Raw genomic sequence first — 57,671 nt, forward strand, 5'->3', positions numbered from 1 at the left:
AAAACACAAAGGCCGCTTACATCGCCGAGACCAAGCACAGCTTACGCACGAGAGAGGCGGCTGCCGAGCTTAAGCGCCAGCAAGGCACGCAGGACCTGGCCAAAGCCGGTCAGCGTGAGCGGCTGACCACGCTCAAAGCGCCAGTGGCAGGCACGGTGCAGCAACTGGCTATGCACACCGAGGGCGGCGTGGTCACTGAAGCTCAGCCGCTGATGGTGATCGTGCCCGACGGCGCGCAGGTAACGGCCGAGGTGACGCTCGACAACAAGGACATTGGCTTCGTCAACACCAGTCAGGAAGCCACGATCAAGCTGGAGACGTTTCCGTACACGCGCTACGGCACGGTGAATGCCACGGTGAAGACCGTGACAGCGGATGCGGTGAATGACGAGAAGCGTGGGGCGATCTTTCCGGTGGTGCTGAACCTGGGCACGACCACCATCGATGTGGATGGCAGGCCGATCAATCTGTCCCCTGGGATGAATTTGACGGCGGAGATCAAGACAGGCAAGCGGCGGATTATTGAATTCCTGCTCAGTCCAGTTCAGCGAACAACGAGTGAAAGCTTGCGTGAAAGATAAAGCCTAGGGTTATTGCGAAAGTGAACATCTTCATTTTTTATTTGATTAATTGAAATACTAGATGAGACCTCTTTGTATTTTTGTATGAAATGGATTTGGTGCCAAAACGAAATGTAATCATGAGCTGTAATGAGACACTTAATTTTAGAAGCCAGCACGGGATTTTAAATATGAATAGCTATCGAAAAACTGCCGAAATATTTTTCCTAGGATTTTTAGGGCTGATGTGTTCAGGGTGTGCATTTACCGTGCACGAACTGACGGTAGAGAAATCTCCGCCGTTGAAAGTCCAGACGACCGCAGAGCTTCTTTCTGCACTGAGTGAAGGCTTTGATGCGGGAGTTCTTGGGGATTCTGCGTTTTATCGTCGGAGAATCGGTTATGAATTCTCAAAATTTCCAAAAAATAGAAATGATCCCGCTGAGTTTGGTTATGGCACTGGCGAGGCAATAAAAATGGATGCGGGTGAATTCAATGGATTGCTGGCTGTATTGGCCAAGAGAGAGATAGATGAAAAAAGAAAGATTATTAATATAGAATTCCCGACGCCTGGTTGTTTAAAGCAATGGGAAGTTGAAAGAATATTCATACGACAATTTGACAATGTTCTGGAGACTGTTTTGTTTGGCATTCGCCCATTCGATTGGCCGCGTAAATACAAAATCTCCGCCAAATACAAAAATTCAGAGCAGTCGATTATTCTCAATATTGGCGAAAAAAGCCACTGCCTGCAGTCTGTCGAAATAAGTGAAATTTTTAACTAAGGGAGATCCAGATGACAGTCGCTGTAAATATGAAAATGGCTAATGGAAAATCATTCTTTCAAACAGAAGATGGCGTGACGCAATCTGCCGCCAAATGGACCGAGCTTCACATGCAGATCATCAATGCGTCACCTGCACTGGTTGAAAAGTACGAAGCGGCCGCTGCGGCCAACACGCCATATATTATTTCAAAAAAGAATGGGATATTTTTTGACTCCAATCCTGAAAAATCAGGGATGTATGTTTCTCAAAATTATTTTCAAACGGGCGCGCCCGAAGTAGTTTTCGCCAATTCGTTGTACATCGCAGTAGAAGGTGGTCATGAAGCGCAACACGCTGAGGACAGTCGAAATCCTTCCATTGGTCTCCCCCAGATAGAAAATTACAAAAATCCTGGTGACTACAGCATGGCCCGGGGAGTTATTGAAGGCCGTGCCGTCGCTTTTGAAGCTCTAGTTGATGCCCAGTTGCAAGGGAAAAAGTTTTCTGTTAACGGAAAAAATTTGACCGTGGATCCGATCTCATTTTCTGTTGGTGGAGATTCATCCCTAGATTATCTGCTGGCCGAAATTTATGCAAATTCCAATTTTACCGATGCGCAAAAATTTGAGAGAGCGGCTTTAGGAGCGAGAGATAGCTATTTGGAGAAAATGCCATCTACCGGTGCAGGTGGGATTTCGTATTTTGAACAAAATATGAGAGCATTCGCAGAAGCTTGGAGTGGACTGAAGGGAGGTGAAATTTCCAATGTCGCGCAAGATGACAATGGATATTGGACGGTCACCGCAAGCAATCAGGATCGATCTATCACAAGAAATTATGATCCGCGGACCATTGCTGGCAGCGGAGCCCCTGGGCCTCGACTCAATTCCGAAACCGTGACTTCAAATCTTGATGGTGGTGCGACATTGATGAGCAGCATCAACCACGACACCAAAAAGGAGGTAATTCAGGTATTCGATGCCGATGACAATTTGATAAGGCGCACCGAAATAGTCCCCGTGGGGACGGGAGGACGCATCTCAACGATCAGCACCTACTTGCCAGGTACATCACAGCCAGACCAAGTCACAGTCCAGCAGGTCGATGCCAACGGCGCTGTCGTGGCGGTTCCTCTAGTCAACGGCACCGAAGTCAACGCAGTCAGCCTAAGCACAATTACCACCGCACCAGCTCCCAGCAGGACGCCCACGCCCGACGGCACCAGCCTGGGGCCGAGTGCGACCAACAACAACCTGGTTTCTCTGGCAGCTATAGCGTTGGCATTGCCAAGAATTTCTGGAACGTCAACACTGCCACCGGCAATCAGGCAATGATTGGCTACGCGATCACTGACGGTCTTCGCCCAGGCAATAGCAACTTCGGCCTGAACATCAACGCGTCCAGTGGCCTAGGGCTTCCGATTGCCCGCACCGGCGCCATCGGCAATACCGATCCAGTCGCAGGACCGGTCGACTACGGCCTCTTCGGCAGCAGCCTGAACAACGCCTCCAGTTTCAATTTCAACCTCCTCCCCGCCGATCCACTGGTGCTGGACCTGAACGGCGATGGCGTCAAGCTCACCGACTACGGCACATCCCCCGTCCTCTTCGACGCAGACAACGACGGCGGCTCGCTGGAGCAAACCGGTTGGGTCAGTGCGCAGGACGGCATCGTCGTGCATGACCTCAATGGTGACGGCAAGATCAACAACATCCGCGAGACGCTGAGCGAGTACTACAACGGCGTGGCAGGCTCCAACGGCGTTGCCGGCACCAAGCCGTATGCGAACGGCTTCGCGGCGCTCAAGAGCCTCGACAGCAACGGCGACAACCAGTTCACTGCGAAAGATGCGGCCTGGAACAACCTGCGTGTGTGGGTCGATGCCAACCACGATGGCAAGACCGACGCGGGCGAACTCAAGACCTTTGCCAGCCTGGGCATCTCGGCCATCAGCCTGGCTACGGTCGCGCAAAGCGGCGAGGTGCGCGACGGCAACGAAGTCCTGGCCCGGGGTACTTTCACGCAGAACGGCGTCAGCAGGGAAGCCATTGCAGCCAACTTCCTCGCCAACCCTGCCGGCAGCACCGTCACACAAGACAACGGTGGCGTCACTGTTGTCACCGAGAACGCGGCCGGTGGCGCGGGCGCGACGACTGCCTATGTGTCGAAGAACATCAATGCCGCCATCAATGAGACGCTCAATGCGGCTTCTCTCAAGGTGCGCAACCTGACGGGCGGTGCAGGCGGCGATGTCCTGACGGGCGACGCAAGCAACAACTGGCTGGCTGGCGGCACGGGTGCCGACACTCTTCTCGGCGGCGCTGGGGACGACGTGTTGCTGTTCGATGCGGCAGACAAACGCGTGGACGGTGGCGACGGCTTCGACATTGCCCAGGCAGTGGGAGCCCAGGGCGTCTCGCTCAACTTGAGCCAGAGCAACATCGAGATGGCTGTCGGCGGCATCGGAAACGATGTCTTCGTGGGAGGTGGCCACTCCACCGTGGTTGTACGCGGCGGCGCAGGGGACGACGTGGTCATCGGCGGAGCCGCCAATGACGTACTGTCCGGCGAGGATGGCGACGACACCCTGGATGGTGGTGCAGGCAACGATCTGATTCGCGGTCATCGCGGGGGCGACCAATTGCTTGGCGGCGCTGGTGATGACGTGCTCGATGGCGGCTTGGAGGACGACAACCTGAGTGGCGGCGCAGGCAACGACGTGCTCATTGGTGGACGGGGTGATGACAACCTGAACGGCGGCGACGGTATCGATGTTGCCCAATACGCCGGAAGCTACGCCGACTACCGCATCACCAAGCTCGACAGTGCGAACGGAAGCGCCCGCTATCGTGTGGTCGATACCCGCAGTGGCCAGGAGGGCGCAGACACACTGACCGGCATCGAGAAGCTCAGCTTCGCCGATGTCAGCCGCGTTGACCTGGGCATTGGCAGCCCGCTGCCGGTCAAGGATGTTCTGACCGTCAATTCGACGGGACAGGCATTGAGCCGAACCGCTGCGCACCTGCTGTCCAAAAACCAACTGCTGCTCAACGACCGTGATTGGGACAGCAACATCGACCAGCTCAAGATCACCGAGGTTCTGGATGCCAAGGGTGGCACTGTCGCGCTCACGGCCAGCGGCGATGTGCTTTTCACACCCGACGCGAGCAATACCGGAACGATGGGCTTCAAGTACAAGGTGAAAGACGCCCAAGGCAATTTCACCGAGGTGAGCAACAGTGCTACCGGCCAGACGGAACCGATGAAGGCGGCCGTCTACCTGAGAACCGGCGACCTGCCGAGTGACCCGCTGGCGGTGGAGCAGTGGTACCTGAGCGATGTCAATGTCTTGCCCGTATGGAAGGACTACACGGGCAAGGGCGTCAAGATCGGCCAGTTCGAGCCAGGCGGCGCGTTCAGCGCGGGGCCCGAGGTGTTCGACTACCGTCATGCCGATCTTCAGCCCAATGCGGACAAGGCTTGGCTCAACACGCTGGACGCGAATGGCAGAAACGACACGCCACAAACCTTCAGCAGCCACGCCACGATGGTGGCCGGCGTCATGGTCGCGGCTCGCAATGGCGAGGGCGGGGTTGGTGTGGCTTACAACGCGACGCTTGCGGGGCACTACATCCAGGGCGAAGGTCTGGAAGTCGGCAAGCTTGGCCAGGAAATCACCAACGCGCTGGCCAAATTCAAGAACTTCGACGTGGTCAACAACTCGTGGGGCGCGTCCTCGAGCTTCGGGCTGAACGTGGTGCCAACAGGCGCCCTCGAGACCGGAATTCTTGAGGCCGTTTCGCGTGGCCGAAACGGGCTGGGCACGGCCATCGTGATGGCGGGCGGCAACGACCGCGCAACGGGGGCCAATACCAACTACAACACACTCACTGCCAATCGAGCCGTGATCGTTGCGGGAAGCATCAATGCCCCGGGCGATCTGGGCACCCTGGAACTGGGGAGCAAGCCTTTCAGCAATCCGGGCGCGTCCATTCTGGTGTCGGCACCCGGTAGCAATATCGATTCGACCAGTCGTGAACTCATTGCGGACAACGGCTCGACCTTTGGAAGCAACTACGGCACGAGCCAAGGCACCAGCTTCGCTGCCCCAATCGTGTCAGGGGTCGTTGCCCTGATGCTCGAGGCAAACCCCGCACTGGGCTACCGCGACATCCAGGCCATCCTGGCGATGACGGCCACGAAGGTGAACGATCCCAACGGAACCGACTGGGTCACGAACGGCGCGAAGACCTGGAATGGTGGGGGCATGCATGTCAGCCACGACTATGGTTTTGGCAAGGTCGATGCGCGCGCGGCGGTGCGAATGGCCGAAACCTGGACCGAACAGAACACTTATGCCAACGAGTTCGTCACGACTGCGTCCAGCGGCGTTCTGAGCGAGGCGATTCCCGATGGCACCGGCATGGTGACGCGCACGCTCGCCATGGGGGCGGGCGTGGAAGTCGAGAGCGCGCAAGTCACGCTCGAACTGGACCATCAGCGCTGGGGTGACCTGATCATCAAACTGATCTCGCCCGGGGGAACCGAGAGCATTCTGGTCAACCGGCCCGACAAGGCGCCGGGTAGCGCCGCCACCGATGTGGGCAACCCGTCGTCGGGTTCATTGAGCTTCAGCTTCAATACCACTCATGTGCTCGGAGAGCAAAGCGCGGGCAATTGGACACTGCAAGTCATCGATGCAGCAACAGGGAAAGCTGGAACGCTCAAGAGTTGGAAGCTGGATTTGTACGGCAAGAAGGCCGACACCAACGATGTGTACGTCTACACCGATGAGTTCGGCGGTAAAGACCGGTTCATCGGCAGCACCCGAATACCCGATGTTCAGTTGCCCAGCACATTGATGGACAGCAACGGCGGAACGGACACCATCAACGCCAGTGCGGTGACAGGGAACAGCACGATCAACCTGCTCAATGGCAGCACCAGCACGATTGCAGGAAGATCGCTGAATAGCATGATCGGCGACATCGAGGTCGCGATTGGCGGCGATGGCAACGATGCCTTGACAGGGAACGGCCTGAACAACGTGTTGGTGGGTGGTCGCGGAGCGGACGTCGTCAGCGGGGGCGGCGGCAACGACACGCTGGACGGTGGCAGGGGCAACGACGTACTCACGGGTGGAGAAGGCAGCGATCTTTTTGTCATCACAAGGACGCCGGAGCCCAAGATGTGATTGTCGATTTCGGAACCGGTAACAACGCAGCGGCTCCTGAAACCATTGCATTGGTGGGCTTTGGCAAGCTGAATTTCGCCTCGCTCGCTCGCACCCAGGTGGGGGCAGACGTCCGATTGGACCTAGGAGATGGTCAAAGCGTTTTGGTGCGCAATCGCCTGGTGGCCCAACTTGGTTCGGCGCAGCTGCAGTTCTTCGCGTCTCAGGCCGCGCTGCAGGCATGGCAGCAGGCTGGCCAGGGCTTGTCCAGCGGTACCAGCAGCAATACCGTGCCCGAAGGCACGGCGGGCGATGATCTGCTGATCGGAGGTGATGGCAACGACACCTTGCTGGGCAACGCAGGCAACGACAGGCTGTTGGGCGGTGCAGGCGTGGACACGCTGGATGGCGGGGCTGGAGACGACGTCTTGGTACTGGACGGCGATCAAGGTCGAATTTCGTACTCGACGGGGCTGCCTGGTGAGGGCGTGCGGACGGGCGGAGTTGGCGCAGATCGCTTTGTGGTCGCACCTGATGGCGGTGGTTCGCCGTCAATGGGCTTCTTCAGCAACGACATTGGCACCAGCAATCTGATTTCGGACTTTGAGTTGACGGTAGACAAGATCGACCTGAGCCAGTTTGCCTGGATCAAGGATTTCAGTCAGCTCAAGATCAACAAGGCGCTGAACATCAACGGCAAGTTCATCACGCGCGTCCTGGCCCAGACGCCGGAAGGGGCGACGGTCTCGGTCGGACTTTCTGCCATCGAACCGACGGCTTTGAATGCCGCTCACTTCATCTTCGCAGGCAATGCGGGCGCGACACCCTTGCCGGTGTCGAAGGTGAGTGCAGTCACGGTGGCCGGCGCAGCGCCTCTGGGGATCACCACTCCGGTGGCTGCCAGTGCGGTGCAACCTTTGCCTATCGTGGGCACTGGCAACAACGATGTGCTGACGGGGGATGCAGGCGCCAATACGATCAACGGAATGGCAGGCGCGGACAGCATGATTGGGCGCACCGGCGACGACACCTATATCGTCGACAACGCCGGCGACAAGGTCAACGAATTGCCTGGCGGAGGCTATGACACGGTGCAATCCAGCGTAAGTTATCAGTTGGCAGACGACGTGGAGGCACTGCTGCTCGCTGGAGCCGCGAATCTCAATGCCACTGGCAACGGACAACGCAACCGCCTGGTCGGAAACGCAGGCAACAACCGCTTGGATGGAGGTGCGGAGGCCGACAGCATGGCGGGTGGAGCGGGCAACGATACCTATGTCGTGGACAACCAGTTGGATACGCTCCTCGAAGACATCAATGCCGGAATTGACACGGTCCATTCGTCCGTTTCGTGGACGCTCGGCAGCAATCTGGAGAACCTTACTCTGACCGGTGTGCAGGACCTCAATGCGACCGGCAATGAGCTAGCGAATGTCTTGACAGGCAACGCCGGCAACAACATCCTGGATGGGGCGCAGGGAGCGGACGCAATGGCAGGCGGCGCAGGCAACGATACCTACTACATCGACTCGGCCGCCGACAGCGTGACGGAGGCTGCGAACGCGGGGCTCGATACGCTCCATGCCAGCGTCAACGTGACTCTCAGTGCCAATGTCGAAAACGCGGTTCTGTTCGGTGCTGCTATTTCGGCCACCGGCAACGCACTGGACAACACGCTGATTGGCAACAGCCTGGCCAATGTGCTGTTGGGCGGGGACGGCAACGACACCTTGGATGGCGGCACAGGCGCAGATGCAATGAATGGCGGCGCGGGTGACGATGTCTACTTCGTTGACAACGCGGGAGACACCATCACCGAACTCGCCGCCGGGGGACGGGATACGGTCGTCACCGAAGTGACGATCGATCTAACGACGCTGGGTGCGGGTCAACTTGAAGATGCCGTGCTCGCTGGCACAGCCAACCTGAATCTCACCGGCAACGCATTGGACAACGTATTGACGGGTAATTCCGGCAACAACACGCTTAACGGCGGTGCCGGCAACGACACGCTGATTGGGGGCCAAGGGGCTGACACGATGATTGGCGGGGCCGGGAATGACACGTATGAAGTAGACAGCGCATTGGATGTAGTCACCGAACTGGCAGCCGGCGGCATCGATACGGTCAACACGTCGGTCGCTGTGAACCTTGGCACGTTGGGCAGCGGTCAGGTGGAGAACGCATCGCTGACGGGCATCGCCGACCTGAACCTGACTGGCAATGCCTTGGTCAACACGTTGACGGGCAACAACGCCGCCAATGTTCTCGATGGCGGTGCCGGTGCGGACATCTTGACTGGAGGGGCGGGCAACGACACTTATGTGGTCGATGTCGCGGGCGATGTGGTCACCGAGCAAGCCAACGAGGGCACAGACCTCGTTCAGAGCCTCATCAGCTACACGCTGGGAGCCAATGTCGAAAATCTGACTCTGACAGGCACTGCAGCCATCAACGGCACAGGCAATGAGTTGAACAACGTGCTGACAGGCAATGCCGCCAACAACACACTAATCGGCGGCGCCGGCAATGACACTCTCAATGGTGCAGCCGGCGTGGACACGATGACCGGAGGCGCTGGCAGCGACTTCTATTACGTGGACAACGCCGCCGACGTCGTGACCGAGTTGGTCAACGAAGGCATCGACACGGTGGCCACCAACATCAGCTACACGTTGGGCGCGAACGTCGAGAACCTGACCATCAACACCGCGGCAGCGGTGAACGGCACGGGCAACACGTTGAACAATGTCATCAGCATTGGTGCGGGCGACAACGTCGTGAACGGCCGGGAGGGCATCGATACCGCCTCGTACCGCCTCGCAACTTCGGCTGTGACCGTGAGCCTGGCAGTCACGACGGCGCAGGCCACGGGCGGCTCCGGCAGCGATACGCTGCTCAACATCGAGAACCTCACGGGCAGCGCCTACAACGACAAGCTGACCGGCGACGCCACGGCCAATGTGCTCGATGGCGGGGCAGGAGCAGACACCCTGATCGGCGGCGCGGGCAACGACACTTATGTGGTCGATGCCGCCGGCGACGTGGTTACCGAACTGGCCAACGAGGGCACGGACCTTGTTCAGAGTGCGATCACCTACACGCTCGGAGCCGATGTCGAGAACCTGGCTTTGACCGGCGCAGCTGCGGTCAACGGCACGGGCAATGCGTTGAGCAACGTGCTCACCGGCAATGCAGCAAACAACACGCTGAGCGGCGCTGCGGGCGACGACACGCTCAACGGCGGCGCAGGGGTGGACACCTTGATCGGCGGCACAGGCAACGACACGTACTACGTCGACAACGCAGGTGACGTGGTGACGGAACTCGCAGGCGAGGGCACCGACCGGGTATTGGCCACCGTCAGCTACACGCTGGGCGCCAATGCGGAAAACCTGATCATCAACACCACGGCCGCAGTGAATGCCACGGGCAATGCCTTGGCCAACGTCCTGTACGCAGGCGCGGGTAACAATGTGATCGATGGCGCAGAAGGAGCGGATGCGCTGTCCTATGTGTATGCAGCGACCAGCGTGACGGTGAGCCTAGCTAGCACGGTGGCCCAGGTGACCGGCGGCTCAGGCACCGACACGATTCTGAATATCGAGAATCTCGTCGGCAGCAACTACAACGACACGCTCACCGGCAACGCGACGGCGAACGTCCTCAATGGCGGCACCGGTGCAGACGCGATGATCGGCGCAGCAGGTAACGACACCTACTACATCGACAACGCCGGGGACGTCATCACCGAGCTGGCGAACGAAGGTACCGATTTCGCCTATACCTACGTCAACTACACACTTGCCGCCAATGTCGAGAGTGGCAGCATCGCGGCGACGACAGCAACGGATCTCACAGGCAACGCACTGGCCAACACGCTCTTTGCGGGCAGCGGCAACAATGTGCTCAATGGCATGGATGGAATCGACACGGTCTCCTACGTCAACGTGACGTCGGGCGTGACGGCGAACCTGGGTGTTACAACAGCCCAGGCTACCGGTGGCTCCGGCAGCGACACGCTGCTCAACATCGAGAACCTCACGGGCAGTGCCTTCAATGACACCCTCACCGGCGATGCGGGGGCCAATGTCCTGAGCGGCGGCGCAGGTGACGACACGCTGCAGGGCGCCGCGGGCAACGACATGCTGGATGGTGCGGCAGGGGCTGACGCGATGTCGGGTGGAATTGGCGACGACGTCTACAACGTGGACAACAGCGCCGACGTTGTGACCGAACTGACTAACGAGGGCGCCGACACCGTGCGCGCCACCATCAGCTACACGCTGGGTGCCAATGCGGAGAACCTGCTGATCAACACCACGGCTGCGGTCAACGCCACGGGCAATGCGTTGAACAATGTCTTGACAATTGGCGCTGGAAACAACGTGGTCAATGGCTTGGGCGGTGTCGACACAGCCTCCTACAGCTATGCCACTTCGGCAGTGACCGTGAACCTCGCGATCACGACCGCACAGGCGACCGGTGGCTCCGGCAGCGACACGCTGCTGGGGGTCGAGAATCTCATTGGCAGTGCCTTCAACGACACTCTGACAGGTAACACCGCAAGCAATGTGCTGGATGGTGGTGCCGGCAACGACACGCTGATTGGTGGCGCGGGAACTGATACGCTGACGGGCGGTGCAGGCAACGATATCTACCGGCTGGATCGAGGTTTTGGCCGCGATACGGTCGTGGAGAATGACGCAACCGCGGGCAATGCCGATGTGGCGCTTTTTGGCGCCGACATTGCTGCTGAGCAGTTGTGGTTCCGACAAGTGGGCAACGACCTGGAGGTCAGCGTGATTGGCGGCTCGGACCAATTTCTGATCGATGACTGGTATCTGGGCAGCCAGTATCGCGTCGAGCAGTTCAAGACCAACGGTGGCAAGTCCTTGCTGGACAGCCAGGTGCAGAACCTCGTGCAGGCGATGGCCGCCTTCTCGCCACCGTCGGCCGGGCAGACGACCTTGCCGTCAAACTACCAGACCAGCCTGGCGCCAACGCTGGCCGCCAGTTGGCAGTGAAAGGCAGGCGACTCGCACGCGCCTGACCTTGCGGTGCGGCTCTGCCATGTCGCCTGTCGCGCGACATGGCATTGCCGTCACGGCAACGACATATATCCCCGCAATGATCCGGCGCTCGCTGCAAACCAACACCAAGACTGGCGCGAGCGAATACGGACCTACAGAAGCACAACGGGGGATCTCCAATGCAATCACTTTCTTTCTCCAGGACAACCCTGGCGGCTTGCGCATGCGCGCTCATGAGCGCGTGCGGCGGCGGCGGGGGAGGCGGCCTGTCGTTCCCGCCGCTGGCACCGGTGCCCGCACCCGCACCACCACCCGCGCCCGCACCACCGCCCGTGCAGCAAGCGCCTTCCGCCCTCGTCATCGGTCATCGCGGCGAGCCGGCCCTGCGACCCGAGCACACGCTGGCCTCGTACCAGCAGGCCATCGACGACGGCGCCGACTTCATCGAACCCGACCTCGTGCCGACCAAGGACGGCGAACTGGTCGCCCGTCACGAGAATGCCATCGCCATCGTCGATGCCAACGCAACGTGCTCGAGGCCACCACCAACGTGGCCGAAGTTCCGAAGTTCGCCAGCCGCAAGGCCACCAAGGTGATCGACGGCCGCTCGGTCACCGGCTGGTTCACCGAGGACTTCACGCTGGCCGAGCTCCGCGAGCTGAGGGCCCGCGAGCGCATTCCGAAGCAGCGCCCCGCCAACGTGTCGTACAACGACCAGTTCCTGGTGCCCACGCTCGAGGAGGTGATCCAGCTGGCCAAGTCGCAGTCCGAGGCCAAGGGCCGCACGATCGGCATTTATCCGGAAACCAAGCACCCGACCTACTTCCGCTCCATCGGCCTGCCGCTGGAGAACAAGCTGCTCGACACGCTGCAGAAGCATGGCCTGAACAAGGCCGAGGCGCCGGTGTTCGTGCAGTCCTTCGAGACGGGCAACCTGAAGGACGTGCGCCTGAAGAGCACGGTGAAGATCGTCCAGCTCATCGGCGGCTCGGGTGCGCCCTATGACCTGGTGGCGCTGGGCGACAAGCGCACCTACGCCGACCTCGTGACGCCCGCCGGCCTGGCCGAGATTGCGACCTATGCGCAGGGCATCGGCCCGGACAAGTCGCGCGTGATTCCGGTGGCCGACGGCAAGCTCGCCACGCCGACCACACTGGTGAAGGACGCGCACGATAAGAAGCTGCTGGTCCACATCTATACGATCCGGCCCGAGAACGGCTTCCTGCCGGACAGCCTGAAGAAGGAGCCGAAGGCCGATCCGGTCGTGCTCGGTGACACTGCGGCGGAGATCAAGGCTTTTCTCGACGCGGGCGTCGATGGCCTTTTTGCCGACAGTTCCGCGACGGCGGTGCCGGTGGTGAAGGCCTACAGCGCGGCGAAGCGCTAAAGCTCGCAGCGGCGCGGGCGGCGGTGCCGCCCGCGCGCTGATCACTCGCTCGTCGCTCAGGGTGGGCAGGGGCGTGCCAGTGCGGCGTTCGGACGCGTCAGCTTGCTCGTGCCGCTTTCATCTAGCGCGCTCAGCGGCCGCGTGAACGTGCATCCGTAGGTAGGCGCCGCCACCGTCGCGGCCGTGACCACGTCGTCGCCCGCCGGCTTCACGCCGTCGCGCTCCCACTTGATCATGGCGTCGAAGGCCTCGACCTGCTCGGTGACGGTGAAGTCGCAATGCGTGATCCCGCGAACCGCGCGCTGCACCAGCCAGCCGCTGTTGCCCTTGGCAGCCACGCGCTTGTTGTAGATCTGTTCCATGCTGAAGGGCACGTACAGGTCGCCCAGCGTGTGCAGCGTGACGACCGGGATCTTGAACTCGCCGTTGGCCTTGGGAATCCAGCGCAGCCCGTCGGTGCGCAGGCGGTTGGCGTCGGTGGCCGCGGTGAGCTTGATCACCGCACCGTTCAGCGCCGTCGAGCCCGGCACGTCGCCATCGATGGTGTAGGTGAAGCGGTTGGTGTCCAGGGTGTTCTTGTTCAGGATGCCTGTGACGGTGCCGTCGCTGCCGAACACGCCCCACACGGCGGCGAAGGAGCCGCCTGATTTGAAGCCCAGGTCGAACATCGGGCGTTCGCCCCCCGTCAGGTTCTTCACTACCGTGGCGTACTTGGCGCCGGTCGGCGTGGTGGTGATGTCGGGCGGTAACGTCGTGAAGTTGGAGAACAGCGTGCCGCCGACCTGCATCGCGATGTCCGACCAGTTGGGTGTCGGGTACTTCGGCAGGCCCGCCAGCGCCTGCGCCGTGACCTGCGCGCCGGCGAAGTAGTCGAACAGTTCCGTGTCGCCGACCACGCCGCACATGGGCACGGCGCCGTTGTACTTCACCTTGTGGTTGGCGGTCGCGAAGGCCTCGTCCTCGATCGCCGCCGCGGTGATGTGCCCGCCCATCGAATGGCCGGTGATGTAGATCTTCGACGGCGCGGCCAGATCGCGGCCGTTGGCCTTGGCGATCTTGTTGAACTCCAGCGCCAGCGCGTTGGTGTCTTCCACCCCTACGCGCACGTCGTAGAAGTTCTTGCTGTAGCTCGATGCGGCCCAGGCGTAGCCGTTCTGGATCAGGAAGCGGCGGATCGACGGGTCACTCACCGACAGCACGTTGGTTTCGCCGGCATAGCCGTGTGCATACATCACGAGCTTGCCGTTCCAGGCGGCCGGCACTTCGACGTGGTATTGGGCGCCGCCCAGCATGCCGGCCCAGCGGCTGGTGGTGGCGTTGTCGATCGCGTCGCTGGCGTCGGCCTTGAGCGCTGCGAACGTGGTGGCCGAGGGGTCGGCGGGCGCGAAGGAATTGCGGGTGTCCTGCACGCGCGTTTCCTCGGGGGCTGGCGGCGGTGCGGGTGGAGGCGGCGCTGGGGGCGCGGGCGCCGGAGCCGGCGGCAGCGGCGTGAAGGCAAAACCGTTTCCACCGCCACCACCGCCGCAGGATGCGACGGCGAGGCTGGCTGCGAGGGCAAGGAGTGTCAGGCGCGCGGAATGCATGGGTTGTCTCTCTCCGTTTTTATGGATTCTTGGTTGGGAAGATCACCGGTGCAGCGACACGCGGGTCGCCATGAAGAACGACCGTGCTATTTCACTGACCGGCGGCGCAGCGTAGGGGCGATGCCGGGCGCATCGGCCCGGGCTTTCCCGTAGCTGCTATCTCCTGCGCGACACCGGCATGGAACCCCGGGGAGAGATCAGCCCTTGCGGCGGGTGACGACCACCGTGGCGTCCAGGCCCTCATACGCCTCGGCGTCCCCATACCAGCTGCCCGAGATCGGCGCGGCCTGTGCCGGGTCGCGCGTGACGCCCACGCGGATGAGTTGTCCACTGCCCATCAGGTTGTTGGTCGGATCGAACGCCAGCCAGCCGATGCCCGGCAGGTACGCCTGCAGCCAGGCATGCGTGGTGCCGGCGCCCGTCATCGATTCGCCCGGGGACTGCGCGGCGCGGTCGAGCGCGGCGTCGTAGAGGTAGCCCGAGACGAAGCGGGTGGCGATGCCCAGGCGCCGCGCGGCTTCCATCATCAGCAGCGCGTAGTCGCGGCAACTGCCGCTGCCCAGCGCCAGCGTGGCCAGCGGCGTTTGCGTGCCTTCCTCGTCGCGCGCCTTGTATTCGAGGCTCTGCCCGATGTGCGCGTTCATGCGCGTGAGCACTTCGCGCGTGTTGTTGGGCTTGTCGCTGTGCAGGAACTGATGCGCCCAGCGGATCAGCGTGCCACTGGCATCGTCTTCGTGGTGCGGGCGCAGGTAGTGCTCCAGGTCCAGGCGCTCCTGCACCGAGTAGGCGAAGGGCAGGAACTCGGCGGCCGGGTCGAGCGCGAGCTGGTCTTGCTGGGCCGGCACATGCTCGATGGTGAACGAGCACACGATGCGCAGCTCGGTCGCTTCTCCCATCGGCTGCACCAGCGCGACGGAGTTGGAATGCGGGTCTTGAATGAGCCGCGTGAAGGCCTGGGGGCTCACCTGCAGGTCGGTGGCGAGCACCCGCAGGTCGTGGCTGTCGCGGGGCCGGAACATCACCCGGTGCAAACCGAAGGTGACCGGCTTGTTGTAGCGGTAGATGGTGGTGTGTGTGATGTCGTACTGGATGGCCATGCGGCATTTTCACGCGTTCGCGGGGTGCGCAGGGGCCTGTTCTTGTGGGCGGATGCCGCAGAATCGGCGCCCGCTCGCGCTTCGAGCGAGCTTTCAAGGGGATTCCGGCCACCATGTACTCCGCCACCTTCATCTTCGCCAAGAAGCAGTTCGACGACGAATTCCATCGCCTCGACCAGACCATCGCCGCGGCCGCGAAATCGCTGCCCGGCTACCTGGGTGAAGAGACCTGGGAGAACACGGGCAACGGGCTGGTGTCGAACGTCTACTACTGGGACTCGCTCGACAGCCTGCAGGCGCTGATCCGCCATCCGGCGCACCAGGAGGCCAAGGCGGCGCAGGCGAACTGGCTGGACGGCTACAAGGTGGTGATCTCCGAAGTGGTGCGCACCTACGGGGACAGCCGGATCGACCACCTGCTGGCGCCGTCGCCACCCGGCGCGACGCTCTCCTAGAGCCGCTGAGTCCCGAGCGCCTTCGCCAGCGTGGCCGGCAACGGCAGAGGCTCGCCATGCCACTGCGCGGCCAGCAGTTCGGCGCACAGGGCCGCGAAGCTGAGGCCGCGCGAGCCCAATGCGGTGCAGGCCCAGAGTCCGCCCGCAGGTTCTTCGTCCAACGGGCCAACCAGCGGCCGCCGGTCGCCCGAGGCGCAGCGCACACCGACCCAGGTGTTGACCTCGCCGCGCTCGAAGGCCGGCGCCAATGCGGCGGCGGCAGCGGGATGCAGCCGGGTGAGGCGTTCACGGTTCGAGGCGTTGTCGTCGGTGTTCGGGGCGAGGTCGGTGCTGTCGCGGTCGAAGGTGGCGCCTGCGAGCCAGAGCAGGGCGCCTTCGGCATCGGGCACGTGGGCGATCAGGTGGCCGTCGCCGTTGAGCGGCGTGGCCGGAAGGGCGCGGTCGTTGGCGTGGCCCCACGCGACCTGGCCGCGCACCGGCTGCAGCGGCAGGCCCGGAGCGAAGCGGCCTGATTCGAAGCCTACGGCGACGACCACGCGGTCTGCTGCGATCAGCAATTGATCCGCTGCATCGAACAACTGCCAGCCGCCGGCGTTTCGCGCTGCTCGCGCCACCGAGGCATTGCCGCGGAATTCGACACCCGGCTGACGCAGCCAGGCCTCGATCAACCGCGATGGGCGTACCCAGCCGGCACGGGCGTGCCAGATCGCAGGCGCGTCGGCAGGCAGGCCGGCTGCAGCCAGTTGATCGGAACTCGCAGGCCAGGATTCGTTCGGGCCGCTGTCGTTCCAGCCGGCAGGCACGCGCGTATCGCCTTCGGGCCGTCGTTCCAGCACGCCGCTGGCGCGCCAGTCGCGGCCTTCTTCCAGCAGTCGTTCCAGTTCGAGCCAGGTGGCACGGATGCCCGCTCGCGTGAGGCGCGAGAGCAGGGCGTCGTCAGGCGACACATGGGGCGCCAGCACGCCGACCGGCAGGCCCGACGCGCCCGAGGCAGGACGCGAGGCCGCATCGAGCACCGTCACCCGCCACCCGCGCCGCGCGAGGCTCGCAGCCACAGCCGCACCCGCGAGCCCGGCGCCGATCACGGCACAGCGCCCCGGTGCCTCGATCCGCGCGGGCGCTGGCCCGCGTCTTCGCACCGTCCAGGCCGGCGCGAAGGCGCCGCCGAGGCAGTCGCAGTTGGGCGGCAGGCCTTGGCGCATTTCGAGCTGGAAGCCGTTCTGCAAGAGCGCATCCCGCACCGCACGTGCGCAGGTCCAGGTGGCGAAGCCTGTGCCTTGGCGGGCGAATCGCGACACCGCCTTCAGCGTGTCGGGCGACCACATCACGGGGTTCTGCTGCGGGGTGAAGCCATCGAGAAAAAGGCTGTCGGCCTCGAAGCGCTGGGCGCGCAGCATGGCCTGCACGTCGCCGATGCACAGCGTGAGCAGGACGCGGCCCTCGTCGAACGCGAGCCGGTGAAAGCCCGGCAGCAGCCCGTGCCACTGCCCGACCAGCTCCTGGGCGAGCGACGCCAGTTCCGGATACGCCTCGGCAGCCTGCAAGAGATCGCCGGCCCCGACCGGATGTGCCTCGACCGAGACGAAGTGCAGCAGCCGCGGCCGGTTCGCATCCGAACGCCACGCCTGCCAGGTTGTCAGGAAATTGAGGCCCAGCCCGAAGCCGGTTTCGAGAATCCGCCATTGCGGCTGCCGGGCCCAGGCTTGCGGCAGGCCGCAACCGCCCAGGAACACATGGCGAGCCTGCGCCAGTGCCCCGGTTTCGGTGTGATAGAGGTCGTCGAAGCGTTCGCTGCGAGGGACGCCGTCGGCGCGCCAGGCCACTGGCTCAGCGGTCACGGCGAGGTGGGAGTCAGGCGGCGGGTGGGGGAACGTAGCCTTGCGCCACGTCGGCGCCTTCGCCGAAGAAATGCTTTTCCATCTGCCGCGCCAGGTACTGGCGGGCGCGCAGATCGGCCAGGTTCAGCCGGTTTTCATTGACCAACATGGTCTGCTGCTTGAGCCAGGCGGCCCAGGCTTCCTTGCTGACGTTTTCCCACAGGCGTTTGCCCAGGTCGCCGGGATAGGGCGGGAAGTCGAGCCCTTCGGCCTCTTTGCCGAGCTTGATGCACTGAACCATGCGAGCCATTTTTTGCCTCTTGGGTGGGGTAAGCGTGTCGCTTAGTTGATTTAGCTATTTAGAACTGAAAACTTGGTCGTTCCAGTTTCTATATGTCGTATTGAGAATACGCAGCTTCATTGATATGCCTTTTTAGAGCAAGACACCATGAGCCTTCGCCGCGACTTTATCAAGCTTTCCCTGGGTGCCGGCGTGGCCGGTGCCATGGCCCTCTCGGCGTTGCCGACGTTTGCTCAGGGCGCCGCCGCCGCCAAGGGGCCCGTGACGCTCCTGAACGTGTCCTACGACCCGACCCGCGAGCTCTACGTGGACTACAACCAGGCCTTCGCCAAGTACTGGAAGGGCAAGACCGGCCAGGACGTCACGGTCAAGCAGTCGCACGGCGGCTCGGGCAAGCAGGCCCGCTCGATCATCGACGGCATCGACGCCGACGTGGCCACGCTGGCGCTCGGCGGCGACGTCGATGCGCTCGTCACGCACGGCGGCCTGGTCAAGGCCGACTGGCAAAAGCGCCTGCCGCACAACTCTGCGCCCTACACCTCGACCATCGTGTTCCTGGTGAAGAAGGGCAACCCCAAGGGCCTGAAGGACTGGGACGACCTCATCAAGCCCGGCGTGCAGGTGATCACCCCCAACCCCAAGACCTCGGGCGGCGCCCGCTGGAACTACCTGGCCGCATGGGAATTCGCCAAGCGCAAGTACGGCAGCGACGCCAAGGCCAAGGAATACATCGGCAACCTGTTCAAGAACGTGCCCGTGCTGGACACCGGCGCGCGCGGCTCCACCATCACCTTCGTGCAACGCGGCGTGGGCGACGTGTTGCTGGCTTGGGAAAACGAAGCCTTCCTGGCGCTGAAGGAATTCGGCCCCGAGAAGTTCGAGATCGTCGTGCCCTCCATCTCCATCCTGGCCGAGCCCAGTGTGGCGGTGGTCGACAAGGTCGTGGACAAGAAGGGCACCCGTGCCGTGGCTGAGGAATACCTGAAGTACCTGTACTCCGATGAAGGCCAGGACATCGCAGGCCGCAACTTCTACCGTCCGACCTCCGAGAAGGCCAAGGCCAAGTACGACAAGCAGTTCCCCAAGCTCACGCTGGTGACCATCGACCAGGCCTTCGGCGGCTGGGCGAAGGCGGACAAGGAGCACTTTGCCGACGGTGCTTCGTTCGACCAGATCTACACGACCAAGCAGAAGTAAGCCGCGCTGCCGAGCCGGTTTTCAGGGCGCCCGTTCTGCGAGCGCCGTGACCCGGCACGCTCCGAATTTCCGAAGAAAACCGAAAGCCTCCTGTGTCCGTTCTCCTGATTGCCGGCAGCCCCTCGGCCCCGTCCCGCTCCACCGCCTTGCTCGAGGCCGTGGGCGAGCGGCTGGCCAAACGCAATGCCCGCATCGAGCGGCTCTCGATCCGCGATTTGCCCGCAGAGGCGCTGCTGCTGGCCGAATGGACCCATCCGGCCATCGAGTGCGCCATCGCCCAAGTGGCGGCGGCGCGCGTGATCGTCGTCGCCACGCCGGTCTACAAGGCGGCCTACAGCGGCGTGCTGAAAGTGTTTCTGGACCTGCTCGCGCAGAACGCGCTCAAGGGCAAGACGGTGCTGCCGCTGGCCACCGGCGGCAGCCCCCATCACATGCTCGCGCTCGACTACGCGCTGCGGCCCGTGCTGCAGTCGCTGGCGGCGCGCCACATCCTGCCGGGCGTCTACGCCAGCGATTCGCAGATCGCGCTGACGCCCGAGAACGCCTACCAGGTGCACAACGACCTGGCCGAGCGCCTGAACGAGGCCGTCGAGGTGCTCGCGACCGAAGGCCTGAAGCTGCCCGCAACCCACGGTTTCGAACCGGTGCCTTTCTCCCGCGTGCGATGTAGCGTCTGACGGCCGGGCTCGCCGTCGAGCCCGGGTCCACCAGACCATCCCCGTCCCCGCTTTTCAAAGCCGCCTGTGTGCGGCCAGGGGACAGCTTTGCCCCAAGTTTTTGCACCAAGGAATCCCGCATGAACCCCGTTGCCACCGAAGACGCCGTGACCGACTCGCCGCCGCGCCCCATCTGGCGTGCGCTGGGCGACCTTGTCGTCAGCACCATCGTGGTCAGCGCCGTCGCGTTGATCGTGAGCTTCATTTCCGCCGCGTGAACGCACGGCGCTTCAACACCTGTCCACAGCCATGACCCGAATTTCCATTCCCCGCCGCCGCCTGATCCAGGGCGCCGCAGCCGCCATCGCCTTGCCTTCGTTCGCCGCTCTGGCACAGGCGCCCGCGCGCCAGTTCCGCATCGGCAACCAGAAGGGCACGCTCAACATCCTGAAGGGCCGCGGCACGCTGGAGAAGCGACTCGCGCCGCTGGGCGTTGCGGTCAAATGGAACGAGTTCACCGCAGGGCCGGTGCAGCTCGAAGCGCTGAACGTCGGCTCGATCGATTTCGGCGATGTCGGCGAAGCGCCGCCCATCTTCGCGCAGGCCGCGGGCGCACCGCTGGCCTACGTGGCGGCCACGCAGCATCGCCCGCAGGCCGAGGCGGTGCTGGTGCCCAAGGGCTCGGCCGTCAAGACCGTGGCCGACTTGAGGGGCAAGAAGATCGCGCTCAACAAGGGCTCGAACGTCCACTACTTCATCGTCAAGCTGTTCGAGAAGCACGGCCTGTCGTATGCCGACCTGAACCTGGCCTACCTGCCGCCGGCCGATGCGCGCGCCGCGTTCGAGAAGGGCTCGGTCGATGCCTGGGTGATCTGGGACCCCTTCCTGGCCGCTGCCGAGAAGTCGCTCGACGCGCGCATCCTGGCCGACGCCACCGGCGTGGTGGGCAACCGCGCCTACTACTTCTCGTCGCTCGACTACGTGGCGAAGAACGCCGACGTGATCGCCATCGCGGTCGAAGAGATCAACAAGGTCGAAGCCTGGGGCTCCGCGAACAAGGGCGACCTGGCTGCCGAACTGGCCGCTTTGTGGGGCCTGCCCAAGCCGGTGGCCGATGTCACCACGGCCCGGACGCCCTACGGCATCACCCCGATCACCAGGGCCATCCTGGCCGAGCAGCAAAAGATCGCCGACACCTTCTTCGAACTGAAGCTGATCCCGAAAAAGATCAATGTGCTCGAAGCCGCCGGCGCGGGAGTCGCGTGATGCAAATCTTCTGGTTCCTCCCCACGCACGGCGACAGCCGCTACCTCGGCACCAGCGAGGGCGCTCGCCCCATCGACCTGGCCTACCTGCAGCAGATCGCCGGCGCGGCCGACAACCTCGGCTACGAAGGCGTGCTGATTCCCACCGGCCGCTCGTGCGAAGACCCGTGGGTGATCGCCTCCAGCCTGATCGGCTCGACCAAGAATCTCAAGTTCCTGGTGGCCGTGCGCCCGGGGCTGCACCAGCCCAGCCTGGCCGCGCGCATGGCCGCGACCTTCGACCGGCTCTCGGGCGGACGCCTGCTGGTCAACTTGGTGACGGGTGGCGACCAGTCCGAGCTCGAAGGCGACGGCGTCTACTTGGACCACGCCTCGCGCTATGAACAATCGGCCGAATTCATCCGCATCTGGCGCGAGATCCTCACGCGCAGCCATGACGGCCAAAGCTATGACTTCGAAGGCAAGCACCTGAGCGTGAAGGGCGCCAAGCTGCTGTATCCGCCGGTGCAGACGCCGTACCCGCCCGTGTGGTTCGGTGGCTCGTCGGCCGCCGCGCACGACCTCGCGGCAGAGCAGGTCGATGCGTACCTGACGTGGGGCGAGCCGCCCGCCGAAGTCGCCAAGAAGATCGCCGACGTGCGCGCCCGCGCCGAGAAGCAGGGCCGCCGCGTCGAGTTCGGCATTCGCCTGCACGTGATCGTGCGCGAGACCGAAGACGCCGCCTGGAAAGCCGCCGAAGAACTCATCAGCCGCGTGGACGACGACACCGTCATCCGCGCCCAGGCTGCCTTCGCGCGCATGGATTCCGAAGGCCAGCGCCGCATGGCCGCGCTGCATGCGGGTGGCGCGAAGCGCTCGCGCGCCGAGCTGGAGATTTCGCCGAACCTCTGGGCCGGCGTGGGCCTGGTGCGCGGCGGTGCGGGCACGGCGCTCGTGGGGGACGCGAAGACCGTTGCCGCGCGCATCGAGGAGTACGCGGCGCTCGGCCTCGACAAATTCATTCTCTCGGGCTACCCGCACCTCGAAGAGGCCTACCGCTTCGCCGAGCTGGTGTTCCCGCTGCTCTCGCGCAAGGCGCAGGCGCGGCTGGCCGGTGGTTCGCTGAGCGGGCCGTTCGGCGAGGTCGTCGCCAATCTGGATGCGCCGTCGCGCCTCGTCTCGCAAAGCTGAACAAGGATTCCCCATGACCGAACAAGTGCAGGAGCTCCCGGTGGCGTCGACCGACGCAGGCGCCGGCAAGGCGTTCAAGGCCTTCGGCCTCAACGTTGCGGGCCGCCTCGTTCCCTGGCTCGTGCCGGTGGGACTCATCGTGTTCTGGCAGATCGCCTCGTCGCTCGGCTGGCTGTCGACGCGCGTGCTGCCGGCGCCGGTCGACGTGGTCAAGGCCGCATGGTCGCTCACGGTGTCCGGCGAGCTCTGGACGCATGTGAAGGTCAGCGCGGGCCGCGCGCTCGCGGGCCTGGCCATCGGCGGCGGCGCCGGGCTCGCGCTGGGCCTGCTCACGGGCTCGGTGAAGTTCGCCGAGACGCTGCTCGACTCGACCATCCAGATGGTGCGCAACATCCCCGCGCTCGCGCTGATTCCGCTCGTCATCCTGTGGTTCGGCATCGATGAATCGGCCAAGCTGTTCCTGATCTCGGTGTCGGTGTTCTTCCCGATCTACCTGAACACCTTTCACGGCATCCGCAACGTCGATCCGCAGCTCATCGAGATGGGCCGCACCTACGGCCTCACGCGCTGGCAGCTGTACCGCGAGGTGATCCTGCCGGGCGCGTTGTCCTCGATTCTGGTGGGCCTGCGTTTTTCGCTGGGCCTCATGTGGGTGATCCTGATCGTGGCCGAGACCATCTCGGCGCAGGCCGGTATCGGGTATCTGACGATGAACGCCCGCGAGTTCCTGCAGACCGACATCGTGCTCGTGGGCATCCTGCTGTATGCGCTGCTCGGCAAGCTGGCCGACCTGTTCGCGCGCGGCCTGGAGCAGTGGTGGCTGCGCTGGCACCCGGGCTACCAGAAGAAGCCGAAATGAGGGCAGGGCAGATGAACCAATCCATTTCCCGCCGCACAGCCATCGCCACGCTGGGTGCGCTCGGCGCCAGTGCCGTGTGGGCACAGGGCGTTGCTCCGCGACCTGTCACTGTGCGCTTCGGCTACCAGAAGTCCTCGACGCTCACGGCCTTGCTCAAGGCCCAGGGCACGCTCGAAAAGCAGTTCGCGCCGCTCAACGCCACGCTGAGCTGGCACGAGTTCACCAGCGGCCTGCCGCTGCTCGAAGCGCTGAACCTGGACAACCTGGACATCAGCGCCGACGTCGCCGACACGGTGCCCGTGTTCGCGCAGGCGGCCGGTGCCGAGCTGACCTTCATCGCACAAGAAGCGCCGTCGCCCGCGGCGCAGGCCATCGTCGTGAAGGAAGACTCGCCGCTCAAGACCGTGGCCGATCTGAAGGGCAAGAAGGTCGGCTTCGCGAAAGCAGCCGGCGCGCACTACCTGCTGATCGCCGCACTGGAGAAGGCGGGGCTCTCGTTCAAGGACATCGAGCCCGCCTACCTCACGCCGGCCGACGGACGTGCGGCTTTCGAGAAGGGCGCGATCGACGCGTGGGTGGTGTGGGACCCGTTCCTTGCCGCCGCCCAGCGCCAGTCGAAGGTGCGCGTGCTGGCCGATGGCGCCGGCATCGCGTCGTACCAGCGCTATTACCTCGCGAGCACCAAGTTCGCGAAGGCGCGGCCCGATGTGCTGCGTGTGATCTATGCCGAACTCGAGAAGACCGGCAAGTGGGTCAAGCAGAACCCCAAGGAAGCCGCCGCGCTGCTGTCGCCCGTGTGGGGCCTGGACGCCGCCACCATCGAACAGGCCAACAGTCGCCGCAGCTACGCGGTGCGGCCGGTCGTGGCCGAAGGCCTCGTCGAGCAGCAGCGCATTGCCGATGCGTTCTTCGGCGAAAAGTTGCTGCCTCGAAAACTCAATGCGCTCGACGTCGCGCTGTTCAAACCCGGAGCCTGAAGCCATGAGTGCTGTTCTCAAAGACATCCAACCCCAAACCATCGCAGGCGGTGTGCGCCTCGAAGCGCGCGGCCTGCACAAGCGCTACGGCACGCGCGACGTGCTGCGCAACACCAAGCTCACCATCGAGCCGGGCCAGTTCATCGCCATCGTGGGGCGCAGCGGCTGCGGCAAGAGCACGCTGCTTCGGCTGATCGCCGGCCTCGAAGAAGCCACATCCGGCGGCCTCTACACCGATGGCAAGGCCGTGAACGGACTGCACGACGACACCCGCATCATGTTCCAGGAGGCGCGCCTCCTGCCCTGGCGCCGCGTGCTCGACAACGTGACGCTGGGCCTGTCGAACGACGCCAAGCCGCGCGGCAAGGAAGTGCTCGCGCAGGTGGGCCTGGCCGATCGCGAGAACGAATGGCCGGCGCGCCTGTCGGGCGGACAGCGGCAGCGCGTGTCGTTGGCACGTGCGTTGGTGCATCACCCGCGCCTGCTGCTGCTCGACGAGCCACTCGGCGCGCTTGATGCGCTCACCCGCATCGAGATGCACCGGCTCATCGAGAACCTCTGGCAGCGCCACCGCTTCACCGCCTTGCTGGTGACGCACGACGTGCAGGAAGCCGTGGCCCTGGCGGACCGCGTGATCCTGATCGAAGACGGCCGCATCGCGCTGGACGAAAACATCGCGCTCGCCCGCCCGCGCTCGCAGGGCGACCCGGCCTTCGCGGCCATCGAAAAACGCATCCTCGACAGGGTGCTGCAAAAGCCCGAAGAGGTGGACAGCAGCGCCGACGCCAGCTGGCTTGGAACTCCCGCGCACGCACTGCGCTGGGCGATCTGAGTCTTCCTTCTTCTTTTCCCGAAAGGCAGTCCCCATGTCGCAGAACTGGAAATTCGAAACCCTGTCGGTCCATGCCGGCTACTCGCCCGAGCCGACCACGCGCGCCGTCGCGCCCCCGATCTACCAGACGGTGGCCTACGCCTTCGACAGCGCGCAGCACGGCGCGGACCTGTTCGACCTGAAGGTGCCGGGCAACATCTACACCCGCATCAACAACCCGACGCAGGACGTGCTGGAGCAGCGCGTGGCCGCGCTCGAAGGCGGCATCGCAGCACTCGCGCTGGCCTCGGGCCAGGCGGCCGTGACCTATGCGATCCAGACCATCGCGGAGGCCGGCGACAACATCATCAGCAGCACGGCGCTCTACGGCGGCACCTACAACCTCTTTGCGCACACGCTGCCGCAGTTCGGCATCACCACGCGCTTTGCGGACCACCGCGATCCGAGCAGCTTCGAGAAGCTCTTCGACGAGAAGACCAAGGCGGTGTTCGTCGAGTCGCTGGGCAATCCGGCCGGCAACGTGACCGACATCGCGGCCATCGCCGAGATCGCGCACCGCCACGGCGTGCCGCTGATCGTGGACAACACCGTGCCTTCGCCGTACCTGAGCCGGCCCATCGAGCACGGCGCGGACATCGTGGTGCACTCGCTCACCAAGTACCTGGGCGGCCACGGCACCAGCATCGGCGGCGCCATCGTCGATTCGGGCAAGTTCCCGTGGGCCGAGCACAAGCAGCGCTTCAAGCGCCTGAACGAGCCCGACGTCAGCTACCACGGCGTGGTCTACACCGAGGCGCTGGGCCCGGCTGCCTACATCGGCCGCGCGCGCGTGGTGCCGCTGCGCAATACCGGCGCGGCCATTTCGCCATTCAACGCCTTCCTGATCCTGCAGGGCATCGAGACGCTGGCGCTGCGCATGGACCGCATCAGCAGCAATGCGCTCAAGGTGGCGCAGCACCTGAAGACGCACAAGGCCGTGAACTGGGTCAACTACGCGGCGCTCGAAGACCACCCCGACCATGCGCTGGCGCAGAAGTACTTCGGCGGCAAGTCCAGCGGCGTGCTGACCTTCGGCATCGGCAGCGGCCGTGAAGGCGGCGCGAAATTCCTCGATGCGCTCAAGCTCTTCACGCGCCTGGTGAACATCGGCGACGTGCGCTCGCTGGCCACGCACCCGGCCTCGACCACGCACCGGCAGTTGTCGCCCGAAGAGTTGGCCAGGGCCGGCGTGACGGAAGACACCGTGCGCCTGTCGGTCGGCATCGAGCACATCGACGACCTGATCGCCGATCTCGACGTGGCGCTCGCGGCCGCGTCCTGACCGCTTCGATGAACGGAAAACCATGACAACACTCAACGCCATCCCCGAAGCGGCGCTCGACCAGCTGTTCCGCAAGGCGCGCACCGTGCACGCCTTCAAGCCGGTGCCCGTGACCGACGAACTGATCCACCAGCTCTACGACCTCGTGAAGTGGGGCCCGACCGCCTACAACGCGCAGCCCGCGCGCTATGTGTTCGTGCGCAGCGAAGAGGCCAAGGCGAAGCTCAAGCCCGCGGTCTCGTCCGGCAACACGGCGCAGACTTTGGCTGCCGGCGTGACGGTGATCGTGGCGCACGACACGCGCTTCTACGAGCACCTGCCCACGCAGTTCCCGGCCTACGACGCCAAGCCCTTCTTCGAGAAGAGCGCCGAGGCCGCAGAGGCCACGGGCTTTCGCAACAGCAGCCTGCAGGGCGCCTACCTGATCCTGGCGGCGCGTTCGCTCGGCCTGGACGCGGGGCCGCAGTCGGGCTTCAACGCGGGCCTGGTCGACAAGGCCTTCTTTCCCGATGGCCGCTACCGCGCCAACTTTCTCGTGAACCTTGGCGTGGCCGATCACGCCGGCACCTTCGAGCGCGGGCCCCGGCTCGCGTTCGACGACGTGGCGCAGATCGTCTGATCTCGTCGTCCTCCCATCCTTTACTTCTTCAACCTGAAAGAGAAACCATCATGTCCATCCAAGCCATCAACGTACGCAACCAGTTCAAGGGCAAGGTCCGCGAAATCATCCGCGGCGACGTCGTCTCCGAAGTCGATGTCGAAACCGCCTGGGGCATCGTGACCTCGGTCATCACCACGCGCTCGATCGACGAGCTGCAGCTGAAGGTCGGCTCCGACGTGGTCGCGCTCGTGAAGTCGACCGAAGTTTCGATCGCGAAGCTCTGAGCTGGCTTCTGCGGCACTGCCCGCCAATGAGCCGCTCGGTGTCCATCGGACCCCGAGCGGCTTTTTTCTGGGTGCTGTTTCGTTCGATTCGATCTCTCGCCTGGAGCAAAGTCACGGAATCGAAGAAGCGCCGTTTGAGTTAACTATTGATAGAGATTGTTGATTTTTTTCTCACCCAGAATCCCTCCCTTGTTGTCGAGGGATGGGACGTTGGGTGAACAAGAAAATCGTGACCGGGGAGGGTGTCTCCTCAACAAGCAGTGGTCGTCTCGTGATCTGGGTGCTGATGCTTCTCCCGCTGATGGGCATCGGGATGCTGGTCTTTGTTCACCTCGATGACATTCGCCGCTGGCGCTGGGACTCGGTCGAGCACTGGATGCTGTTGGCATCCGTCGTCTTCGTGGTGGCGTCGCATGTGCTGATGCTGGTCCTGCTGTGCACAAGGCCCAAGAACAAAAGTAGCTGCGACGAGAACCGGACGGGCTGAGCCTCTTGTTCACTGCAGCTTGGGCAGGAACGAAGTTTCCATGTGATAGCGCTTCGGATTGCTCCGGTCGATGTAGACCGGGATCCATTCCGGCACGTAGTCGGTCGGGTCGAACCAGAGGTTGGCGCTGCGGAACAGGTGCAGGGTGTGGGTCGATGTGTCGTGCCACCTGGCGACGATGCGGTAGGGGTGCTCGCCGTTCACCTCGATGCTGCCGTTGACCTCGACCGACTGGAACTCGGCCTCGACGAGCTGGCCGTTTTGCCGCAGGTCGGCTTCCTTCTGCGCGCTCCATTGGCCGAACGCGATGATGCCGCCGCCGATGCCCGCGAAGATCAAGCCCATGATCGTGAGGGCCAGCTTGGCCTCGGGGTCCACGAAGATCGCACCGACCAGGAGCAGGAGCCCGATGGCCAGGAAGAGCCATTTGATGAGGGTGATGACTTTGTGATCCATGGCGCCACTGTGCCTCTGTTTGGCGCAGGTCGATATAGCCAACATGGCTTAGTCGAATGGGGCATGAGGAACTGCGAACAGCTTCCTTCCGGCCCGGGAAGTCGCCTCACAGAATCTTTGGAATCAACCCCAAAGAGGACCTTCGATGAGCGCTGTTCTTTCTTCCCCCGCCGTTGCACAAGACAACGAGCTCGACATCGTCCGGCAGGCCGGCCACATCGGCGCCGAGGTGCGCGGCGTGCGGCTCTCGGGCGAACTGCAGCCGGAGGTGTTCCGGTCCATCAAGGCGGCGCTGCTCAAGCACAAGGTGCTGTTCTTCCGCGGACAGCAGCACCTGGACGACGCGCAGCAGCAGGCCTTCGGCCGCCTCTGGGGCGAACTGGTGCCGCACCCGACCGTGCCCTCGAAGGACGGCACGAAGCTGCTGGAACTCGACTCGCGCCACGGCGGCCGAGCCAACTCGTGGCACACCGACGTCACCTTCGAAGTGGCCTATCCGCAGGTGTCGATCCTGCGTGCGGTCGTGATCCCGCCCTATGGCGGCGATACCGTCTGGGCCAACACCGTGGCCGCCTACGAAAGCCTCTCCGAAGACCTGAAGGCGCTGGCCGACCGGCTGCGCGCGGTGCATGGCAACGACTACGACTACGCCGCCTCGCGACAGCCGGCGGACCTCGCCGATGAAGGCGTCAAGCGCTACAAGGAGGTGTTCACCCGCCGCCTGCTCGAAGCCGAGCACCCGGTGGTGCGCGTGCACCCGGAGACCGGCGAGCGCAGCCTCGTGCTGGGTCACTTCGTGAAACGGCTGGTCGGCCATTCGACTTATGACTCCGGCCATCTGCTGAGCGTGCTGCAAAGCCATGTGCACCGCCTGGAGAACACGGTGCGCTGGCGCTGGACGCAGGGTGACGTGGCGATCTGGGACAACCGGGCCACGCAGCACTACGCGATCAACGACTACGGGGACCAGCACCGGGTGGTGCGCCGGGTCACGATCGCGGGCGACGTGCCCTATGGGGTGGACGGTGCCAAGAGCGTGGACCTGACCGCGCCGGCCGTGCGCGCGGCGGAGGCGACGGCCGCCTGAATACCCGCGCTATACAACGTCCGGTTGTTAGGAATCGACTTTTCAGTCGTTGGAGGTTCTGGAGGACGCTCCTAAAGTGGTGGTTATCGCCATCAAGGCGAATTCCAACGCACAACAGGAGCCGCACAGCATGTCAGTGGAAGTTGAAGAACTCGTCTTGCCCGAATCCCTGGAACAAGCGCGCGCCAAGGCCGCCGAAAGCAATCTGCCCTATGCCGGCGGCGTGACGCCGACGGTGGCCTGGGATCTGGTGCAGAAAGGCCAGGCCGTGCTGGTCGACGTGCGCTCGGGCGAGGAACGCAAGTTCGTCGGCCGTGTGCCCGAGAGCCTTCACGTGGCCTGGGCCACGGGCACCGCGCTCACGCGCAACCCGCGCTTCGTTCGCGAGCTCGAAGCCAAGCTCGCGAAAGAGGGTGGCAAGGATGCCGTGGCGCTGCTGCTGTGCCGCAGCGGCAAGCGCTCCGCACTGGCCGCCGAGGCTGCCGCGAAGGCAGGATTCACCAACGTCTTCAACGTGCTCGAAGGCTTCGAGGGCGAGATCGATGCGCAGCAGCACCGCGGTGGTGCGGACGGCTGGCGCTTCCATCAATTGCCCTGGGTGCAGGACTGACCGACGCCTCTCGCACAAGACCCACAAGAAGTTCAAGGGGGAAAAACAGATGGCCCATTTCGAGGTAAGCGACATCGTGCGCGCGCTGCACGGCGTGCGCGACGACTGGCGCGATTCACAGCGGCGCTCGCGAGAGCCCGGTGCGCGCGAGTTTCCGTCGCGCGATGCGCTCACGCAGATCGTCGAGTCGCTCAAGGGCGCGCTCTTTCCGATGCGGCTCGGCCCGCCGGACCTGCGCCACGAGAGCGAGGACTTCTACGTCGGCCACACGCTCGACGCCGCCTTGCAGGCGCTGCTGGTGCAGGCACGGCTGGAACTCAATTTCAATGCGCGTCTGCAGCCGCGTCCCGCCAGCGAGATCGACGACGCGGCCACCGAAGCGGTGCGCCAGTTCGCGAACGCGCTGCCTGGCCTGCGCCGCCTGCTCGACAGCGACGTGCTCGCCGCCTACCAGGGCGACCCGGCTGCGCGCAGCGTCGACGAAGTGCTGCTGTGCTATCCCGGTGTGCTCGCGATGATCCATCACCGCCTCGCGCACCAGCTCTACAAGCTCGATCTGCCGCTGCTCGCGCGCATCGTGGCCGAGCTGGCGCATGGGCAGACCGGCATCGACATCCACCCCGGCGCGCAGATCGACGCGGGCTTCTTCATCGACCACGGCACGGGCGTGGTGATCGGCGAAACGGCTGTCATCGGCAAGCGCGTGCGGCTCTACCAGGCCGTGACGCTGGGCGCCAAGCGCTTTCCCACCGACACCGAAGGCAACCTGCAGAAGGGCCTGCCGCGGCATCCGGTGGTCGAAGACGACGTGGTCATCTATGCGGGCGCGACCATCCTCGGCCGTGTCACCTTGGGCAAGGGCGCGGTGATCGGCGGCAACGTGTGGATCACCGACGACGTGAAGCCGGGTGCGAGCGTGACCCAGGCCAGTTTGCAGAATGCACCGAAAGCGAGCGCACCATGAAGGCCTTTGTCGAAGATTTCGGTGTCACCGTGCGTCAGCTGCGCGAGGCGAATGGTTGGTCCCAGGAGCAGCTGGCCGAGCGTTCGGACCTCAATCGCTCGTATGTCGGCGAGGTCGAACGCGGCCGGGTGATCCCGTCGATCGTCACCGCGCAGAAGCTCGCGACGGCGCTGGGCATCAACATCGTCAACCTGCTCGCACGCTGCGAACAGCTGGAGCAATCGCGTCTCGCCAGGCGGATCAACTTGGCGGCTATAGCCTGTTGAGGGGAAACCCTTGGCCGCCTGACACTGGCGACCAATTTCTTACCTCTCCACGGAGCTTCAATACATGAGCGCAACAGTCGGTGGTACCACCGCCCTTGGCGACAACGCCGCACGCCAGCTGGCCAATGCCACCAAGACAGTCCCCCAACTCGAGACCATCAGCCCGCGTTGGCTGACGCATCTCCTGCAATGGGTGCCGGTGGAGGCGGGCATCTACCGCGTCAACAAGGTCAAGAACCCCGAGTCGATCAAGGTCACCTGCACCTCGCGCGAAGAAGAAAACCAGCTGCCGCGCACCTTCGTCGACTACGAAGAAAACCCGCGCGAGCACTACCTCAATGCGGTGAGCACCGTGCTCGACGTGCACACGCGCATCTCCGACCTCTACAGCAGCCCGCACGACCAGATCAAGGAGCAGCTGCGTCTCACGATCGAAACGATCAAGGAGAACCAGGAGAGCGAGCTCATCAACAACCCCGACTACGGCCTGCTGGCGCAAGTGAGCGAAGAGCAGCGCATCTTCCCGCTGACCGGCGCGCCCACGCCCGATGACCTGGACGAGCTGCTGACCAAGGTGTGGAAGGAACCAGCGTTCTTTCTCACCCACCCGCTGGCCATCGCCGCCTTCGGGCGCGAAGCCACGCGCCGCGGCACGCCGCCGCCGACGGTGAGCCTCTTCGGTTCGCAGTTCATCACCGGGCGCGGCATTCCGCTGATTCCGTCGAACAAGGTGCCTGTGGCCGACGGCAAGAGCAAGATCCTGCTGCTGCGCGTTGGCGACAAGCGCCAGGGCGTGGTGGGGCTGTTCCAGCCGGGCCTCTCGGGCGAGCAGAGCCCGGGGCTGTCGGTGCGCTTCATGGGCATCAACAACCACGCGATCGCGTCGTACCTGATCTCGCTGTATTGCTCGCTGGCGGTGCTGACCACCGATGCGCTGGCGGTGCTCGACGACGTCGAGATCGGCAAGTACCACGACTATCCCGACACCTACAAGTAAGCCGCGGTGAGTACCCCAACGATTCCGGGCGAGGCGCCGTTCGATCCGGCCATCCTGGCGCGCATGGCGAGTGCCATGTTCGCCGCGCTGCCGGGCACGCCACCGACCTCGTTGCCGGGCGTGGCGAGCGGGCTGGTGCCGGGCGCGCAGTTCCCCGCCAACATCGCGCCGCCGGGCTCGCCGCTGGTGAGCCCCGCCGGCTTCGGGCCCAGCGTGCCGGGCACGCCGATTCCGCAAGGGCAGATTCCGGGCGCCAACGTGTTGCCGGCATCGCCGACCCAATTGCCTTCGCTGGCCAACCGTGCGCCGGCACTGCTGCCGCATGCGGTGGCGGGCAATGGCGTGCCGGACAACTTGTTGTCCGTGGCGCCAGCCTTCGAGCCGCGTTCGGGTGGCACGGTGCTGGGTGTGCCACAGCAGGCCGGTGCGCCGGTTGGACCGCAAGCCGGGGCGTCTTCGCCGTTCTACTTTCTGAACAACAGTTACGGGCACCCGACGGCGGGGGCAGCCTCTGCCATCTCCGCGCCTGCGCAGGTCTTGCCCCCTCTCCCGCTTGCGGGAGAAGGCTGGGGTGAGGGCAGGGGCGCTCAATCATTTGCTGGCGTTTCCTCGCCGCAGCCCCTCACCCCAACCCTCTCCCCAGAGGGGCGAGGGAGCCAATCCCCGGTGCAAGGGAGTGACAAGCCGCAGTTCTACTTCGTCGATGCGGTGCGCTTGCCCAACGGCTTCGTCACGCCGGCCAAGCCCCATCCGCACGGTACGGCCCGCGACCCCGAAGCCGTGCCGCTCGCCGGCTCCGGCCAGCATCCGCCGTTCGACGTCAATGCCGTACGCCGCGACTTCCCGATCCTGCAGGAGCGCGTCAACGGCAAGCAGCTCGTGTGGTTCGACAACGCGGCCACCACGCACAAGCCGCAGTCGGTCATCGACCGCATCGCGTACTTCTACGAACACGAGAACTCGAACATCCATCGTGCGGCGCATGAGCTCGCTGCGCGCGCGACCGATGCCTACGAAGGTGCCCGCGAGCGCGTGCGCAAGTTCATCAACGCACCCGAAGTCGAAGAAGTGATCTTCGTGCGCGGTACCACCGAGGCCATCAACCTCGTGGCCAAGAGCTGGGGCGGGCAGCACGTGGGCGAGGGCGACGAGATCATCGTCTCGAACCTGGAGCACCACGCCAACATCGTGCCGTGGCAACAGCTCGCTGCCGCCAAGGGCGCGAAGCTGCGCGTGATCCCGGTGGACGACTCGGGCCAGGTGCTGCTCGACGAATACCGCAAGCTGCTCAACGACCGCACGAAGATCGTTGCCGTCACGCAGGTTTCGAACGCGCTGGGCACCGTGGTGCCGGTGAAGGAGATCGTCGAGCTCGCGCACCGTGCTGGCGCCAAGGCGCTGGTCGACGGCGCGCAGTCGGTCTCGCACATGCGCGTCGACGTGCAGGACATCGGTGCCGACTTTTTCGTCTTCTCCGGCCACAAGGTGTTCGGCCCGACCGGCATCGGCGTGGTCTGGGGCAAGCGCGAAGTGCTCGAAGACATGCCGCCCTGGCAGGGCGGCGGCAACATGATTGCCGACGTGACCTTCGAGAAGACCGTGTTCCAGCCGATCCCGAACAAGTTCGAGGCCGGCACCGGCAACATCGCCGATGCGGTGGGCCTGGGCGCGGCGATCGACTACGTGAACAAGGTCGGTATCGAGAACATCGCGCGCTATGAGCACGAGCTGCTCGTGTACGGCATGCAGAAGCTCGGCGCGATCCCGGGCGTGCGGCTGATCGGCACGGCGGCCGACAAGGCGAGCGTGATGTCCTTCGTGCTCGACGGCTACAGCACCGAAGAGGTGGGCCATGCGCTGAATGACGAAGGCATCGCGGTGCGCACGGGCCACCACTGTGCGCAGCCGATCCTGCGGCGCTTCGGCGTGGAGACAACGGTGCGGCCTTCGCTCGCGTTCTACAACACATTCGACGAGGTGGACCGGTTGGTGACGGTGGTGCGGCGTCTGGCAGGGCAGCGGCGCGCGGGCTGAGGCGGATCAGGGCTTCGGCGCCTGCCCGAGGTGCTGGCTGAAGAAGGCGAGCACCCCGGCGTTCATCTTGTCGTGGAATGCCACGCGGTCGAAGCCCGGTGCGTCGCTGCAGATATCGGGCCATTCGCTGGCCTGCGCCGTGGAGCAGGGCGCCAGAAAGGCGAAGTGCGCGGAGCCGGGCTGCACCCGGAAGTCGGGCGGTGACGGGAGGCTGCGCCTGACAGCCTCCACGTCGCGGGGCAGCACGCCGTCGCCGCCGCGCTCCGAAGCCCAGAGCAGGATCGGGATCGTCACGTTCTTCAGGCGCTCGGCATCGAACACCATGCCGAGCGGGTCGGCGATCACGGCCGCACGGATGCGGGTGTCGCGGGTCAGCGGCGCAGCGAGCAACTCGCGAAATCGTTGACGCATTTGCCCACATGCCGCGCCTTCCGGCGCCGAAGCGCAAGGTGACGAAGGCAGGGTTGGCAGTCGCTTGAAATCCGGACGGCCGCCGGCGAGTGCGAGACCCGTGTAGCCGCCCCTGGAGAAACCGAAGAAGCCGATCTGTCCTGCGGCCAGCCTGTCATGCGCGGGCCATTGCGCGAGCATGTAGTCGATCAACCGCTTGATGTCCGTGGTTCGCGTCGCGAGTGCAGAGAGCTTGTCGTCCGGCCCGCCGCGCAGCTGGAAGTTGTCGCTCGAATGGTTGATGGCCGCGACCACGAAGCCCGCATCGGCCAGCACTTGCGCCGTGTCGTGGTGGCCCAGAAAGGAGCCGCCGTATCCGTGCGACAGCACGATCAACGGCAAGGGGCCGCCCGCTGGGATCGGGCAGTCCCGCACGCCGGAAAGCGCGTAATGGCCGAGCCTGATTTCTCCGGCCGGTGCGGCACAGGGCGTCCACACCGCGCCGCGCAGCGCCGGGCCTTGCGCATCGGCCGGTGTCTCGAAGGTGCTGAAGCCCGCGGCCTGTGCGAATGTGGCAAGGAGACAGAAGGCGGTGGCGACCAGAAAGCGAAGCAAAGGCATGGCGAATCCTGCGTGAGGTCGAAAGTCAATCTGCTGGCCGGATGGGAATCAGCAGGTCGGTGCGCAAGGCAGCCGGCGCAACCTGGCGTGGCGAATTCAGGTAGTGCTCCAACGTGGGACGGTCGTCCGGCTCGTAGCCGCTGCCGGGGAGCCACTGCGCGTAGAGCGCGTGCACGGCGGCGTTGATGCGGCTGTACGGACCCGCAAGGCAATGCACGGCGTAGAGGCCGCCGGGGATGTCGAGCATCTCGAGTTCCGCGTCGTCCGCGGGCCAGGGGTCGGGCGAGGCCGCCGCGGCGTAGTACCTGAATTCGGACGGCACTTCCGGGTCGTGACTGGAGATGCCCAGCCAGTCCGAGATGGTGCGTGTGCCGGCATGCGCACGCAGTCGGCGGTGGGTATGGGGAATGGTGGAGAAAGGCCCGCGATGGCGCAGCGCATGCACGGGTTGTGCGAGGCGCTCGACGATGCGCACGGGCGCGGGCGCATCGCCGTCCTTGCCTTGGCGTGCGGGACCGGCGGCCAGGATCGCCTCGCGCATCTGCTGCTGAAATTCACGCGGCGACTGGCCGGTGAACTGCCCGAAGGCGCGCGTGAAGGCCTGGGGGCTCTCGTAGCCCACCGCCAGCCCCACCTGCGTGATGCTGCGGCCGCCCAGGGTCAGCAATCGCGTGGCGAGTGCCAGCCGCACGCGGCGCACCGTGGTCGCAACTGTCTCGCCCGCGATGCCGTGGTAGATGCGGTGGAAGTGAAAGGGCGAGAAATGCGCCAGCCTCGCCAGGTCGTCGAGGCGGTGCTCCGCCATCGGATCGGCCACGATGGCTGCGACGACGCGCGCCACGCGCTCCCTGTAGTCCTGCTCTGCGCACCGGGTCTTCATAGCCGCCAGTGTGCAGCGGGCCGGCCGTTGCCGCTTAGCAGGCCTTGCGCAAATCGCTGGCTTGTTGCTCCGCCAAGGTTTGCGGCGATTCTTAATAAAAACTTCTACATTTAAATCATGGGAATTGCGCACCTCTGGATAAATTTCACAGATCAATTGCCTGCTTTTTTGATTTAACTATTGGTAGAAACTGTGCGTCGCACAGCTTCGCGCCAGCCTCCAGAATCGCCCCTATTCCAGAAAGCATAGGGAGTGCGGAGTGGGCAAGAAGACGGTAGGTGTCGGACATTTTCTCTTGAGCATTGCGCTGGGTTCCGCCGGGCAAATGATGTCGTTCGGGGGGCAATAGACCGCAATGGCAATCTCCCGGCGAGCGCTGTTCGGCAAGCTCAATCTCACCCTGTTTCGCGGCATCGAATCCGCAACGGCTTTTGCCAAATTGAGGGGAAATCCATATGTCGAATTGACGCACTGGATTCACCAGCTCTGGCAAATCAACGACAGCGATCTGCATCGCATTTGCCGCCACTACCAAGTTGACGTGCAAGCCGTCGACAAAGACCTGGCTCTGGCGCTGTCGGCATTGCCTTCGGGCGCCACCTCGCTCAGTGATTTCTCCCATCATGTCGAAGCGGCCATCGAGCGTGCATGGATCCTGTCCAGTCTCGAATTCGGCGATCGCTGTGTACGCAGCGCCTGGCTCCTGACGGCGTTGGTGCAAACGCCCGAACTGCAACGCGTACTCCTGGGCCTGTCTCCCGAATTCCGAAGGCTTCCTGCAGAGCGAATGAGAGATGTCATCGCCGGGCTCATCGCAGGTTCACCCGAAGACAAGGAGGGGCCGCACGACGGCTCCGGCATGCCGTCGGCAACGCCGGGCGAAGCGAGCGGTGCAATCGTCGATTCGCCGGATGGCAAATCTGCCTTGGCCCGCTACTGCACCGATCTGACGGAGCGCGCACGCAGCGGCCAGATCGACCCCGTGATCGGCCGCGAACATGAAATCCGCACGATGGTCGACATCCTGCTGCGGCGGCGACAGAACAACCCCTTGTTGACAGGGGAGGCCGGCGTGGGCAAGACGGCGGTGGTCGAAGGGCTCGCGCTTGCCATTGCCACGGGAGAGGTTCCGCCATCGCTGCGCGATGCCCGCCTGCTCAGCCTCGATGTGGGTGCGCTGCTCGCGGGTGCCAGCATGCGCGGAGAGTTCGAGTCCCGCTTGAAGTCGCTGCTCGAAGAGGCAAGCCGTTCTAGCCAACCGGTCATTCTCTTCATCGACGAGGTGCATACCTTGGTCGGCGCCGGTGGCCAGGCCGGTACTGGAGATGCGGCCAATCTGCTCAAGCCCGCGCTTGCGCGCGGCACCTTGCGCACTGTAGGCGCGACCACCTGGAGCGAATACAAGCGCCATATCGAGAAGGATCCTGCGTTGACCCGGCGCTTCCAGACGCTGCAGGTCGCGGAGCCCGAGGAGGCTTCGGCGATCGAGATGGTGCGCGGTCTGGTCGCCACCTTTGCCGAGCATCACGGCGTTACCGTGCTGGACGAGGCGGTGCGGGCGGCGGTGACGCTGTCCCATCGCTATATCCCGTCGCGCCAGCTGCCGGACAAGGCCATCAGCCTGCTCGACACCGCGTGCGCGCGTGTCGCCATGTCGCTGCACACGCCGCCTGCCGTGGTCGATCAGTTGCGTCGGCGGATCGCAGCCCTCGATGTGGAACTCGCCTTGTTGGCTCAGGAGGGCGAAATCTCGCGAGGCAGCGAGACCCGATCGGAGCGCATCGAAACCGCGAATGCCCGACTGGCTGCCGCCGAACATGAACTCTCGACACACGAAGCCCGGTGGCAAGAAGAGCTCGCAATGGTTCGGCAGATCCACGCGCTGAGAACAAAGAGGAGGGGGGAGGAGGAGAGCGGCGCCGAGGGCGAATGGCCCTCGGCGCGGTTGCGGGTCCAGGAAGAAGAGCTCCTCGCGCGGCAACAGGACGTGCCGATGGTCTTTTCCCAGGTCGACGAGTCCGTGGTCGCGGCCATCGTTGCAGATTGGACGGGCATCCCCGTTGGTCGCATGGTGCAGGACGAAGTCGCGGCAGTCTTCAGGCTTGAATCCATGCTCGGCGAACGCGTGATCGGCCAGGGCCACGCCCTCGCCGCGATTTCGGAGCGCATCCGCACGTCGCGGGCGCAGCTGACTGACCCGAACAAGCCGATCGGCGTCTTCCTTCTGGTTGGTCCCTCGGGTGTCGGCAAGACGGAGACCGCGCTGGCACTGGCGGATGCGATGTATGGCGGTGAACAGAATCTCATCACCATCAACATGAGCGAGTTCCAGGAGCCGCACACCGTCTCGACGCTGAAGGGCTCGCCGCCGGGCTACGTCGGCTACGGAGAAGGCGGGGTCCTGACGGAGGCCGTGCGCCGACGACCCTACAGCGTGATCCTCCTCGACGAAGTGGAAAAGGCGCATCCGGATGTGCACGAGGTCTTCTACCAGGTGTTCGACAAGGGCTGGATGGAAGACGGCGAAGGCCGCCAGATCGATTTCAGGAACACCACCATCCTGTTGACGAGCAATGCCGGTGCGGAACTTGTCCAGAGCCTGTGCGAGGACGCCACGTCGCCGCCCGATGTCGAAACCTTGCGTGAAGCGCTGCAGCCTGTTCTTCGCCAGGTTTTCCCGGCCGCATTCCTGGGACGCCTGTCCGTTGTGCCCTATCTCCCATTGGAAGAGAAGACGCTGGGCAACATCGTCGCGCTGCACCTGGACCGGGTGGTCCAGCGCATGAAAAAGCAGCACGGCATCGAATTGCACTACGCCGATGGTTTGGTGGCCGAAATCGTCGAGCGATGCGGCACCCATGAAACCGGTGCGCGCCGTCTGATCGGTTTCATCGAGCAGAACCTGCTGCCCGTCCTGTCGCGGCACTGGCTGGGCGCCTTGCAGGAAAAGCGGGTGATCGCCCGGATATCGGTCGACGCAAGGTCGCGTGGCAAAGCGGGGCCGGACCTGCAAGGAGGAGACGCCGTCATCTGCCATACCGAATACGTCTGACTCTTGAAATCGCAGTGTTTCCAAGGGCTCTATTTCTTAGTTTTCATCAGGGAGTTTTCATGACAAGCAACAACAGCAGCCAGAAGTTCATTGCCCGCAACAGGGCGCCACGCGTACAGATCGAATACGACGTGGAAATCTACGGCTCGGAAAAAAAGATCGAGCTGCCTTTCGTCATGGGTGTTCTGGCCGATCTTTCCGGCAAGCCCGCGCAAGCGCTGCCGCCGGTGATCGACCGCAAGTTCCTCGACATCGACATCGACAATTTCGACGAACGCATGAAGGCGATCCAGCCCCGCGTGGCCTTTGCCGTGCCCAACACACTGTCGGGCCAGGGGCAGCTCATGGTCGACATCACCTTCGAAAGCATTGAGGACTTTTCCCCGGCTGCCGTTGCTCGCAAGGTCGAGCCGCTCAACCGGCTGCTCGAGGCACGCACCCAGCTCGCCAACCTGCAGACATACATGGATGGCAAGGCGGGCGCGGAAGGCCTGGTCAACAAGCTGCTGCAAGACCCCGCCCTCATGAAGTCGCTGGCGCAGGCGCCCAAGCCTCGTGCAGGGGAGCTCAACGCATCGGCCGCCGACTCGGCGGCGTGAGACCCGTCTCAAGGAAATTCACATGAACATCGCAAGCGATTCCGTACTCGATGCGCCCTTGGCGACGCAGTACACCAACCCTTCCGACTTTGCATCCTTGCTGGACAGGGAATTCAAGCCCAAGACCGAGGCGGCCCGGGATGCCGTCGAGGCGGCCGTGCGCACCTTGGCCGAGCAGGCGCTCGTCAATGCCGCGACCATGACCGATGACGCCTACAGCAGCATCGAAGCGATCATCGCGGAGATCGACCGCAAGCTGTCGGAACAGATCAACCTCGTGCTGCACACGGACGAGTTCCAGAAGGTGGAGTCGGCATGGCGCGGCATGCATCATCTGGTCTACAACACTGAAACGGACGAGAAGCTCAAGATCCGTTTCATGGATGTGTCCAAGGACGAAGTGCGCCGCACGCTTCGCCGCCACAAGGGCATAGCCTGGGACCAGAGTCCGATCTTCAAGCGTATCTACGAAGAAGAGTACGGCCAGCTCGGCGGCGAACCCTACGGTTGTCTCGTGGCGGATTACTACTTCGACCACACGCCGCCCGATGTCGAACTGCTGAGCGCCATTGCCAAGATCTCGGCCGCATCGCACGCACCGTTCATCGCGGGCTCGGCACCGTCGCTGCTTGGCATGGAGTCGTGGCAGGAACTTGCGAACCCCCGCGATCTCGCGAAGATCACCTCGAACCTCGAGCACGCGCCCTGGAATTCGCTGCGCAACACCGAGGATTCGCGCTACGTGGGACTTGCGATGCCGCGCTTTCTTTCGCGCTTGCCTTACGGCGCAAAAACCAACCCGGTCGACGAGTTCGATTTCGAAGAGGAAACCGAAGGCGCCGACCACCGGAACTACGTCTGGAGCAACGCGGCGTATGCCATGGCTGTGAACATCAACCGCAGCTTCAAGCTCTACGGCTGGTGCACGATGATCCGTGGCGTGGAGTCGGGTGGCACGGTGGAGAACCTCCCGTGCCACACCTTCCCGACAGACGACGGCGGCTTCGACATGAAGTGCCCGACCGAGATCGCCATTTCGGACCGCCGCGAAGCCGAACTTGCCAAGGCGGGCCTGATTCCGCTCGTGCATCGCAAGAACACCGATCACGCGGCCTTCATCGGCGCGCAATCGGTGCAGAAACCGCAGGAGTACATGGACCCCGATGCGACGGCCAATGCCAACCTGTCGGCCCGCCTGCCGTACCTGTTCGCCAGCACCCGCTTTGCGCATTACCTCAAGTGCATCGTGCGCGACAAGATCGGCTCCTTCAAGGAGCGCGAGGACATGCAGCGCTGGCTCAACGAATGGATCATGCATTACGTCGATGCCGATCCCGCCAATTCGTCGCAGGAAACCAAGGCGCGCAGGCCGCTCGCAGCTGCCGAGGTCGTGGTCGAAGACATCGAAGGCAATCCCGGCTACTACAGCGCGAAGTTCTTCCTGCGCCCGCACTTTCAGCTCGAAGGACTGACCGTTTCGCTGCGCCTCGTCGCGAAGTTGCCGTCCCTCAAGGAAGCGGCCTGAACGGCCTGGCTTCCAACCGTCCGGAATCGTTCGATGAAGTGGCGCGAAGACGCCACCCGCAAAGTCGTTCGAGGCGCCGAAGAGCGCCAGAGCATCCAGTCAAACATTGAAAACCAAGTTTCAGGGAGTTTTTATGGCGCAAGACATTTTTCTGAAGATCAACGGCATCGAAGGTGAATCCCAGGATTCCGATCACAAGAACGAGATCGAGGTGCTGGCATTCAACTGGAAGGCCTTCCAGGAGTCCACCATGCACGCAGGCTCGGGCGGTGGTGCCGGCAAGGCCACGGTCGAGGACCTGGAGTTCGAGCACTACGTCGATCGCTCCAGCCCCAACCTGATGAAGTACTGCCTGACAGGCAAGCACGTTCAGGAGGCGAAGCTCACCATTCGCAAGGCCGGTGGCAATCCGCTGGAGTACCTCAAGCTCACGTTTTCGGACGTGATCATCACCGCCATCCAGCCCTTCGGTTCGAACTCCGACGAGATGCGCGTCAGGGAGCGCGTGCGCCTGTCGTTCTCGAAGATCAAGCAGGAGTACTCGGTGCAGAACGCCCAGGGCGGCAGCGGCGGAGCGGTCACGGCCGGCTACGACATCAAGGGCAACAAGGAGTCCTGAGAGTCACGACTGGCTCTTGAGCCAACTCAGGCCTCGGCTTCGAGCGGCGCAGCACGTTGGAGCGTGCCGCGCCGCCCCTGGTCGATCCTGTCGATGGATCGCATCACTTCCTATTCACCATGCTCTTCAATGTGCCTTGTGCCTGGCGAATCGCTTCGCAGCGACGGTTTTTCGTAATTTTGTTTTCGCCGCTCGCCGTGACACTCACGTTGGCCATGGCGCGGCCTTCGCACGCCCAGTTCTCCTACCCGCGAGAGCAGACCAGGCTCGATATCACGATCACGGCAGAGGCTGGCGTCAACCCCGACGACAAGGGCAGGGCGGCACCCATCCTGGTGCGCCTCTATGAACTCAAGTCGGAAGGATCTTTCGAAGCCGCCGACTATTTCTCGCTCTCCAGCAACGACAAGGCCTGATCGGCACCGACCTGCTCGTGCGAGACGAATTCATCCTGCGGCCCGGCGATGTCAAGACCATTCGCCGCAAGTCACATCCCGACCTCGCGGCCATCGGTGTCGTCGCTGGCTACCGCGATCTCGCGCAAGCCCATTGGCGCGTGGTGCAAAAGATCGACCCCGCACCGGAAGTCGCCTGGTATCGCTCGGTCCTGCCGGCAAACAAGGTCAGGCTGCGGATCGACCTTCAAGCCAAGGGCATCCAGCTCATCCCCCTCAAATAAGCCTGCGACCTGCACGCACAAAGATCGAATTCATGAGTTGGTACAACAAAGTCGCCTGGAGCGAAGGGCTCTTCCTGCGCCCGCAGCTGTTCCAGCAGCAGGAGCGCTACCTCGAACACCTCGCGCACAAGCGCGCGGCCTCGCTCAGCCCGTTCTATTGGGGCTTCAGCCACTACAGCATCGATGCAGAGTCGCTGTCTCTGGGCAAGCTTGTACTTGCCAGCGCCGCGGGCATCTTTTCAGACGGCACGCCCTTCGATGCACCTGGTCAGACGCTGCCGCCTGCGCCGCTCACCATCCAGCCGGAGCATCTGGAACAGGTCATTCATCTGGCCGTGCCGATTCGCACGCCCAACGGCGAGGAAACGACTTTCGACGATGCCCTGGCCGCCGCGGCATCGCTGGCACGCTTCTCGGTCTTCGATACCGAGTTGCGCGATGCCAATTCCATCGGGCAAGGGCCGAAGACGGTGCAGCTCTCGCGCCTGCGCCTGCGCCTGCTTCCGCAACGGGAGCTCACGGACGCCTGGATCGGCCTTCCGCTCGCCAGGGTGACGGTGCTGCGTTCCGACGGGAGCATTGCCATCGATCCCTATCTGATTCCGCCCGTCGCCGGCTATGGCGCGAGCCCGCTGCTGACCGATTGGGTGACGAACCTGCACGGCCTGTGCCGCCTCCGCGCCCAGACGCTCGCGGCGCGCCTCAGCGGCAACGACGGAAAGTCGGGCGAGTCGGCCGAAGTGTCCGACTTCCTGCTGCTGCAGATTCTCAATCGCTTCGAGCCCTTGTTCCAGCATTGGCTGCGCGTGCGGGAGACCTCGCCGGAAGCGCTCTACACCGCGTTGACTACCTTCAGCGGGGAACTCGCCACGTTCGTGCGTGCCAGCACGCGCCGTCCGATCGAGCACCCGGCCTACCAGCACATCGACCCCTGCCTGTCCTTCAGGGCGCTGATGGCCGATGTGCAGGCCTTGCTCAACGATGTGCTGGTACGCAGCGCGCAGAGCATTCCTCTGGCCAGTCGCTCCAACGGTGTGCGCGTGGCGAGCGTCGAGCCGTCCGAATTGCAGGGCTTTTCCAGCCTGGTGTTCGCTGTGGCTGCCCATACGCCGCCCGATCAGTTGGCCAGCCAGTTTCCGGCGCGCTGCAAGGTCGGCCCGAGCGATCGGCTCGCCGAGCTCATCCGTTCGCACTTGCCCGGTATCCCGCTGCAGACCTTGCCGGTGCCACCGCGCCAGATTCCGTTCAACGCGGGCTTTGTCTACTTCCAGATCGATTCGCGCGGGCCGCTCTGGGAGCACATGGTCAAGCATGGGGGCCTCGCGCTGCATGTGGCGGGCGAGTTCCCGGGCCTGCGTCTTGAACTGTGGGGCGTGCGAGAGAAATGAAGCCTTTCCTCAACGATCCCGTGCTGGACCGGGAAGAACCCGTTGGCGCTCCAGAAGACGCTGATGCATCCGATGGCCCGCAGCCGAACGACCTGCCGGGGGGCGTGCCTCTCGCGCCGGAGTTGCCGATGCAGGTGCGCCTGGCTGCGGTCACCGCGGCCCGCAATCCCTTGCTCGAAGCGGCCCAGCCTCTGCTGCGCGCGCTCGCCGACATGCCGGCGACGCTCGGCCATGAGGGGGTGACGATCCTGCAGCAGCTGCTCGAGCGCGAGGTGGCGAGCTTCCAGTCGCTTTGCAGCAGCGCGCAGGTCAGGCACGAGCATGTGATCGCTGCGAGCTATTCCCTGTGCACCGCACTCGATGAATCCGCCAACAGCACGGAGTGGGGCGGCGGCAAGAACGGCGAAGCCGGCATCTGGGCTTCACAGCAGCTGGCCGCGAAATTCCATGGCGACACGAAGGGCGGCGACAAGTTCTTCCTGTTGGTGGGGCGGCTGGCTGCCAGCCCCCAGGAGCACATCGATCTGCTCGAGCTGATGTACCAGATTTTGGGTCTCGGTTTCGAGGGCCGTTTCAGCACGGCGACCAACGGACGCCGGCAGCTGGAGACGGTTCGTCACCGGCTTTTCACGCTGCTCGGAACCGCGCGCGGCGACGTACCGCACGATCTCTCCCCGCACTGGAAGGGCGTGGGCGGTGGCACGTTCCGTCTGCTGCGCAGTGTTCCGGTGTGGGTGACGGCCTCGCTGCTGGCGCTGGTCTTGGCAGGCCTCTTCGCCTGGTACAAGTACCGGCTGTTGCAGCAGAGTGCCGATGTGGAAGAACGTATCGCGGCCATTGGCCGGATGCGCCCGCCCCCCGCACCTCCAGCGCCTCCGGTCAAGCCGATGCGCCTGAAGGAGTTGCTGGCGCCCGAGATCGCGCGCGGCACCGTGAGCGTGGAAGAAGACGAGCACCGCAGCGCGGTCACTTTCAGGGGCGACGACATGTTCGTTCCGGGCCAGGCGCGCCTGAACGCCAGGATTCTTCCGGTCCTGGACAAGGTGGCGAACGAGATCAACCAGGTGTCGGGCTCCGTCCAGGTCACTGGCCACTCCGACAACCGGCCGATCAGGACCCGCGAGTTTCCCGACAACCAGGTCTTGAGCGAGAAGCGCGCCGAAGCAGTGACCGCCGTGCTGCTGGGCAAGGGCGTGGTGGCGTCGCGCATCCGTACGGAAGGGCGCGGCGACACGATGCCGATGGTCGACAGCGCCACGGCCGCCGGCCGAGCCAGGAATCGCCGCGTCGACATCGTCGTCACCCAGGGCAACGGCAGTGCGGCCGCATCGCCCGCCGCACCGTCGACGGCGCGCTAGAAGCGGACCGGGAGTCACACATGCAATATCTCAAACAGTTCCTGGCATTTCTTTTTTCCCGGCAGATGCTGGCCTTCCTGGCCATGGTGCTGCTGGCACTGGCGATCTGGTTCATCGGTCCCTTGCTTGCCGTGGATGGGCTGCGTCCGCTCGCGTCGGTCGGCGTCCGCGTGGCTTTCATCGTGCTGCTGCTGGTGCTTGGCATCCTCTGGCTTGTTTCGGGTCCGTACAGCCTGGTCGGGGTGGCCGCGCTGTGCCTGCTGCTTTGGCAGGCGGGGCCCTTGCTGGACATCGGCGCTGCAAAGCCGCTGGCATCGGCCGGGGCGCGGGTGGCGATCATCGGCGCGATCCTGTTGTTGTATGCGCTGTATTGGCTATACCGCTTCTGGCAGGCGCTGCGCAACAACGAGGACCTGCTTGCAAAGCTGCTGAGTTTCGGAAAAGACGCGGGCAAGGATGAAACGGGCAAGGAGGAGATCAAGACGGTCACCGCCGCAGTCAACCGCGGCCTGGCACAACTCAAGGGCTTGCGCGGCCATGGCGGGTTGCGTCGCCTGTTCGAAGGCAATCGCTATCTGTACGAATTGCCCTGGTACATGATCATCGGCAGCTCCGGTGCAGGAAAAACCACGGCGCTGCTCAACGCAGGGTTGCAATTTCCGCTCGCACGCCAGATGGGCAATGCATCGAAGCGCCGGGTGTTCGAGTCGCAAGGCGGTACCTTGCATTGCGACTGGTGGTTTGCCAACGAGGCGGTGTTGATCGACACGGCGGGCCGCTACACCACCCAGGAGAGCAACCCCGTGACCGATCCGGTCGAGTGGCGCGGTTTTCTTGGCTTGCTGCGCAAGCACCGCACGCGTGCGCCGCTCAATGGCGTGATCGTTGCGCTCGATGCGGGCGAACTGCTGACCATGACCGAGATGGAGCGTGCCGATCATGCAAGCATGGTGCGCGACCGCCTGACCGATCTGCGTCAGGAGTTGGGAATTCGCTTCCCTGTGTACGTGGTCATCACGAAGATGGATCTGTTGCGAGGGTTCAGCGAGTACTTTCAATCGCTCACCAGCGAAGGGCGCATGCAGGCCTGGGGCTTCACGCTGCCCTTCCACGGCATGAAAAATGCACGAGCGACCGTGCAGGTCCGCGAGGCCTTGCGCACGCAGGTGGAGGCGGAGCTCGCATTGCTCAAGGACCGGCTCGCCGACGGATTGCGCGCGCGGCTGAACGAAGAATTCGACGTGGAGCGACGCAAGCGCATGTACGCGCTGCCGCAGGAGCTGGCCGGTTTGGCAGGGCCGCTGGTGCCGATGCTGGACGAGATATTTCTCGTCTCCCGTTTCGACAGCACCCAACTGCACGACACCCTGCGCGGCGTGTTCTTTACAAGTGGTGCGCAAGCCCATGCGGAGCTGCCCGCCGACCCCGGTACGCTGATCCAGCGACTGCAGCGCAGCCTCGGCTTGTCGCCATCCCCGAACCCGCAGGCCGCCGGCAGGGCGTCCGAACGGGGGCAGCAAGGGTTCTTTCTCCAGGATTTGCTGACCAAGGTCATCATCCCCGAAGCCCATCTGGTGAGGCCCAATCTGCGCTGGGAATTTCGTTTCCGGCTGCTGCGCCTGATGGGGCATGCCCTGGCGGTGATCATCTTCGTGTGGCTGGCAGGCGCCCTGGCCGTGAGCTTCGGCAACAACCGCCAGTACCTGGACACCGTCGGCCAGCGCACCGACCTGCTCGCCAGTCAGGTGCGTGCATTGCTCGGCAACTTCAAGCCGGCCGGCGTGCCGGATGTGCTCAGCGGCGCCCGCGAGTTGCCCGGCTATTCGGGGCTCGATATCGACAACCCGCCAGGCAGCTTTCTCTACGGCCTGTACAGCGTGCCACCAGTGCTTGCGGCGACCGGCGAAACCTACGCCCGATTGCAGGACCACACCTTGCTGCCGACCATCCTGCAGCGCATGGAGGCCGTGCTGGCGCAGAGCATGAAGGACGGGGATGCCAAGACCGCCTACGAAACCTTGCGCGTCTACAAGCTCCTGCACGACAAGGACAGATACCTGAAAGGAGGCGCCCGGGACGTCCGGAACTGGGTGCTCAAGGACTGGGAGCGCGCCGACACTGCCGCTGCTTTCGACGGGCGGGCTTCGATGGTGGGCCATGCAACGGCACTTTTTTCCGGTGAGCGCCCGGTGCAGTCGGCATCGCTGCCCAACGAGGTGCTCGTGCGTGCGGTGCAGGACTTCCTGAACAGCAACACCTCGACGCAACGCGTCTACGAGCGCGCCAAGGCGGCGATGCTGCAGGAAGCGCCACAGGAGTTCACATTGGTCCGGGCGGTCGGGCCGCAGGCCGGAACAGTGTTTTCTCGCGCTGGCGGCCTGCCTCTCGAGAAGGGAGTGCCGGGCCTTTTCACCTATGACGGCTACCACGACTTGTTCAGCAAGCGCCTGCCGGAGTTCGTCGGGCAAGCCATCGATGACGATGGCTGGGTCATGGGGCGCAATGCCACGGGGGCGCTCGATGCCGCCGCCCGCAAATTGCAGATCGATCCATTCCTTGACGACGTCCGCCGCCAATACCTGAACGAATACGCGCAGCACTGGGAGGCGTTTCTCGAATCGATCCGCACGGTCGGAGGCGGCGAAACCAGTGGCACCAGCCTGGGATTCGACCTGAGCGTGTTGCGGCAGTTTGCCGCGCCGGATTCGCCGCTGGCACGGCTGGCGCGCGCGGCGGCCCGCGAGACCACGTTGTCTCGTCCGCTGGTGGTGCGAGTCCAGGAAGAAAAGGGCTTTCTCGACAAGGCTTCCGATGAGCTGAGCAAGCAGACCAGTGCGATCGGCAGGAATCTCGGCATTCGCGCCGAGGAGCGGCTCGAAAAACAGATCGTCGACAACCGCTTTGCAGCGCTGCGCGAGGTGGTGACCGGTCAGCCGGACATCGGTGCCGCAAACGTCGGTGCTCCCGGCGTCAAACCCGGGCTCGAGAGCATCTCGGGCCTCGTCAACGAGTTCTACACGCTGCTCGTCGTGGCCGATACGGCGCTGGCGGCGGGCAGTCTGCCGCCCGGGGGCGCCGACGTCGGTGCGCGGCTGAAGCTGGAAGCCGGAAAGCTCCCGGCGCCCTTTCGGGAGGTGTTGACCGCGTTGGCCACGAGCGGCGGCGACAAGGTGGTGCTCGGGTCGACCGACATCCTGCGCAACCAGGCCCAGCAACAGCTCGACCGCATCATGGGCCTGATGGCGATGCAGGTCAGCGAGCCGTGCAAGCGCGGCGTGGAGGGACGCTATCCACTGGCTGCGGTGGCGCAGGACGCATCCATCGAAGACTTCACGCTGGTCTTCGCCGCAAGCGGTGCCGCGGACGAGTTCTTCAACAAGTACCTGGCGTCGTATGTGGATACCAGCGTGCGCCCATGGCGCTACAAAGACCCGAGTGTGGCCAACGTCATGGCCGGCGCAGAAAGCGCTGGCGGCGCGGCGCCAGCGGCCGCAACCACGGGGCCGACATTGCTTGGCGAGCTGCTCAAGCTGTTGGCCCGAAGCGGACCGAACCTCGATGCCTTCTATCGCGCGCAGCAGATCCGCGACCTGTTCTTCAGGGACGCCGGCGGCAAGAAGCTGGCCTGGAAGATGGACCTGCGGGTGCTCGAGCTCGAGCCCAGCATCACCGACCTGATCATCGACATCGACGGGCAGGGCCAGCGCTACATCCATGGTCCGGTGCAGGCGTTCACCGTCCACTGGCCGGGGCCGCGCGGCGGGGCGATGGCGGAGATCACGGCCAATCCACGTGTCTCGGGTCCGACCTCGACCCTCCTGGCCAATGGGCCGTGGGCGCTGTTCCGGTTGCTGGAAAAGGGCCGCATCGTGAACACGGCGACGCCAGGGCGGTTGAGCGTCGAGTACTCGTTCGACGGTCGCAAGGCGCTGATCGACATCAATTCCGGCAGCCAGCCCAACCCGCTCAACAGCGAAGTGCTCAAGGGCTTCCGTTGCCCAGGGCGCGCGGCCTGACCTCCCATGCTTGCAAGATTGATCAACTCCTGGCGCATTTCTCCCCCGGCGATCTGGGGCAAATTGCCGGCTCAGGCAGATTTCGCGCGCAGCGGCGTGCGACAAGGGGAGGCGGAGGCGTGGACGCAGTGGCTCGCGCAGCAATGCATCAACACGGACATCGGCATGACGGCCAGGGCGGTCTTGGTGCCGGCCGCTTTCGCCCTGCCGCCCGGCACCTTGTCGTTCGCGCGGCAGCGGTTTGTACTGGGCGTGATTTCGCCATCCGTCGACAAGGCGGGGCGCTCTCATCCCTTGGTGATCTATCAGCAGGAGCCTCCGCGCCGGGCCATACGGCATTTCGAAGCGCAACTTCGTCAGCCGCTCGATTGGCAGTTCTGGCTTGCGCGCGCTGTCGCGCGCCATGCCCGCACGAGCCGCGGCGACATTGCGGCTTTGGAGAACACGGTGCATGCGCTGTGGGCGGAAAGTTGCACGCTCGAGAAAGACTTCTCCGTACAACGCGTTCGCTGGATGCAGGCCCTGCTCGATCAACGGACAGGGCTCCCACACGATGACGATCCTGCTGCCGCACTGCATGGCGTTCGCCATCTTCCCTGGGCCGATTGGCCGCACCGCCTGCAAGGCGCACGAGCCGAAAGCGCCTTCTGGCAACAGGATGCCAACGGGCGATTCATCGGTGCGGCCAACACGCTGCAAAAGTTGTGGAGCATCTCGCCATGAACGCCGGCAATCCTCACACCGGGAGCGCCCAGGTGTTCCCCTTGGTTCTTCGCCTCACCCACAGCGGCGGCGAAGCGCGACACGGAACCCTGCTGATTCCGCCGACCGGCGCGAGCATGGCCGATGCCTTCCAACTGTGTGCCGAGCGCCAGGATGGTGGGGAGTGGTCCGTCGCCAACCTGTGCCACATCGCTTGGCGCGATGAAGCTGGGGAATGGCAGTTGCGCAATGGCAGCTACACGCTCATGTGCGCGTGCAACGGCAAACGGGTCCGGGGAGGCACGGTGGTGCCGGTCGCCGCGGGCGATACGCTCGAACTGGGGTTGCAGCGCTTCGTGCTGGAGCAAGGGGAAGAAAGATCGCCCGAACGGGTGCATGCGGTCATCGATAAGCAGGAGCGCCCGTCGGCTGTGCCCGAAGACACGGGTGTCAAACCCGCGTTGCCGCATGTCTTCGAACTGCGCGAACTGGATGGCTGCAGCACCGACAACGGCCGGCAAATCGATCCCCTCGGCGACCCGTTCGGCGTGCTCGACATCGCCGGCGCAAGGTCTCGCCCTGTCACGGACACGCTGGCTGAATTGCTCGGCGAAAGATCGCGCCCCGAAGCGCGGACCACGCCGTCCGCCGGGCCGCCGCTCGGTGTTGAGCCGACCGGTGCCCTGTTGGGCGAATTGCATGAAGAATTCGTGCGTGTGGTCCAGGACCCCGACCAGCTCTCGGGTCGCACCGATTGGGACGGCTTCGTGGTTTTCGGCGCCGAGGCCGCTCCTACGCTGGAGGAACTGAGCAGGCAGGCCGAGACCTATCCTTTGCTGCGCGACATCCTGCAGCCGCGCGAAGGCGTCGACCAGATCATCGAAGAGTTCGATTCGCTTGCGACATCGGGACTCCTCGATGCGGAACACCCGCAAGATGTGCTTGGCCTGTTCGCGCCGGAACTGGCTCGCGACGCCAAGGTTCCTTTGCCCGGCCTGACGCGACGCGAACACCACGATCTTTCGCCGGACAGCCATGTCCGGATCGGTTCGATGCGTACTGGAGATGGCGGCGGTGATGGCAAAGAGGAGGGTGTTTCGTGAGGGGCTCCCCCACCAAACCCGCGCTGAAGGAAATGCTCATGCGATTGCGCGAGGCCCCCTGGGAGTTCGGCTTCTTCGCCTTGCTGAGGCGCATCGGCGCCGCTGGCTCGCCCCAGCCCCCGATCGGGCTCGCGAGCCGCCCGCAGCAGGAGTCTTTCCGGTTGGGGCAGGCAGCCGCGTTGATCTTTGCGCCGCGCGAAATCGCCGGAGCCGTGTTGCCGGGCGAGTCGCAACCGGCCGTGCCAGGGGCGCCGCCTCCGCGCTCGGGAAACAATCCGGCCCTCCCCATGGTCCGTGTGTACGGCCTGGGCCTGCTGGGGCCCAACGGGCCGCTACCGCTGCACTACACGGAACTGGTGCGGGAGCGCACCGAGAACCACAACGACAGCACGCTGGCGGATTTTCTGGATTTGTTCCACCACCGTTACCTGACGCACATGTACCGCGCATGGGCGCAAAGCCAGGCTGCGGCGGGACTGGATCGCCCTGGAGATGAAGTATTCAGCCGCTACGTCGCGCGCCTCACGGGACACGATCCGTTGGAAATCCGCGATTCGGCATTGCCCGCGCATGCCCGCCTTGCGGCCTCGACGCATCTGGCGCGCGAAGCCCGCAACCCCGACGGATTGGCTGCCACGCTGGCCCGTTTCTTCGCGGTGCCGGTCCAACTCCAGGAGTTCGTGCTGCACTGGATCCGCATCGACGACGAAGACCAGAGCCACCTGGGTCAGGCACGCGCTTCCAGCGTCATGGGTATCGGGGCGATCGCGGGAGAGGTCGTGGCCGACCGGCAAAACAAGTTCCGGCTGGTGATCGGGCCGTTGACGCTCGACCAGTACCTGCGCTTTACCCCCAATGGGCAGGATCTCCCGCTGCTCGTCGAGTGGGTGCGGGGCTTCGTCGGCCACGAATTTGTCTGGGAGGTCGAGCTGCGCGTGCGCAACGACAGCACGCCGCCCGCCCGGCTCGACGATTCGGAAAAGCTCGGATGGTCCACATGGCTCGGCGGCTCGGAAGGCCACGCGGTGCATGCGGTCGACTTCACCGTGGGGATGGTGTTCGAGCCAAAGCAGTACATCGGTTCGCGCCATCGCGGCGATGCCCACGTCGTTCACTGATTTTTTCCACCCGACATCGATGACCTACGTTGCCAAACCTCCCCTGACGGCCGCCGAACTCGAACCCTTGAGCGTCAACGATCCTTGCGGCCCGAGCCTCGAATACGACGCGGAATACGCGGTGCTGCTCTCGCGCATGACACCGCGTGGTGACGCCCAATACGGACAGTTTGTCGGAATGCCCGAAGCGCCGAGCTGGGCCGAGATCGAGCGCGATTGCCGCCGCCTGCTGCTGCGGACCCGGGACATCAACCTGTTCGTCTGGCTGTGCCGGGCGCGCGTGCGGGTGGCGCAGGCCGCCGGGCTCGCGCAGTCGTTGGCCGCCCTGTCCGCTGTATTGGAGCGCTGGCCCGACGCGGTGCATCCGCAGCTCGTGGTCGAAGGAGAGCGCGATCCGGCCGTGCGAGCCAACGCCCTGGCGGCATTGGCTGATCCCGAAGGATTGCTGGGCGACGTGCGCGAGATCCTCGTTGCGGCCAATGCCGCGAGGCATCTGACGGTGCGCGAAATCGAGCGTGCGTGGTCGGTGCCGCGTCCGCCTGACGCGCCGAGTCCCGAATCCGTCGCCCAGCAACTCGCCCAATTGCGTCTTGCGGCGAACGGGGATGCCGATGCACCGGTGAACCTGTTGGCACAGGCGTCGCAGGCGGCGGTGCGGATCGCCGACTGGGCGGAACGCCACCTTGGCCAGGACGCGCCCGCGCTCCAAGCGCTGGTCGATCTCCTGCAGCCCTTCGACGACATCGAAGCTGTTCCGGACGCCCGGAAAGTCGGCGCTCGGGAAAGCGCCGAGCATCCCGGTGTTGGGGGCCGTGCGCCGCGCGACGAAGTCCTTCAGGCCATCCGCAACGCACGCGAGTGGTTCGAAAACCACGAGCCCAGCAGCCCGGTCGCGGTTTTGTTGAAGCAGGCCGAGCGCATGGTCGGCAAGCGTTTTGCGCAGGTGGCCGATGCCATTCCGCTCGATCTGTTGCAGAAATGGGACTCCGCGGGGGAGCATGCTTGATGGGCAGTGAGATGCACATCGGCTCCCTGGTCGCCTGCGTCGCGTCGGGAATACTCGGGGCGGGGCTCGGCGCCTGGATCTTCTCGCAGACGGTTCGCGCGCAATTGGAGGCACAGCGACAGGCCTTCGAGCTCGCCAGGGAGAAAGCCCAGCGGGACTTGCAACAGACCTTGTTGTGCGTGCCGCAGTGGGTCCAGCGGGCGGCCCGGACCGAACTGGAGCTTCTCGGGCGGCAGCATGCGGGGCGTCACGAGGCGTTGCTGCGCGAGCAGCAACGCTGGCAGGCGGAGCAGGACGAGCGGAGACAGGCCGAATGGCGCGCGTTGAGGCTCGAGCCTGTGGGCGCCAAGCTGCCGCCGGCGCCGCAACCGGACGGCAACCGGGGCGCAAAACCGACACCTGCACCGTCCCCGGCTCCTGCCCGTCCGCCCGGGTCGATGGTTATGCGCCCGCCGCCGCCTGCGCCTGTCGAAAGCCCGGAACTGCCCGAGTCTGAGCTCAGCGACGAGGAGATCGACGCGTTGCCGCCCGATCTGCCGCCGCCCCTCCGGCCGCGGAGCAAAAAAATGTCTGCGCCAGGCAAGCCGGTTCTTCGCAGCATCTGAGCAAATCTGCGACTCTCAGGTTTATTTTGCCGCCGTGTTGTCGGACGCGGCGCAAGCCCCTTGATTTGTCGAATACGCGCCACCAAGTCTTCTGGCGGCGGCACGGTGCTTGCACGCTCTATAGAATCTTTTTCATGGCAACGAGAATTCCCAAGACTCCCCCCACCCCTCCGGCCCAAAAACCGGCCGGGGATGACGGAGATTCGGTCGTTCTGGAGCGCCGGCCGCAGAAAACTGCGCCGCCCCAGATGTACCAGGTGGTCATGCTGAATGATGACTACACCCCCATGGAGTTCGTGATCGTGGTCCTGCAGGAATATTTCAGCAAGGACCGCGAAACCGCGACGCAGATCATGTTGAAGATCCACCTCGATGGCCGCGGCGTCTGTGGGGTTTATTCCCGCGACATGGCAGCCACTAAAGTGAATCAGGTCATGGAGGCGGCGCAGCAGGCTGGGCACCCGCTGCAATGTGTCAGTGAACCAGTTGCGTGAACCTGTTGAATTGCGCAAGCTCCAACCCATCTGAGAACTTATTTACAGCAAGGCAAAAGGAAATCACATGATTGCCCAAGAACTGGAAGTCAGCTTGCACATGGCCTTCGTCGAGGCCCGGCAGCAGCGCCACGAGTTCATCACCGTGGAGCATCTGCTGCTCGCTTTGCTGGACAACCCGAGCGCCGCAGAGGTTCTGCGCGCCTGCTCGGCCAACGTCGACGACCTTCGGGCGTCGCTCACCAACTTCATCAAGGACAACACGCCGCAAGTGGCGGGTACCGACGATGTAGACACCCAGCCCACGCTGGGTTTCCAGCGCGTGATCCAGCGCGCCATCATGCATGTGCAGTCCACCGGCAACGGCAAGAAGGAAGTCACCGGCGCCAACGTGCTGGTCGCGATCTTCGGTGAGAAGGACTCGCACGCGGTCTACTACCTGCACCAGCAGGGCGTGACCCGCCTGGACGTGGTCAATTTCATTGCCCACGGCATCAAGAAGAGCGATCCGCCAGAAGCCGTCAAGGGCAGCAGCGAAGCGCCTCAAGGTGAAGGCGAAGAGGGCGGCGGCGAACGCAACGAGAAGGCATCGCCGCTCGAGCAGTTCACGCAAAACCTCAACCAGCTCGCCAAGGACGGCAAGATCGATCCGCTGATCGGCCGCGAATACGAGGTCGAGCGCGTCATCCAGATCCTGTGCCGCCGGCGCAAGAACAACCCGCTGCTCGTGGGCGAGGCGGGCGTCGGCAAGACCGCGATCGCGGAAGGCCTGGCATGGCGCATCACCCAGGGCGACGTGCCCGAGATCCTCGCCGAGGCGCAGGTCTACTCGCTCGACATGGGCGCATTGCTGGCCGGCACCAAGTACCGCGGCGATTTCGAACAACGCCTGAAGGGCGTGCTCAAGTCGCTGAAGGACAAGCCGAACGCCGTGCTCTTCATCGACGAAATCCACACGCTGATCGGTGCAGGTGCAGCCTCGGGCGGCACGCTCGACGCGTCGAACCTGCTCAAGCCCGCGCTCTCGAGCGGCCAGCTCAAGTGCATCGGCGCGACCACGTTCACCGAGTACCGCGGCATCTTCGAGAAGGACGCGGCCCTGTCGCGTCGTTTCCAGAAGGTCGACGTGGTCGAGCCGACGGTGCAGGAAACCGTCGACATCCTGAAGGGCCTGAAGTCGCGCTTCGAGGAACACCATGGCGTGAAGTACGCGGTAGCCGCCCTCCAGGCCGCCGCCGAGCTGAGCGCCAAGTACATCAATGACCGTCACCTGCCCGACAAGGCCATCGACGTCATCGATGAAGCCGGTGCCGCCCAGCGCATCCTGCCGCCGAGCAAGCGCAAGAAGACCATCAGCAAGACCGAGGTCGAGGAAATCGTCGCGAAGATCGCGCGCATTCCCCCGGCCAACGTCAGCAACGACGACCGCAGCAAGCTGCAGACGATCGAGCGCGACCTCAAGAGCGTGGTGTTCGGCCAGGACAAGGCACTCGAAGTGCTGGCCTCCGCAGTCAAGATGGCGCGTTCGGGCCTGGGCAAGGGCGACAAGCCGATCGGCTCGTTCCTGTTCTCCGGTCCCACGGGCGTCGGCAAGACCGAAGCGGCCAAGCAACTTGCCTACATCATGGGCATCGAGCTGATCCGCTTCGACATGTCGGAGTACATGGAGCGTCACGCGGTGAGCCGCCTGATCGGCGCGCCTCCGGGCTATGTCGGTTTCGACCAGGGCGGTCTGCTGACCGAAGCCGTCACGAAGAAGCCGCATTCGGTGCTGCTGCTCGACGAAATCGAGAAGGCGCATCCGGACATCTTCAACGTGCTGCTGCAGGTCATGGACCATGGCACGCTGACCGACAACAACGGGCGCAAGGCCGACTTCCGCAACGTCATCGTCATCATGACGACGAACGCGGGCGCCGAGACCATGAACAAGGCGACCATCGGCTTCACCAACCCGCGTCAGGCGGGCGACGAAATGGGCGACATCAAGCGCCTGTTCTCGCCCGAGTTCCGCAACCGGCTGGATGCCATCGTCAACTTCAAGGCGCTCGATGAAAACGTCATCCTGCGCGTGGTCGACAAGTTCCTGCTGCAACTCGAAACGCAGCTGGCCGAGAAGAAGGTCGAAGTCACCTTCAGCGACAAGCTGCGCAAGCACCTGGCGAAGAAGGGCTTCGATCCGCTGATGGGCGCGCGTCCGATGCAGCGCCTGATCCAGGACACGATCCGTCGTGCACTGGCCGATGAACTGCTGTTCGGCCGCCTGACCGATGGTGGGCGCCTCGAAGTCGACCTCGACGACAAGGACGAAGTGCTGCTGGACATCCAGCCGTTGCCCAAGAAAGAGGGCAAGTCCAAGCCGGAAGCGGAAGAAGCCGCAACCGGTTGAGAAAACCGGGCATTCCGCGGCCGATGAGGCTGCGGAACCGCCTCCAAAGGCCGGTAGCATCGCGCTACCGGCCTTTTTCTTTGGGCCACTGAAACCCATCCACCCGCCTCCGTCACCTTGATCCTTCCCGTCCTCAGCCCCGAATGGAAAACCGGCCTCTCCCTCGCGTGGAGTGGCTACATCGCCGTGCTGTCGATCTGGATCGTGATGCAGAAGCGCGCGCCGGTGTCCACGATGAGCTGGATCCTCTCGCTGGCGCTGCTGCCGTTTGCAGGCTTCGTCGTTTATTACTTCCTCGGGCCGCAGCGACTGCGCAAGCAACGCATCAAGCGGCTGCGCAGCCGCGCCGGGGCCTCGTCGCAGGCCGACCTGGCCCGGCTGCGCGACGCGGCGCAGAACGCGCCACCGGCGCTGCAGCAGATGGCGCGGCTGGGTACCGCGGCCTGCGGGCTTCCGGTGTCGAGCGCATCCGATGTGGAACTGCTCTCGGGCGGCGCGCGCACCTTCGATTCGATCTTCGAGGCCGTGCGCACGGCAAAAGATCACATCCATCTCGAGTACTACATCTTCGAGCCCGACAAGATCGGCACCGCGCTGCGCGACCTCTTGGCCGAGCGCGCGAAAGAGGGCGTCGTCGTACGCCTGCTGCTCGATGCGCTGGGCTCCAAGCGCATCGGCCGCAAGTTCATGGCGCCGCTGCATGAGGCCGGCGTGAAGGTCGCGCTGTTCCATGACACCAAGATCGGCCGGCGCCTGCGCCCGGTGACCAACTACCGCACCCACCGCAAGATCGTGGTGTGCGACGGCCGCGTGGGCTTCACGGGCGGCGTGAACATCACCGACGAGGAAGACAAGCGCACCAACCCCGATGCGTACCACGATGTGCACCTG

At 64.2% G+C, this 57,671-nt stretch carries 46 protein-coding genes and 2 pseudogenes (1 of these 48 running past the window's edge); 41 read left to right on the top strand and 7 right to left on the bottom strand.

Translation table 11 applies throughout. The annotated features are described in order from the left end of the window. The 6 genes and pseudogenes from M2282_RS20305 to M2282_RS20330 form a co-directional block, all read left to right on the top strand. The coding region (locus M2282_RS20305; RefSeq protein WP_280810573.1) for an HlyD family efflux transporter periplasmic adaptor subunit at positions 1–581 on the top strand (581 nt) is incomplete at its 5' end. A gap of 170 nt (positions 582–751) precedes the next feature. Beyond that, positions 752–1,345: a hypothetical protein gene (locus M2282_RS20310; RefSeq protein WP_280810574.1), complete on the top strand. Its 594-nt coding sequence runs from the start codon at positions 752–754 to the stop codon at positions 1,343–1,345. Positions 1,346–1,356: 11 nt separating this feature from the next. Beyond that, complete coding sequence (locus tag M2282_RS20315; protein WP_280810575.1) at positions 1,357–2,661, top strand: hypothetical protein; 1,305 nt, start codon at positions 1,357–1,359, stop codon at positions 2,659–2,661. Beyond that, positions 2,658–6,521: a S8 family serine peptidase gene (locus M2282_RS20320; protein WP_280810576.1), complete on the top strand. Its 3,864-nt coding sequence runs from the start codon at positions 2,658–2,660 to the stop codon at positions 6,519–6,521. The genes M2282_RS20315 and M2282_RS20320 overlap by 4 nt, the downstream gene beginning before the upstream one ends. After that, positions 6,518–11,527, top strand: a complete 5,010-nt coding sequence (locus tag M2282_RS20325; RefSeq protein ID WP_280810577.1) for a beta strand repeat-containing protein — start codon at positions 6,518–6,520, stop codon at positions 11,525–11,527. Before M2282_RS20320 ends, M2282_RS20325 begins: the two co-directional genes overlap by 4 nt. A 185-nt stretch (positions 11,528–11,712) precedes the next feature. Next, a pseudogene (locus tag M2282_RS20330) lies at positions 11,713–12,920 on the top strand (glycerophosphodiester phosphodiesterase). Between the two features lie 56 nt (positions 12,921–12,976). Here M2282_RS20330 and M2282_RS20335 read toward each other — a convergent pair. Continuing rightward, the gene (locus tag M2282_RS20335; protein ID WP_280810578.1) at positions 12,977–14,503 is read right to left on the bottom strand and encodes an alpha/beta hydrolase family protein; all 1,527 of its coding nucleotides are present in this window, start codon (positions 14,501–14,503) and stop codon (positions 12,977–12,979) included. Positions 14,504–14,700: 197 nt separating this feature from the next. Next, the gene (locus M2282_RS20340) at positions 14,701–15,600 is read right to left on the bottom strand and encodes a transglutaminase family protein (RefSeq protein WP_280810579.1); all 900 of its coding nucleotides are present in this window, start codon (positions 15,598–15,600) and stop codon (positions 14,701–14,703) included. A 113-nt stretch (positions 15,601–15,713) separates the two neighbouring features. Between M2282_RS20340 and M2282_RS20345 the strand changes: the two genes are divergently transcribed. Then, complete coding sequence (locus M2282_RS20345) at positions 15,714–16,055, top strand: antibiotic biosynthesis monooxygenase family protein (RefSeq protein ID WP_280810580.1); 342 nt, start codon at positions 15,714–15,716, stop codon at positions 16,053–16,055. Here the strand turns inward: M2282_RS20345 and mnmC are convergent. Then, the gene (gene mnmC, locus M2282_RS20350; RefSeq protein WP_280810581.1) at positions 16,052–17,893 is read right to left on the bottom strand and encodes an FAD-dependent 5-carboxymethylaminomethyl-2-thiouridine(34) oxidoreductase MnmC; all 1,842 of its coding nucleotides are present in this window, start codon (positions 17,891–17,893) and stop codon (positions 16,052–16,054) included. The two genes, M2282_RS20345 and mnmC, sit on opposite strands and share 4 nt — an antisense overlap. A 13-nt stretch (positions 17,894–17,906) precedes the next feature. Next, the gene (locus M2282_RS20355; RefSeq protein ID WP_013541095.1) at positions 17,907–18,182 is read right to left on the bottom strand and encodes an oxidative damage protection protein; all 276 of its coding nucleotides are present in this window, start codon (positions 18,180–18,182) and stop codon (positions 17,907–17,909) included. Between the two features lie 138 nt (positions 18,183–18,320). Between M2282_RS20355 and M2282_RS20360 the strand changes: the two genes are divergently transcribed. The 12 genes from M2282_RS20360 to M2282_RS20415 all read left to right on the top strand — a co-directional run bounded on the left by M2282_RS20360 (position 18,321) and on the right by M2282_RS20415 (position 27,822). Continuing rightward, complete coding sequence (locus M2282_RS20360; protein WP_280810582.1) at positions 18,321–19,370, top strand: sulfate ABC transporter substrate-binding protein; 1,050 nt, start codon at positions 18,321–18,323, stop codon at positions 19,368–19,370. Between the two features lie 92 nt (positions 19,371–19,462). Beyond that, positions 19,463–20,047 carry an NADPH-dependent FMN reductase gene (ssuE, locus tag M2282_RS20365; protein ID WP_280810583.1) on the top strand — a complete coding sequence of 195 codons (585 nt, stop codon included), beginning with the start codon at positions 19,463–19,465 and terminating at the stop codon, positions 20,045–20,047. 119 nt (positions 20,048–20,166) lie between these two features. After that, on the top strand, positions 20,167–20,304 hold the full coding sequence (locus M2282_RS20370) for a hypothetical protein (RefSeq protein WP_280810584.1): 138 nt from the start codon (positions 20,167–20,169) through the stop codon (positions 20,302–20,304). Positions 20,305–20,335: 31 nt separating this feature from the next. Next, entirely contained in the window at positions 20,336–21,292 is a 957-nt protein-coding gene (locus M2282_RS20375; protein ID WP_280810585.1) for a sulfonate ABC transporter substrate-binding protein, read from the top strand. Then, positions 21,292–22,461, top strand: a complete 1,170-nt coding sequence (gene ssuD, locus M2282_RS20380) for an FMNH2-dependent alkanesulfonate monooxygenase (RefSeq protein ID WP_280810586.1) — start codon at positions 21,292–21,294, stop codon at positions 22,459–22,461. The genes M2282_RS20375 and ssuD overlap by 1 nt, the downstream gene beginning before the upstream one ends. A 13-nt stretch (positions 22,462–22,474) precedes the next feature. Then, entirely contained in the window at positions 22,475–23,320 is an 846-nt protein-coding gene (ssuC, locus tag M2282_RS20385) for an aliphatic sulfonate ABC transporter permease SsuC (RefSeq protein ID WP_280810587.1), read from the top strand. Between the two features lie 11 nt (positions 23,321–23,331). Continuing rightward, positions 23,332–24,297 carry an aliphatic sulfonate ABC transporter substrate-binding protein gene (locus M2282_RS20390; protein WP_280810588.1) on the top strand — a complete coding sequence of 322 codons (966 nt, stop codon included), beginning with the start codon at positions 23,332–23,334 and terminating at the stop codon, positions 24,295–24,297. A gap of 4 nt (positions 24,298–24,301) precedes the next feature. Then, positions 24,302–25,129, top strand: coding sequence for an ATP-binding cassette domain-containing protein (locus tag M2282_RS20395; protein ID WP_280810589.1), 828 nt, complete (start codon positions 24,302–24,304; stop codon positions 25,127–25,129). 34 nt (positions 25,130–25,163) lie between these two features. Continuing rightward, on the top strand, positions 25,164–26,450 hold the full coding sequence (locus M2282_RS20400) for an O-acetylhomoserine aminocarboxypropyltransferase/cysteine synthase family protein (protein ID WP_280810590.1): 1,287 nt from the start codon (positions 25,164–25,166) through the stop codon (positions 26,448–26,450). A gap of 22 nt (positions 26,451–26,472) precedes the next feature. Then, the gene (locus M2282_RS20405; protein ID WP_280810591.1) at positions 26,473–27,069 is read left to right on the top strand and encodes a malonic semialdehyde reductase; all 597 of its coding nucleotides are present in this window, start codon (positions 26,473–26,475) and stop codon (positions 27,067–27,069) included. Between the two features lie 50 nt (positions 27,070–27,119). After that, positions 27,120–27,335: a TOBE domain-containing protein gene (locus M2282_RS20410; RefSeq protein WP_042579699.1), complete on the top strand. Its 216-nt coding sequence runs from the start codon at positions 27,120–27,122 to the stop codon at positions 27,333–27,335. A 214-nt stretch (positions 27,336–27,549) separates the two neighbouring features. Then, positions 27,550–27,822, top strand: a complete 273-nt coding sequence (locus M2282_RS20415) for a hypothetical protein (RefSeq protein ID WP_280810592.1) — start codon at positions 27,550–27,552, stop codon at positions 27,820–27,822. Between the two features lie 9 nt (positions 27,823–27,831). Here the strand turns inward: M2282_RS20415 and M2282_RS20420 are convergent, their stop codons facing one another. Continuing rightward, positions 27,832–28,278, bottom strand: coding sequence for a hypothetical protein (locus M2282_RS20420; RefSeq protein WP_280810593.1), 447 nt, complete (start codon positions 28,276–28,278; stop codon positions 27,832–27,834). Between the two features lie 145 nt (positions 28,279–28,423). Here M2282_RS20420 and M2282_RS20425 point away from each other — a divergent pair, with 145 nt between their 5' ends. The 6 genes from M2282_RS20425 (at position 28,424) to M2282_RS20450 (ending at position 34,236) form a co-directional block, all read left to right on the top strand. Then, on the top strand, positions 28,424–29,365 hold the full coding sequence (locus tag M2282_RS20425; RefSeq protein ID WP_280810594.1) for a TauD/TfdA dioxygenase family protein: 942 nt from the start codon (positions 28,424–28,426) through the stop codon (positions 29,363–29,365). A 130-nt stretch (positions 29,366–29,495) separates the two neighbouring features. Then, positions 29,496–29,975, top strand: coding sequence for a rhodanese-like domain-containing protein (locus M2282_RS20430; RefSeq protein WP_280810595.1), 480 nt, complete (start codon positions 29,496–29,498; stop codon positions 29,973–29,975). 49 nt (positions 29,976–30,024) lie between these two features. Then, positions 30,025–30,939 (top strand): serine O-acetyltransferase EpsC, encoded by a 915-nt coding sequence (gene epsC / locus M2282_RS20435; protein WP_280810596.1) that lies wholly within the window; start codon positions 30,025–30,027, stop codon positions 30,937–30,939. After that, complete coding sequence (locus M2282_RS20440) at positions 30,936–31,205, top strand: helix-turn-helix domain-containing protein (protein ID WP_013541111.1); 270 nt, start codon at positions 30,936–30,938, stop codon at positions 31,203–31,205. The genes epsC and M2282_RS20440 overlap by 4 nt, the downstream gene beginning before the upstream one ends. Positions 31,206–31,269: 64 nt before the next feature. Beyond that, positions 31,270–32,202, top strand: a complete 933-nt coding sequence (locus tag M2282_RS20445; protein ID WP_280810597.1) for a family 2A encapsulin nanocompartment shell protein — start codon at positions 31,270–31,272, stop codon at positions 32,200–32,202. 63 nt (positions 32,203–32,265) lie between these two features. Next, entirely contained in the window at positions 32,266–34,236 is a 1,971-nt protein-coding gene (locus tag M2282_RS20450; RefSeq protein WP_280810822.1) for a family 2A encapsulin nanocompartment cargo protein cysteine desulfurase, read from the top strand. Between the two features lie 6 nt (positions 34,237–34,242). Here M2282_RS20450 and M2282_RS20455 read toward each other — a convergent pair whose 3' ends face one another. Continuing rightward, positions 34,243–35,247 (bottom strand): alpha/beta hydrolase family protein, encoded by a 1,005-nt coding sequence (locus M2282_RS20455; RefSeq protein WP_280810598.1) that lies wholly within the window; start codon positions 35,245–35,247, stop codon positions 34,243–34,245. Between the two features lie 25 nt (positions 35,248–35,272). Continuing rightward, a complete protein-coding gene (locus M2282_RS20460; RefSeq protein ID WP_280810599.1) occupies positions 35,273–36,127 on the bottom strand; it encodes an AraC family transcriptional regulator in 855 nt (284 codons plus the stop codon). A 355-nt stretch (positions 36,128–36,482) separates the two neighbouring features. Here M2282_RS20460 and tssH point away from each other — a divergent pair, with 355 nt between their 5' ends. The 16 genes and pseudogenes from tssH to cls form a co-directional block, all read left to right on the top strand. Beyond that, complete coding sequence (gene tssH / locus M2282_RS20465; RefSeq protein WP_280810600.1) at positions 36,483–39,179, top strand: type VI secretion system ATPase TssH; 2,697 nt, start codon at positions 36,483–36,485, stop codon at positions 39,177–39,179. 59 nt (positions 39,180–39,238) lie between these two features. Then, positions 39,239–39,778, top strand: a complete 540-nt coding sequence (gene tssB / locus M2282_RS20470; protein WP_280810601.1) for a type VI secretion system contractile sheath small subunit — start codon at positions 39,239–39,241, stop codon at positions 39,776–39,778. Positions 39,779–39,800: 22 nt separating this feature from the next. Further along, a complete protein-coding gene (gene tssC / locus M2282_RS20475) occupies positions 39,801–41,303 on the top strand; it encodes a type VI secretion system contractile sheath large subunit (RefSeq protein ID WP_280810602.1) in 1,503 nt (500 codons plus the stop codon). A 133-nt stretch (positions 41,304–41,436) separates the two neighbouring features. Next, positions 41,437–41,922, top strand: coding sequence for an Hcp family type VI secretion system effector (locus M2282_RS20480; protein ID WP_280810603.1), 486 nt, complete (start codon positions 41,437–41,439; stop codon positions 41,920–41,922). 215 nt (positions 41,923–42,137) lie between these two features. Then, positions 42,138–42,601, top strand: a pseudogene (gene tssJ, locus M2282_RS20485) (type VI secretion system lipoprotein TssJ). 32 nt (positions 42,602–42,633) lie between these two features. After that, a complete protein-coding gene (gene tssK / locus M2282_RS20490) occupies positions 42,634–43,989 on the top strand; it encodes a type VI secretion system baseplate subunit TssK (RefSeq protein ID WP_280810604.1) in 1,356 nt (451 codons plus the stop codon). Beyond that, positions 43,986–45,347: a type VI secretion system protein TssL, long form gene (gene tssL, locus M2282_RS20495; protein ID WP_280810606.1), complete on the top strand. Its 1,362-nt coding sequence runs from the start codon at positions 43,986–43,988 to the stop codon at positions 45,345–45,347. The genes tssK and tssL overlap by 4 nt, the downstream gene beginning before the upstream one ends. A 20-nt stretch (positions 45,348–45,367) precedes the next feature. Then, positions 45,368–49,363 (top strand): type VI secretion system membrane subunit TssM, encoded by a 3,996-nt coding sequence (gene tssM / locus M2282_RS20500; protein WP_280810607.1) that lies wholly within the window; start codon positions 45,368–45,370, stop codon positions 49,361–49,363. Positions 49,364–49,381: 18 nt separating this feature from the next. Continuing rightward, a complete protein-coding gene (tagF, locus tag M2282_RS20505) occupies positions 49,382–50,086 on the top strand; it encodes a type VI secretion system-associated protein TagF (protein ID WP_280810608.1) in 705 nt (234 codons plus the stop codon). Then, entirely contained in the window at positions 50,083–51,168 is a 1,086-nt protein-coding gene (locus tag M2282_RS20510) for a TagK domain-containing protein (RefSeq protein WP_280810609.1), read from the top strand. The genes tagF and M2282_RS20510 overlap by 4 nt, the downstream gene beginning before the upstream one ends. 38 nt (positions 51,169–51,206) lie before the next feature. After that, positions 51,207–52,286, top strand: a complete 1,080-nt coding sequence (tssG, locus tag M2282_RS20515) for a type VI secretion system baseplate subunit TssG (protein WP_280810610.1) — start codon at positions 51,207–51,209, stop codon at positions 52,284–52,286. Continuing rightward, positions 52,267–53,292, top strand: coding sequence for an ImpA family type VI secretion system protein (locus tag M2282_RS20520; RefSeq protein WP_280810611.1), 1,026 nt, complete (start codon positions 52,267–52,269; stop codon positions 53,290–53,292). Before tssG ends, M2282_RS20520 begins: the two co-directional genes overlap by 20 nt. Continuing rightward, a complete protein-coding gene (locus M2282_RS20525) occupies positions 53,292–53,897 on the top strand; it encodes a hypothetical protein (RefSeq protein WP_280810612.1) in 606 nt (201 codons plus the stop codon). Before M2282_RS20520 ends, M2282_RS20525 begins: the two co-directional genes overlap by 1 nt. 134 nt (positions 53,898–54,031) lie before the next feature. After that, the gene (clpS, locus tag M2282_RS20530) at positions 54,032–54,391 is read left to right on the top strand and encodes an ATP-dependent Clp protease adapter ClpS (protein ID WP_013541678.1); all 360 of its coding nucleotides are present in this window, start codon (positions 54,032–54,034) and stop codon (positions 54,389–54,391) included. A gap of 67 nt (positions 54,392–54,458) precedes the next feature. After that, positions 54,459–56,780 carry an ATP-dependent Clp protease ATP-binding subunit ClpA gene (gene clpA, locus M2282_RS20535; protein WP_280810613.1) on the top strand — a complete coding sequence of 774 codons (2,322 nt, stop codon included), beginning with the start codon at positions 54,459–54,461 and terminating at the stop codon, positions 56,778–56,780. Positions 56,781–56,897: 117 nt separating this feature from the next. Continuing rightward, positions 56,898–57,671, top strand: the 5' portion of a protein-coding gene (cls, locus tag M2282_RS20540; protein WP_280810614.1) for a cardiolipin synthase. 672 nt of this gene lie beyond the right edge of the window; only the first 774 of its 1,446 coding nucleotides appear in the window; its start codon is at positions 56,898–56,900; the stop codon falls past the right edge of the window.

It is taken from the genome of Variovorax boronicumulans (assembly GCF_029892485.1).
In the GTDB taxonomy this organism is placed as follows: Bacteria; Pseudomonadota; Gammaproteobacteria; order Burkholderiales; family Burkholderiaceae_C; genus Variovorax; species Variovorax boronicumulans_B.

Coding starts and splice junctions, on each gene's coding strand:
- M2282_RS20445 (WP_280810597.1), top strand. CDS start 31,270: ATGAGCGCAACAGTCGGTGGTACCACCGCCCTTGGCGACAACGCCGCA.
- M2282_RS20405 (WP_280810591.1), top strand. CDS start 26,473: ATGACAACACTCAACGCCATCCCCGAAGCGGCGCTCGACCAGCTGTTC.
- M2282_RS20335 (WP_280810578.1), bottom strand. CDS start 14,503: ATGCATTCCGCGCGCCTGACACTCCTTGCCCTCGCAGCCAGCCTCGCC.
- M2282_RS20395 (WP_280810589.1), top strand. CDS start 24,302: ATGAGTGCTGTTCTCAAAGACATCCAACCCCAAACCATCGCAGGCGGT.
- M2282_RS20460 (WP_280810599.1), bottom strand. CDS start 36,127: ATGAAGACCCGGTGCGCAGAGCAGGACTACAGGGAGCGCGTGGCGCGC.
- M2282_RS20390 (WP_280810588.1), top strand. CDS start 23,332: ATGAACCAATCCATTTCCCGCCGCACAGCCATCGCCACGCTGGGTGCG.
- M2282_RS20340 (WP_280810579.1), bottom strand. CDS start 15,600: ATGGCCATCCAGTACGACATCACACACACCACCATCTACCGCTACAAC.
- M2282_RS20425 (WP_280810594.1), top strand. CDS start 28,424: ATGAGCGCTGTTCTTTCTTCCCCCGCCGTTGCACAAGACAACGAGCTC.
- tssB (WP_280810601.1), top strand. CDS start 39,239: ATGACAAGCAACAACAGCAGCCAGAAGTTCATTGCCCGCAACAGGGCG.
- M2282_RS20440 (WP_013541111.1), top strand. CDS start 30,936: ATGAAGGCCTTTGTCGAAGATTTCGGTGTCACCGTGCGTCAGCTGCGC.
- M2282_RS20345 (WP_280810580.1), top strand. CDS start 15,714: ATGTACTCCGCCACCTTCATCTTCGCCAAGAAGCAGTTCGACGACGAA.
- M2282_RS20525 (WP_280810612.1), top strand. CDS start 53,292: ATGGGCAGTGAGATGCACATCGGCTCCCTGGTCGCCTGCGTCGCGTCG.
- M2282_RS20400 (WP_280810590.1), top strand. CDS start 25,164: ATGTCGCAGAACTGGAAATTCGAAACCCTGTCGGTCCATGCCGGCTAC.
- M2282_RS20520 (WP_280810611.1), top strand. CDS start 52,267: ATGCCCACGTCGTTCACTGATTTTTTCCACCCGACATCGATGACCTAC.
- M2282_RS20450 (WP_280810822.1), top strand. CDS start 32,266: ATGGCGAGTGCCATGTTCGCCGCGCTGCCGGGCACGCCACCGACCTCG.
- epsC (WP_280810596.1), top strand. CDS start 30,025: ATGGCCCATTTCGAGGTAAGCGACATCGTGCGCGCGCTGCACGGCGTG.
- M2282_RS20430 (WP_280810595.1), top strand. CDS start 29,496: ATGTCAGTGGAAGTTGAAGAACTCGTCTTGCCCGAATCCCTGGAACAA.
- M2282_RS20315 (WP_280810575.1), top strand. CDS start 1,357: ATGACAGTCGCTGTAAATATGAAAATGGCTAATGGAAAATCATTCTTT.
- tssK (WP_280810604.1), top strand. CDS start 42,634: ATGAGTTGGTACAACAAAGTCGCCTGGAGCGAAGGGCTCTTCCTGCGC.
- M2282_RS20310 (WP_280810574.1), top strand. CDS start 752: ATGAATAGCTATCGAAAAACTGCCGAAATATTTTTCCTAGGATTTTTA.
- M2282_RS20455 (WP_280810598.1), bottom strand. CDS start 35,247: ATGCCTTTGCTTCGCTTTCTGGTCGCCACCGCCTTCTGTCTCCTTGCC.
- M2282_RS20510 (WP_280810609.1), top strand. CDS start 50,083: ATGAACGCCGGCAATCCTCACACCGGGAGCGCCCAGGTGTTCCCCTTG.
- M2282_RS20375 (WP_280810585.1), top strand. CDS start 20,336: ATGACCCGAATTTCCATTCCCCGCCGCCGCCTGATCCAGGGCGCCGCA.
- M2282_RS20370 (WP_280810584.1), top strand. CDS start 20,167: ATGAACCCCGTTGCCACCGAAGACGCCGTGACCGACTCGCCGCCGCGC.
- tssC (WP_280810602.1), top strand. CDS start 39,801: ATGAACATCGCAAGCGATTCCGTACTCGATGCGCCCTTGGCGACGCAG.
- clpS (WP_013541678.1), top strand. CDS start 54,032: ATGGCAACGAGAATTCCCAAGACTCCCCCCACCCCTCCGGCCCAAAAA.
- ssuC (WP_280810587.1), top strand. CDS start 22,475: ATGACCGAACAAGTGCAGGAGCTCCCGGTGGCGTCGACCGACGCAGGC.
- ssuD (WP_280810586.1), top strand. CDS start 21,292: ATGCAAATCTTCTGGTTCCTCCCCACGCACGGCGACAGCCGCTACCTC.
- M2282_RS20320 (WP_280810576.1), top strand. CDS start 2,658: ATGATTGGCTACGCGATCACTGACGGTCTTCGCCCAGGCAATAGCAAC.
- M2282_RS20410 (WP_042579699.1), top strand. CDS start 27,120: ATGTCCATCCAAGCCATCAACGTACGCAACCAGTTCAAGGGCAAGGTC.
- tssG (WP_280810610.1), top strand. CDS start 51,207: ATGCGATTGCGCGAGGCCCCCTGGGAGTTCGGCTTCTTCGCCTTGCTG.
- M2282_RS20355 (WP_013541095.1), bottom strand. CDS start 18,182: ATGGCTCGCATGGTTCAGTGCATCAAGCTCGGCAAAGAGGCCGAAGGG.
- clpA (WP_280810613.1), top strand. CDS start 54,459: ATGATTGCCCAAGAACTGGAAGTCAGCTTGCACATGGCCTTCGTCGAG.
- tssL (WP_280810606.1), top strand. CDS start 43,986: ATGAAGCCTTTCCTCAACGATCCCGTGCTGGACCGGGAAGAACCCGTT.
- M2282_RS20360 (WP_280810582.1), top strand. CDS start 18,321: ATGAGCCTTCGCCGCGACTTTATCAAGCTTTCCCTGGGTGCCGGCGTG.
- M2282_RS20480 (WP_280810603.1), top strand. CDS start 41,437: ATGGCGCAAGACATTTTTCTGAAGATCAACGGCATCGAAGGTGAATCC.
- tssM (WP_280810607.1), top strand. CDS start 45,368: ATGCAATATCTCAAACAGTTCCTGGCATTTCTTTTTTCCCGGCAGATG.
- M2282_RS20420 (WP_280810593.1), bottom strand. CDS start 28,278: ATGGATCACAAAGTCATCACCCTCATCAAATGGCTCTTCCTGGCCATC.
- tssH (WP_280810600.1), top strand. CDS start 36,483: ATGGCAATCTCCCGGCGAGCGCTGTTCGGCAAGCTCAATCTCACCCTG.